The sequence below is a fragment of the Oceanospirillum sediminis genome (assembly GCF_014164585.1).
Taxonomy (GTDB): domain Bacteria; phylum Pseudomonadota; class Gammaproteobacteria; order Pseudomonadales; family Halomonadaceae; genus Oceanospirillum; species Oceanospirillum sediminis.
This window is the reverse complement of record NZ_JACJFM010000011.1, coordinates 57,672-115,342: the sequence shown is the minus strand read 5'-3', so window position 1 is coordinate 115,342 and position 57,671 is coordinate 57,672. Positions and strand designations below refer to the sequence as shown.

Genomic DNA, 57,671 nt, shown 5'->3' with positions numbered 1-57,671 from the left:
TCCGCTCAGAGCATGAAAAATGATCTGCAACAAGCATTTTGCATCACGTCATAATCACGTAACATGCATTGTAATAGGCTGATTATTAATGAATTACCCAAAATCGACTCATTCTGCATCTGACGGAATTCTTAACAGGAGAAAATTAATGAGCGTACTGATTAACAAAACATACGATGAGATTCAGGAAGGTGATAGCGCTACTCTGGAACGTACTCTGACAGAAAAAGAGCTGGTGCTGTTTGCTGCGGTATCCGGTGATGTTAATCCGGTTCACCTGGATGCGGACTTTGCTAAAACGACTATGTTCGGTGAGCAGATTGCTCATGGCATGTGGTCAGGTTCTCTGATCTCTGCCGCTCTGGCAACAGTACTGCCAGGGCCTGGCACCATTTATCTGGGACAGGAGCTGAGCTTCCGTCGTCCGGTAAAACTGGCCGACACCCTGACAGTAACTCTGACAGTAAAGGAGAAACTGAGCAAAAATCGCGTCGTTATTGATACCCTGGTCACTAACCAGAACGAAGAAAAGGTCGTTGTGGGTACGGCCACAGTCATGGCTCCAACAGAAAAAGCAGAGCTACAGGCACCAGAACTGCCTGAAATCACCATCGGCTGAAACGGATAAAAAACCATCGGACCTGCCCCAAAGCAGGCAGGCCCGATGTCTAAGATCCTGGTCTATTTCTTTGACAGCAAAGTAATAGCCTCGGTAATACCTGCAATAGTCAATGGGAACATACGATTCCCCACCAGCTGACGCGCCATATCAATAGACTGAGTATAATGCCAGTATTCCTCATTCACCGGATTCAGCCAGACAACATTGGACCAGGTATCCGTAATACGTTGCATCCATTGAGCGCCACTTTCTTCATTCCAGTGCTCAACACTGCCTCCGGGTAAGGCAATTTCATAAGGTGCCATCGAGGCATCACCAACAAAAATCACCTTATAATCTGATCCGTATTTATGCAGTACATCCAGGGTCGGAATCCTTTCGTTATAACGGCGCAGATTATCCTGCCACACAGACTCGTAGATAAAGTTGTGGAAGTAATAGTACTCCAGATGTTTAAACTCTGTCCGACAGGCTGAGAACAGCTCTTCGCATGTGCGGATATAACTATCCATCGATCCGCCAACATCTAAAAACAGCAATACCTTCACACTATTATGCCGCTCCGGCACCATCTTAATGTCCAGCATACCGCCATTATGCGCCGTTGAGCGGATAGTATCGTCCAGATCCAGTTCTGATGCCGCCCCGGTGCGTGCAAATTGCCTCAGACGCTTCAGAGCAACCTTAATATTGCGAGTCCCCAGTTCCACACTGTCATCCAGATTACGGAACTGACGCTTATCCCAGACTTTTACCGCCCGGTTATGCCGGTTGCCATCCTGACCAATCCGGATGCCCTCCGGGTTATAGCCATAAGCTCCGAATGGCGATGTCCCTCCCGTGCCTATCCATTTATTACCACCGGCATGACGTTTCTGCTGTTCTTCAAGACGCTCTTTAAACGTATCCAGCAGCTCTTTAAGGCTACCCAGGGATTTAATTTTTTCCCGTTCTTCCGGTGTCAGCAGTTTTTCGAATTCTTTGCGAATCCACTCCTCTGGTATCAGGCTATCCAGCAGATCATCCAGCCCTTCCAGGCCATGAAAGTAAGCGCCAAAAGCCTGATCAAAACGATCATAATATTTCTCGTCTTTAACCAGACAAGTGCGGGTTAACAGATAGAAATCATCAATACAGGCAAATACCAGCCCCTGTTCAAGGGCCGACAACAAATCCAGTAATTCCCGCAATGTTGTCGGAACACCGGCCTTGCGAATGTCATTAAAAAAATCGATCAGCATAGATCTGCTCCCTTTTTATCGGGACTGTCTGCGATGCATAAAGGCCAGTTTTTCCAGCAGGGAGACATCCTGTTCATTTTTCACCAGTGCACCATGCAATGGTGGAATTGCTTTCGAGGCATCACGATCCTGCAGCATCTCCAGGCTCATATCATCTGCCATTAACAGCTTCAGCCAGTCGATCAGCTCAGATGTCGATGGTTTCTTTTTCAGACCACGCACTTCACGCAGATCAAAGAAAAGCTCAAGGGCTTCAGAGACCAGTTTCTGCTGAATATCCGGATAATGCACATCCACAATCTGTTTCATGGTGTCTTTATCCGGGAAAGCGATATAGTGGAAGAAACAGCGGCGCAGGAAAGCATCCGGCAGCTCTTTTTCATTATTACTGGTAATAATAACGATAGGACGTTGCTTAGCCTTAATGGTTTCACCTGTTTCGTATACGTGAAACTCCATCTTATCCAGCTCAAGCAGCAGATCATTAGGGAACTCAATATCCGCTTTGTCCACTTCATCAATCAACAGAACCAGCTGTTCATCCGCCTCAAAAGCCTCCCACAGTTTCCCTTTATTGATATAGTTCTTAATATCATGAACTTTATCGTCACCCAGCTGAGAGTCCCTTAGGCGAGATACCGCATCGTATTCGTACAAGCCCTGATGCGCTTTAGTGGTTGATTTAATATGCCACTGAATCAGACGCACACCCAGCGCCTCTGCCAGCTCTTCTGCCAGCATGGTTTTACCTGTACCAGGCTCACCTTTAATCAGCAATGGACGCCCCAGAGTAATACAGGCGTTAACCGCCATCTGGAGCTCCGGTGTCGCAACATACTGATCTGTACCCTGAAATTTCATGCAGTTATCTCGTTATTTAATTCTGTGAAGAACATCAGTCGATTCAAACGATCGCCTGACAGAGTTAACTCTAGTGTATCGAATCCATCTGATAACAGAAATCAGAGTGTGACCCATCATTCACGACAAATGACAGATTCTGTCAGAAAAGAATATTAAATTTATTTCAACGGCCGCCGATAAGCTAAAACAGACTAGTGTTTTCAGCATATATAAAAAAGGAAAAAACTATGCTGTTTGTAAATACCAATGTAAGCGCCCTCAGGGGGATGGCGAACCTGAGCGATGTAACAGCCCGAATGAACAAGTCATTCGAACAGCTGTCATCAGGTTCCCGAATCAACTCAGCCCGTGACGATGCGGCAGGCCTGCAGGTTTCAGACAGACTGGAAACCCAGATTATAGGCACAAGGCAAGCCTCACGAAATATTCAGGATGGCATCTCTGCTGTACAAATTGCCGACGGTGCTATGTCTGAAATTACGGATATCGCCTTCAGAATGCGTCAACTGGCTGTTCAGATGTCCAGCAATACTTACACAAGGGCAGACCGAGAGGGTGCCCAGATGGAAGTAGATGAGCTTATCGCTTCCGTCACCAGTATAGCTGAAGCTGCAAACCTGGGTGGAGACACGCCACTACTCCAGGGCCCGGATGTTGACGAAGCCACACCTCCGGCTACAGACAGAGATATTCTGTTAAAACTATCCGGTGCTCTTGAACAATCAGAGGCTAACATTAAGGCCTATTTCGGTATTCAGGGTGATGGCACCGATGAGTTTAATATCGATATTGTTGCCGGCGGCGGTGGAGCTGTAGCCTCGGTGTGGGGTTCTGCTGGTGATGTTAACCGCATGGAAATTGGTCGGGCAGACTTTCTCGCAGGGGTGGGTTTAATTGGCGGCACTGCCGCCAATGACAGGGTCATTGCTCACGAAATGGTGCATGCGGTTATGTTCAACCAGTATAGCGCATCAGTTATTAGCAGAAACTGGTTTATGGAAGGTACTGCAGAGCTGATTCACGGCGCTGATGAACGCCTGCTGGCTGATGCAGGAGCCACCGCCACTAACTTTATGACCGGCTGGACCGGTGGCGCAGCAACCAGTGCTGACTATTCCCGTGGATATGTTGCTATGCGCATGCTGCATGACCGAATGAAAGAAGAAGGCTACTCAGACGGTATCCGCACCTTTACTGAATCACTGGCAGATGGCCAGACGACTCTGGATCAGTCGTTTCAGAGGTTCTTAGGTATTTCAGAAACAGACTTTACCGACTGGGTTACCAATACAGGCGATAGCTACATCAATACCAAGATGGATCTGACCAATGACGATGTCGGTGCAATCGGTGGTTTCGATGCCGATGGCATGGGCATTAGAAATCAGATTGACTCTGTTGGCGATTCAAACAGTTACTCGGAACAGCCACTGGAAGGTTTTAAAATTGCTAACTGGCACGGTGGGTTTGAACCTCCACATAAGAAAACTTTCCAGTTGCATACCGGTGCTCAGGCTGGTGAGCGGACTGAGTTTTCGATTCGTGGTGGTACTGCGGAACGTCTTGGTTTATCTGGAGTTAACGTAGATGCCAATGCCAGAGGCTCTATTGAAGTTATTGATAAAGCTATCAAGAACATCCATGAAATTCGCAAGGAGCTAGGCGCAACGCTGAACGGACTGGAATCTCATTTAAGAAATAACACCAATACCGTGGTTAATGTATCTGATTCGAAATCCCGTATTACTGATACTGACTTTGCTAAAGCGACAGCCACACTGACCCGAAACCAGATTATTCAACAAGCCTCTTCCTCTATCCTGGCTCAGGCAAACCAGAGACCTAATATTGCTCTGACATTACTGGGACGATAGACCAGAATATTTATGGCTGAGCCTCTGGCTCAGCCTTTATTTTCTCCCCTTCTTATTATCGTTTTCAAAGTTCTTAGCTTAAAACCTTATCGAATCAAGTTCTGATAGATTTTTGCCCGAACAATCCCTAATCTTAGTTTTAATCCGTAAATAAGACTGGTTCTTAACATGCGGAATAACAATCAGAAAAATCAGGGATTTTATAATGAGCAAGGTTTTTGAAGATAACTCACTAACGATTGGCAACACCCCTCTGGTCAAAATTAACCGCCTTAGCAAACATCCAAACCTTTATGCCAAACTGGAAAGTCGCAACCCGGCCTTTTCAGTGAAGTGCCGTATTGGTGCCAACATGATCTGGGATGCGGAAAAGCGCGGCGTGCTGAAGCCAGGCATGGAAATTGTGGAGCCAACCAGTGGTAACACCGGTATTGCTCTTTGCTTTGTTGCAGCCTCCCGTGGTTATAAAATCACACTGACGATGCCATCCAGCATGAGCCTTGAGCGTCGTAAAATGATGAAAGCACTGGGTGCTAATATTGAGCTGACAGAGCCTGCAAAAGGTATGAAAGGTGCTATCGCCAGGGCTGAAGAGCTGGTTGCCAGTAACCCTGAGCATTACTTTATGCCACAGCAATTTGAAAACCCGGCCAACCCTGAAATCCATGAAAAAACGACAGGTCCTGAAATCTGGATGGATACCGATGGTGAAGTGGACATTCTGGTGGCTGGCGTAGGTACCGGCGGCACTATCACAGGCATTTCCCGTTATATTAAGAATGTGCAGGGCAAAGCGATTCAGTCTGTCGCTGTGGAGCCTGTGGACTCTCCTGTCATCACCCAGACCATTAACGGCGACGAGGTTAAACCTGCGCCTCATAAGATTCAGGGTATTGGTGCGGGTTTTGTGCCTAAGAACCTGGATCTGGAACTGATTGACCAGGTAGAGCAGATAGGTAACGATGATGCCATCGCTATGGCCAGGGAGCTGATGATCCAGGAAGGCATTATTGTTGGTATTTCCTGTGGTGCCGCTATGGCTGCAGCACTGCGTCTGGCCGAACAGCCTGAAAACCAGGATAAGACCATTGTGGTTATCCTGCCAGATTCAGGTGAACGCTACTTATCTACAGCATTGTTTGAAGGTATGTTTACTGAAAACGAAATGGTTCAGTAACCGCTTTAATGGCAGAAAGCAGGAGAGGTAAATAAAGCCGTTACCAACCCTGCAACAGAATAAACCAAAAGGGGGTCAGCACTGATTCCCTTTTTTAATAACCGAAGGTTGCCCATCAAAGTAATCTATCCAGGCTGATCAGTTTTCGTCTGCTCCTGTTCCGACAGATGCCTGACAACTACTTCTCCATCTCTGAAAACAATAAGCTCACCAGCCTGCATAGTATGCCAGTCTTCATTATCTGTCAGAGGCTGAGTAGCAATCACAGTCACGACATCATCCGGTGTTGTCTCTTCCTTAAAATCAACCGTTACTTCCACATCAGACAGATGTGCTTTACCAAAAGGTGCCCGTCGGGTAATCCAGCTCAGTTTTGTTGAACAGTACACAAACAGGTAATCACCGTTAGAGAGCAACATGTTAAACACACCCTGCTCACGCAACTGCTCACACCAGCCATGCAATGCCTTACCCATAGGATCAATTGCGCACTGGTCTGTGAAATTCAGACGTAACTGAGCCAGTAACCAGCAAAATGCCTGCTCACTGTCAGTCGTGCCTACCGGCAGATAAAAGCTGGCAGGAAACCGCCTCTTCGCATCTTTCAGCTGGCCATTATGGGCATAACTCCAGTAACGTCCCCACATTTCACGACTGAAAGGGTGAGTATTTTCCAGGCAGATACCACCGACATTTGCCTGACGGATATGGCTGATTACAGCCTTACTCTTAATCGGATAGTTCTTAATCAGCCGGGCTATTTCTGAATCAATCGAAGGCTCAGGGTCCCGGAACTCCCGGTACCCTTTACCTTCATAGAATGAAATACCCCACCCATCTTTATGAGGCCCGGTTTCTCCGCCTCGCCTGATCAGTCCGGTAAAGCTGAAACATATATCAGTGGGTACATTGGCACTCATACCCAGAAGTTCACACATGATCAGCGTCCCGATTATATTTTAATGTCATCATCATCTGAGCTCTGCTCACCGCTGGCATCATCACGGTTATCTGCTCCAATCTGAATATCATCATCTCTTTCTGCAGATTCAGATTTCTTCTCTGAACGCTTCTGAATAAAGCGACGATATAACCAGAAAGCTCCGGCAAACAGCGCAATATTTACCAGACCAACACCAAGATAAATCCAGAGCAGGTTACTGCCACCAGGTCCCGGATCCAGAGGCTGATCATTCGGGTCCAGCAAATTCATGCGTTTTTTCGGTGTTTCATCATCCTGCGATGATGAAACACCTGCAGCGCTGCCACCCGAACCTGATGAAGATTCACCACTGGAGGATTCACTACCACCACTTCCACCGTCCTGAGGCAACTGTTCTGCATCAACAGATGTTTCCTGATCTATTGCCTGCACCTGAGGTTCTGGAGCCAGGGAAGGAATCACGATAGGTTCCAGCTCAACTTCAACAGGTTCTCCGGCAATAATCCCTTTAGCAAACAGACGTATCACATTTTTACGATTCCGATCCAGTTCAGGCAGATCCATTACCCAGTTTTCAGAGCTGGTCACCTTAGCATTCATCTCCATCCCCATCACGGTACCCTTGATCTGAATATCATTAGCTTTCAGTTCAGGCAGCACCCTGGTGAAGAAAATGCGCTTCGGATCACCCGCATCATCATTATCCAGACTTGAGCTGACAATATCCTGCACGAAAACAGGCTGAGAAATAGAACGCTGGAAAGTTTTACCATCCAGATTTACTTTAATCCGATAGTTCCCAGTCTTATTAAATGGCCCCAGATTGGTTTCAAAATAACCTTTTGCACTCGGCTTACGCGTCAGAATATCGGCTTGCAGGATTTTATCATTATCAGACAGCTGTTCAGCATTCAGAGACATCACCTTCAGGAATTCGTTTCGAGTGATCAGCTCACCCTCTTCGTATACTGAAGCCTCAATATCCAGACTCAGTCCTCGGTACAGCATAGCAGGAACATCACTAACCTTAAGACTCAGGTCCGATACGACGGTTACCCGACTATCCGGATGCATCTCTGTCTCGACCAGCCACTCGCCATCTTCCGGATCTTTCACCGTAATCAGATCATAGCGAGTTTCATAATGCCATTTGATCGTATCCGGGTGATCAAGAGAAGTATAACGTTTACCACTGGGTGAGATCAGGAACACACGCTGACTGTTTGGCTTGTGGAAAATCAGCGCAGTGAATTCATTAATACTGGAGTCAACCAGGAAGCGGTTATTTTCCAGGGGAACCTGCTCATTGGGTGCCGTTCGATCTAAAGCCTGAACAAACAGTTGCATCAGTTCTTCGGCATTATTGGCAACCGCAGCCAGACCACCTGTTCTCTGTGCCAGCTTCAGCATAAGGTCTTTATCAGCATTGTCTGACAGCGCGACAGTGTGAACGGTCACACCGGCTTTCTGTAATCTGGGCAACAGATCATACTGGATATCATCTCTGGACTGATTATTTTCAATCCGCTTCTGGCGTGACGATCCGGCCTCTGAAATATCAACCAGACCATCCGTCAACAGAATAACATGACGCTCATAGTCTGTCGGACGATTGATATCATATACCGAGCGTTCAATGGCATTCTCAATATCAGTAAACAACGCTGATGACGTGATCTGCCGGCTTCGACTACGGGCATCACTGCGCCAGTTATCATCCACAATCTCATGCGGGACCAGCTGGTTAACATAGGCTCCGAATGTCCAGACCCCTGCCCGGCTATCCTCTGGTAGCAGATCAACTAACAGGTTCAGCGCAGGTACCCTGAGGTTATTCGGGTCGTTCTCTTTCATACTGCCAGAGATATCAATCAGAACACGCACATCAGGCTTCTGGTTGGCAGCAAACGTACTACCTGTCCCAGCAACCATCAGGCCGATCATCATTGATACAATAAGCAGCGTTCGTCCTGAGAATAAAGCCAGTGAAGATGCCATTTAAAGATCCTTATCAGCTGAGAGACACCCTCCGAAGAGGTTAAATCATTTACAAAAGGCCAGAAACTTAAACGATGGACTCAGCCAGTTTCCGGCCTCTTTCCGTTACATACCAGCGCATTCCCCAGCCACTATTGACCTTACCAGCCAGCCCTTTACCAAGTAAAACCTGCAAACTTTTCTGCAGATCATTTTCATCCAGCTCGGTCTCTGTTCCCAGACCAGACAAAGCACGGTAAATATGACGGCCACTGGACAGACTTTTCAGTACAGCGGTTGAAGTCACATCCAGCGCATCCAGTTCAGTCTCAGATACAACGACAGCTTCTTGCTGTTCTGTTTCTGTTTCTAACAGAGGAGCCATAGCATCCTGAAGCTGATGAAGCTCGTTACGCAGCTCTTCTACAGCTGTTTTCGCCTGCTCAGAAGCAACCAGCGACCGATCCAGGGCGTTAGTCACCACAAGACGGGAAGCAATCGCTGAAATCAGACAGATACCAACATAAATCAGCATTTTAGATGAGTCTGACTGACTTTTAGAGACAATATCACTGCCAATAAGATCCAGTACGACAGGAACCAGAAAAGCTGCACCAACTCCCACAACCAGGCAGCGAGCCATTGCGACCATGTCTTTGTTGTTCTGATTCAACAGATAAAAATTAATCAGACCCCCAAACACTCCGGCCATCAGCATTACCAGAGTCAGAATAATAACATGTGAAATCATACTGTATTTATTCCTGAATATATCCGTGTATTACCCAATAAACAGGGTATGAAAGAGTTAAGATATTGTTATGCATTACGCTGGTACGCACAACGAAAATGCATGAAAAAACACACTTTTCTGCAAATGTATGGCTACAGACCTGGCTCCATGCGCTGTTTTTTTTCTGTTGCTGACTGAGGATTTACATTATCTTTATTTTCCTCATCAGATTCTGTGCTGCCCGTCTCTTTTTTCCTGCTGATCCAGAGTCCGACAACCAGTACAAAGTAACTGATAACTAAAACAGACAATAGAGGTAATCCAGCTCTCATCCATTGATTGCCGCCAGATGTCAGCCCTTCAAAAACGCTGATTGTGAAAGCAGGTGCCATAATCCCCTGAGTCCCATCGACATACCAGGGAACAGCCATAAGCACCAGAATAGTGACCCGTAAAAAAGCTTTAACACCTGTATTCCAGTTTCGGGTAATTCTGAACGTGACAAGCATAACCAGCAAAGCAGATAATGCATATATCGCCCAGCTCCAGGTCTGATAGTTTTCAAAAGCCATATTTCAGATTCCGTTGTAAGGCATTAACACCCTGATTTTTAAGCAGCCTATTATGTCTCAAGCCAATAAAAATAACGACCTTCCTGACTTTCTGAATACCGTATTACCGAAAGAAAATAACCTCTGGCTTGAAAAAAAGTCTGAAAAAACCCTGAACTATCTGAAACAGTGCAATCAGATTGCAGACCGATGGCTGGATAGCACATTAAAAGAGCAATTATTCCAGGAAATTCGAAAAAGAACACCATTGGACCATGAGAGTTATCCAACGGCACTGGAGAAATACTGTTATTTCGTAAAAACTCAGGAGGCTCTGAACTATCCTCAGCACTGGAGATACCCTGTTGACCAGCCTGAAGCAGCTCACTGTTACCTGGATGTTAACCCTGAAGCCTCTGAACTGGACTATTTTGATCTGGGCGACATGGCGATATCTCCTGATGAAAACCTCCTTGCAATTACAACAGATACCGAAGGTGACGAGCTGTATCAGCTTGAACTGATAGATCTGGAAACAGGTAAGCGCAAACAATTCAGTCAACTTCCGCCGCTGACATCAGATCTGCTCTGGACAGAAACACCTCATCAGCTGATCTGTTTTGCTCTGGATGATACCCAACGCCCCTGGCAGGTTCTTTTACTTGATATCAATACAGGGCAAACAAACGTTATTTTCGAGGAAGCCGATGCTCGCTTCTGGGTTGGCTGCAGTAAAAGCCGCGACAGGAAAAAACTGTTTATCGAGAGTCTGAGCAAACAAAGTTCTGAGTATTATATTCTACCGGCCCATCAGCCAGAGACAGAAATGCAGGTAGTGTGTCCTCGGGAAGAGGGACATGAATACCATGTCGATAGCCTGGGCGATACCCTGTATATCCGGAGTAACTGCCAGCATACCAGCTTCAGCCTGCTCAGCCTTTCTGAACACCAGTTGCCTCTGAGTCAGGCCCAGCTCAGGCTGGCCACTGTGATAGAAGAAGCTAGTGAAACAAAAACATTTGAAGGCTTTGACCTGTTTGATCAGTATTTGCTGACACTGAGCCGATGCCACCAATCCGGCCAGCAGATCATGGAAGTCAAAACACCTGCAGGTGAGTTCTTACATACTTTTAAACCACCTTACAAGCTGGCTTCTATCAACTTATCTGAAAACCCTTGCAGCCATAGTCATAACATCCGACTGGAACTGGAGTCCTTTAACCAGCCTCCTGCTCTGTATGAATACTCACTGGATACCCGGCAATTCCGATTGCTCAAGCAGATGCCACTGAATAATACAGATCTCAACCGGTTTGACTGCCGACAAATCCTGATCCCTGGTATTGACGGCACTTCAATTCCTGTCAGTCTGACCGGGAGAAAAGAACAATTAACCAGTCACCAGCCTGTCCCTGTGCTGCTGTACGTCTATGGGGCCTACGGTGATACTCTTGACCCCTGGTTTTCGGCCAGTCGCTTAAGCCTGATGGAAAGAGGGGTAGTATTTGCTACCGCACATATCAGAGGTGGTGGAGATTGTGGAGAGCACTGGTACCACAAAGGACGCCTGGGTTACAAAGAAAACAGTATTCGCGACCTGCAAAGCTGTGTAAATGCCTTAATCAACCAGGGAATTACCAGTAAAGAAAAACTGATATTACAAGGGGGCAGTGCCGCAGGCATTGTGTTGGGTGCTCTGTATAACAGACTGTCTGACAAAATAGGCGGTATGATTGCAGAAGTTCCATTTGTCGATGTCCTTCGCACCATGTCACGCCCGGAACTTCCTCTGACAATCACGGAGTATGAAGAATGGGGCAACCCGGAATGCACAGAGGACTTCTGGCGTATCAGGCACTACAGTCCTCTGGATAATTTGCCAACACCAGACAAGCCCTCATCAATGCCTCCACTATGGATTGAAGCAGGTCTTAATGACCCCAGAGTTCAGTACTGGGAACCGGCTAAATGGCATTATCAACAGATACAATCAGGCCATAAGCGCGCATGGCTGCGCACCAGAATGGATTCAGGACATGCCGGAGGCAGCGGACGCGATCAGAGTTATCAGGAGGCAGCAGAAGTTCAGTGCGTTATCCTGACAATGCTGGATCTTCATACCAATCAGGCAAGCACTGACAATTAGAATAAAAAAACCTCAGAATAGCGATACAAATCAAGCTGTTCTGAGGTTTTAAGGTATACAGCATAGTCTAAACACACTATAAGCCCAGGACTGCATCAATGTCCAGCCTGGCAGAAAGTGCAAGTGCCATCACCCGCTATTGGACCGTCCAGACAACGGATAAAACAGAGTGCTTGCTAATCAATCCAGCCGATAATATGCATTTCCATCTCATCAGGGTCAACCACTTGTTCACTGACCGACCGACGGCGAATACTACGGCGAGCCTTGTGAATGCTATCCGCTTTTCCGGACATCAGGTGATGCCAGGAAGGCAAGGGCTTTCCTTCACGAAGCAAACGGTAAGCACAGCTGGATGGCAACCACTCAAACACATCATCAGCATCAGGAGTCAGCTGAAGGCACCCTGGTACCTGTTGAAGACGATTCGGATAATCATTACACTGACACGTGGTAATATCCAGCAGTTTACAGGCGACATCAGTGTAATAAATCTCGCCGTCATCTTCATCTTCCAGTTTATGAAGACAACATTTTCCACAGCCATCGCACAGAGCTTCCCATTCCTGATCATTCATCTGTCTCAGAGACTTCTGTTCCCAGAATCGATCCTGAAGCATCATAATCAGTATTTGCCTTCCGTCGGAGTCTTATACAGATCCAGCATATATTCTTCCTTTGCCGGAGGCATTTGCAAATAAAAACCATTTTCCCTGATAGCTTTCATAATGTCTGCTGCATCAGCTCTGGCCAGCTTTTTTTCTTCAGTTACAACCATTGTCATAACAGCCTGAGGAGTACCAAATATCTCCTGTAACTGCTCTGGCACCCGCTTCAGGCCTTCCATCTTATCCACGTAAAGATACATTTCGTCCTTACGCGGGCTTTTAAAAACTTCACAAATCAGCTTCACAGTTTTTCCCCGGAGTTACCAGATTAACCGGTAATGTTATTGATGTATTCAATGACTCAGTCAAAAGCAATCAGTGGCTGGCCAGCTCAGTCAGCTTATCCATGACAGGCTGCCCGACCAGCTCTTCTCTCCAGCCTCGCCATTCCTCAGGCATAACACCCAGCTCACCACGCACGGCTCTGTTCAATACCTGCTCCAGCTGTCGTTTTCGAACCAGAAGTTCCGGCGGCAGACGATTACTTTCAGCAATACCACGCACCAGCTTTTTAAGACTCTTAGACCAGTCACGGTAAGGCTGACCAACAGGTGAAGGAATAGATACAGGCCATAATGCCTGAGAACGCTCCCGCCCGAGACGAATCAGCTCCAGAATCTGATCACCTTCTTTTTTGATGACGGCGGGCCTCAAACCTTCAATCCGGGATAACTCATAATGGCTGGAGGGTAGCTTAAAAGCCAATAGCCATAGCTGACCATCGTTCAGCAATCGGCCCCTTGGCAGATTTCGCTCCCTGACTTCTTTCTCTCGCCAGGCTGCCAGATTCTGTAATACGGCCAGTTTTTCCTGGGACAGTTTCCAGGCCTGTTTAATCCGAAGATAATAAAACTCATCTTCTACTGGCTGACTGGCCTGACGTGCAATCTGAATGCACTCTTCCCTGCACCAGATTTCTCTGTCCTGTTCTTGCAGCCGCTGCTGAATAAGCGGCCAGATCTGATACAGGTAATAAACGTCCGCAGCCGCATACTCACACTGAGCATCCGTTAAAGGCCGTTGCAGCCAGTCAGACCGGGTTTCTTCTTTAGGCAGGCTAATTTGCAACCAGGCCTCTGTCATCCTCTGGTAACCGGTAGACAGGGTCTCTCCCAGAAAAGCCAGAGCAACCTGAGTATCCATCAGAGGGTATGGAATCTCACCTGTCAGATTAAGGAATACATCCAGATCTTCTGAACAGGCATGCAATACCTTAAGTACCGACTCACAGCTCAGTACATTCGCAAAAGGCTGCCATTGCGAAATTCTGAGAGGATCGATCAGCCAGCAGTTATTTTCATCCTGCACCTGAATCAGGGCTGCTTTCGGATAAAAAGTATCCACGCGCATAAATTCAGTATCAAGCGCCAGATAAGGGCTCTTTAACCAATTCTGGCACTGCTCAGCCAGCTGCTCGTCAGAGCAGATAAACCGGTAAGAGATCATTTGTTCCATCATTATTCAGTCATTGGTAACCGTCCGGCTAACGCCCGGCTCAGAGTACCACCATCGATATATTCCAGCTCACCACCTACGGGTATACCATGCGCCAGCCGAGAGACAGACACAGGCAGATCACGAACCATTTCAGCAATGTAATGGGCCGTTGCTTCACCTTCCACTGTGGGGTTTGTGGCCAGGATCAGTTCTTTTATATCGCTGGATTCCAGTCGCTGACGCAACTGTTCCAGCCCCAGGGCCTCAGGGCCAATACCATCAATAGGAGAAAGATGTCCGGTCAGAATAAAATAGCGACCGTTAAAACCTCCGGCCTGTTCCATCGCAATCTGATCTGCCGGTGTTTCAACCACACACAGAGTTTCATCTGATCGACGCTCACTACGACATAAGGAACAGATATCTTCTTCTGTCAGAGTGCGGCACATCCGACACTGACCGACCTCATCCAGTGAACGCTCCAGCATCTGAGCCAGATATAAGCCACCATCCCGGTCACGCTCCAGAAGATGTAATGCCATACGCTGAGCCGATTTTGGCCCGACACCCGGCAAACATCTCAGAGCGGTTATCAATTGCTCAACGAGCGGGCTGAAAGCCATATCAACCTCATTAAAACCAAACGCCTTATCCTGTGAATCCGGGATAAAATTCCCCGGATTATACTGATGATCAGTTATTCAAATCAGAATGTATTGCTCTGAATCAGAATGGCATTTTAAATCCAGGAGGCATCTGCATACCGCCAGTCAATTCTGACATCTTAGATTGAGTGTTTTCTTCAACCCGACGGACAGCATCGTTAACGGCTGCAGCCAGCAGATCTTCCAGCATTTCTTTATCTTCAGTCATCAAAGACTCATCAATACTGACATTGCGAACATCATGGCGACCATTCATTGTTACTTTCACCATTCCGGCACCAGACTCACCTGTGACTTCCTGATTAGCTGCCTCTTCCTGCATCTGCTGCATTTTTTCCTGCATCTGCTGAGCCTGCTTCATCAGCTCGCCCATACCGCCTTTACCAAACATAGTGATACCTCAAAGTTTATAAACGCTATTTACTAAAATGTCAGATAACCGCGCATACCTTACACAGCTATTCATATAAATAAATTTACACACAATCTGGCAGGATATCCCGGAACAGATTCCAATTTTACACTTAAATCAGAGGCTCAATAGAATCAGCGTCTATTTCTGCTCCGAATTCAATAACCAGATCCTGGACATATTCATCCTGGACGAATACCTGCTGTGCCTCATGTTTTCTCAGAGCTTTCAGCTGTTCTTCTCTGGCAGCCGGAGTATCTATATGGGTCCTCGAAGAGGCAACTTCAATAGTAAAAGGCTGATCAAACAACCGCTGCAGTGCTGATTGCCACTGTGTAATGCGTTCAGCTGTTGCAAATTCAGGCCCAACCAGCTGAACCTCAAAATACAGATGGTTACCCTCTTTTTTCACTAATGCCGCATTTTGAGCCAGCGTTCTCTCTAACCCGGCAAGCTCCAGATGCGCAAAGGCTTTCAGCCAGTCCTTATTATCCTCTAGTTGTTGAGGGCAAGGACCCACTAAAGGTGTTATTGCAGACTGAATACTGGCGGAAGCTTGATCCTGGGGTGCAGGTGCAGGTGCAGGTGCAGGTGCAGGTGCAGGTGCAGGTGCAGGTGCAGGTGCAGGTGCAGGTGCAGGTGCAGGTGCAGGTGCAGGAATATTATCTTCAGCAACAAAGGGTTGCTGATCAGTATCAGGCATCATCTGTTGATATGGATCAGGGCTAACATCGCTCTGCACCACTACAGACTCGCCTGCAACAGCAACCGTCATATCAATATCAGCCACATCGGCTGTTACTGGTACAGAAGCCATCTCAGATTCATTATTTGCCTGACCAGACTCTGCCCCTGGAAGATCAACCCTCTCATTCATCTGCTGCTCTGGCTGCGTATGAGGCAGCTGCTCATCAGGAATAACGGGGAAATCCTCCCATGGAGGAACATCACTGACAGGCTGAGGCTGAGTAACAGCCTCCTCATTTCTGACAGGAGCTACATGTTCAGGTACAGATTCAGCATTTTGGTGTCCTTCTGACAAAACAGCAGAAATATTCTGGGAATCTTCTGTATTGAGAACAGAAGGCTCCGCCTCAGAATGAACAACTTCTTTTTTTGTTCCTGAATCCTGGCCAGGCATTCCTGGAAATTCAGGTAACCGAATACCTGATGGAGCAACTGTATTTTCCTGAGCTGCAGGCGTATTTTCAGGTGCCGGTATTACAGATTCAGCCGCTTTTTTTTTATCGCCTGAATCAAAAGAATGATCAGGCAAATTTTGCACTGAACTCACCGGCAAAACAGATTCATGCGGAGCTGGAGCTGGAGCTGGAGCTGGAGCTGGAGCTGGAGCCTGCAATACTGTTCTGTTACCTGTCAGATTGGCACTAATTGCTGAAGCAGGAGAAATATTCTGATTCTGGGCAGGCAAGCCAGACGAGGCTACAGGTACCCCCTGGGGTGCAAATGCTAGCATCCGAATCATAGCCATTTCAAATCCGGTGCGGCTATCAGGCGCCAGGGGAAGGTCCTCCTGACTCTTTATCGCAATCTGATAATAAAGCTGCAAATCTTCAGCCGTCATTCGGCTGGCATGATTCAGAACCTGCTCCCGGTCTCCCAGCGCATTATCCACAGCATCCGGCAATAACTGGCCAATAGCCATACGATGCAGATACATCGCAATATCAGAGAGAATCGTTTCAAAATCAGCAGCCTGCTCAGATAAACGCCCAACTTCAGACAAAACAGCCGCGGCATCTTTATTAATAAGATGCTCAATCAAACCAGAGATATGGCGATGATCAACCAGCCCCAGCATTTCACTGACCTGAGACGCATCAATACTTCCCTGACCATAAGCAATCGCCTGATCCGTCAGACTCAGAGCATCGCGCATACTGCCATCTGCTGCACGACCCAATTGCCACAACGCAGCATCTTCGTATGGGATCTGCTCTTGAGTAAGAACATTACTCAGATGCTCCACCACACGTTCCGGTGGCATATTTTTAAGGCTGAATTGAAGACAACGCGACAACACTGTCACAGGCAGTTTCTGCGGATCTGTCGTTGCCAACAGAAACTTCACATGAGGCGGTGGCTCTTCCAGGGTCTTCAGTAACGCATTAAAGCTGTGCGTAGACAGCATGTGTACCTCATCGATCAGGTACACCTTAAATCGACCACGGGAAGGCGCATACTGGACGTTATCCAGCAGCTCCCGCGTATCTTCAACCTTTGTCCTGGAAGCCGCATCCACTTCAATCAGATCGACAAAACGTCCCTCATCGATCTCGCGGCAACTCGTGCACTCTCCACAGGGTATTGATGTGATACCTGTCTCACAATTCAGGCACTTAGAAATAATACGTGCAATAGTCGTTTTCCCAACACCACGAGTTCCGGTAAACAGGTAAGCATGATGCAACCGGTTGTTATCCAGAGCACTGACCAGAGCTTTTCGAACATGATCCTGGCCAACCAGTTCATGAAAATTTTTCGGACGCCACTTGCGGGCAAGAACCTGATAACTCATAACAACCAATTAATCTGTTTGCGAAGAAACGCCCCTGACAACAAGATGACAGAGCGATGCAATGATAAAACGCGCTATTGTACAACAAAAGCCAACATTTATCAGATAGCCATAAACCCGGTTCCCCAATAATTTCTGATACAAACATTTCTACAGACTTTGCATCGATTTAATCGCCTTATCTGATCCTTTCCGTTTCTGTATGTGATATTAATACCCTATTTAAATGAAGATATAAGCGAAATTATGTTACTGGATATCAGAAATGCTGACGCCTGGGTAAACCAGAACAAAATATTCAATGGATTGAATCTGCAAATTGAACAAGGTGAAAAGATCGCTGTACTTGGCCCGAACGGAGCAGGCAAAAGTACTTTACTGAAGCTGATCACCCGGGAAATATATCCTGTTGTCAAAGAAAACAGCTACATACGCCTCTATGGCAGCGAAACTATCAATCTATGGGAGCTGAGAAAAAAGATTGGTTTACTTTCTCAGGATCTGCAAGCGGATTACACCCCTTATTGCACGGGTCTTGACGTTGTCTTATCCGGTTTTTTTGGTTCTGTTGGGCAGCATGGACACCTTCAGGCGACAGATGAACAACGCACTCAGGCCCTGCAAACCATGAAACAGCTGGGTATCATTCAGGCTGAAAGTATTATGTACCAGCGTTTATCTACAGGTCAGCAAAGACGACTTTTGCTGGCCAGAGCGCTGATTCATCAGCCTGAAGCTCTTATATTTGATGAGCCTTCCAGCGGTCTGGATCCTGGCGCAGCATTTGCTTTATTAAAACAGATGCGCAACTTTTGCCGCCCCGATCATTCTTTAATACTGGTGACCCATCATCTGGATGAGATTATTCCGGAAGTGCAACGAGTCGTGCTGATCAAACAAGGCAAAATAGTTGCTGACGGCGATAAAGCCCGAATACTGACCAGTACCAATATTAGCCTATTGTATGACATACCTGTCATTGTATCTGAACAAGACAACTGGTACAGAATAAGGCCAGCCTGATATTCATCCTGTTTATTCAGAGGATAACAGGCAAGAGCCCTGACTCGTCACAAGGATATTTATCACCATGACAGCTCTGATACCACACATGCTACTGGCCATACTCAGCGTTTTAATGCTGAGCAGCCGTGCTGTAGCGGGTAATACCAGCATGGAAGAGATTTTTGATAAACATCAGACTGTGATGCTGTTGATCAATCCCGGTTCAGGAAAAATTATTCGGGCTAATCCGGCTGCAACCCGGTTTTATGGTTATCCCCGGAAACAACTGGAGCAAATGAGTATCCAGCAAATAAATGCCCTGAGTCCTAAAGCCGTTGCAGAAGAAAGGGCTCTGGCCGCCAGGGAAAATCGCAATTACTTTATTTTCAGACATAAACTGGCATCGGGCAAGATCCATACTGTTGAAGTATCCTCTATTCCGGTTACCTATCAGGGAGAATCCCTGTTATTTTCTATTATCAGGGATATATCCAAATTCAGAAAAACAGAAGATACCTTGTGGCATTATCAGAATCGTCTGGAACAAATGGTTGAAGAACAGCTTTTTCAACTCAGAGAGAAGGATCAATCTCAACGCACTTTGCTTCTGCTGATCATTCTGCTTCTGGTATTAAGCTCAGCTGGCCTGATGGTTCTCTTGCAGCGAAGCCGCATTACCCGAAAGGCCCTATCGATTGAGAAAGAACGCCTCAACGAAGTTATCTGGAGTACTAACGCAGGCACATGGGAACAGGATATTCGCACAGGCGAGATAACTATCAATGAACGCTGGGCAGATATTATGGGTTATACCAGGGATGAGCTATCGCCATTAAATCATTCATGGCGTCAGAAAATGATCCATTCAGATGACCTCTCATCAGCGGATAAAAAATTGCGCCAGCACTTTGATGGTATTCTCGATGGCTATGAAGCAGAAATTCGCGTCCGACACAAAGAAGGACACTGGGTCTGGGTTATGGAAAAAGGTAAAGTTGTCGAGAGAGATCCTCGTGGTCATCCTTTACGTATTGCCGGTATTCATCAGGATATTACCCGACAGAGACAGGCCAGTTATCAGCTCGAACATCTCGCTAACCACGACACTCTGACCGATCTGCCAAACAGAAACCTGTTTTTTGATCGGCTGCAGCAGGCTATTCGTATTGCCAGACGCAATCAGGAACGCCTTTCCGTTCTGTTTATTGATCTGGATGGTTTCAAGACAATCAATGACAACTATGGCCATAAAGCCGGAGATTTACTGCTGAAAGAAATAGCAGACAGAATAAGGCAGCAGGTCAGGCAATCCGACACAGCAGGACGTCTTGGCGGGGATGAGTTTGCCGTTGTTCTTCATCAGATTGGCAAACCGGAAGATGCCTGCCGCACGTCTGAAAAACTGATACAAGAGATCAGTCGTCCGGTTTTGTTGCATGAAGGTGTATCAGTCTCTGTTTCCTGTAGCATAGGAATATCAATATACCCGGACCATCACGATAAAGCAGATAATCTGATACAAGCTGCTGATAGCGCCATGTATCTGGCCAAGAAAGCAGGGAAAGGTCGCTTTAGGATCGCCAATCCGACCAAAGGATATCAACAACACCAGAATACCTGACTCCCACGACACAGATCAAAGATTGGATTGTTCTGTTTTACGGAAAGTAAGGTTGATCCGACAGTCCCCTGTCCACGGGTTCCACTCGGGCAATACACGCCTGACACCATGAAAACGTAAGCGATCTTTTCCACCCCAGACAAGAACATCGCCATGATATAAGTGAATAGTGTGCCATGGCATGCTCCGCTCAGTTCCTCCCCACATAAACTCGGCTCCGGGCCCCAGCGAGAAAGAGACAACAGGGGCAGATAAATCTGCTTCATCTTTATCCTGGTGTAATCCCATTATACTGCCCGGTCGATAACAGTTGATCAGACAGCTGTCCGGTTTGAAATCATGATAACCGGCCTGACCAGCAAAATAGACAGCCAGCTGATAAAAAGTAACCGGCATATCAGGCCATGGCATCCCGGTCGCAGGACTTATGGATACATAACGATATCCTGCATGATCCGATGTCCAGCCCCATGCGCCGCAACTGCTCATGCTCACTGACATCAGGTTACCAGCGGGAGTCACAACCCGACGAAAAGGTTCTGAAAGCAAAAGGTTTTCCAGCTCAGAAATAATATCATCCATCCGGGAAAGTAAACCGCCCCTGAACAGACAGGTATATTCTGAAAAATACTCTGCACATCCTTCATTCTGAGTACTACTGAACAAATCTGCAGTCATAAAACCCAACCATACTTCAATAGTTCCTACGACATTATCAATCGTCATCAATATTTCTGGCAAGGATGAGGTGACGGCTCCCTGTCCCCATTAGCTGATGGGTTTACGCGTTTTTTTGCTAAAAGGTAATTGCACGGCAGCTCTGGTGGAGCAAGTTAAAACCTGGCTGGCTTCCATTAACAGCCAGATACAAAACAGCCTCTGCCTGATAAATCAGGACAGAGGCAGCTTAAAAGCCAATAGCTATATCGAATCAATCATTCGATACGGCGTTTTCTTCTACATGAATAGGCTCTTCCGGTTTTGCATTTTTATTAGCACGGTATTCAATCAGGAAGTACAGCACCAGCCCTGTACCCAGTCCCCAGGCTGCACCATGTACAGCAAGGACAACCCCCATCAGACCCGCAACGCCCATAGAAGTTGCGTTATCAATCTGTTCTACGGCTACTGCAATACACAGATACCCTGTAATCAACAGAGTGATCGACAGTGCAATCGGCAGCACTGGCTTGAACAGAGTAATCAGCGGTAGCACAAACAGTGCAATGAAACCCACGATCCAGAAGATACCAGCACCAGAATAGATCGTATCCATAGCACTGCGGCCATAACGATAACGTTCAGCAATGGTTGCCATCGCACCGGTAAACAGAGGCCCTGCAAGACCAGGATAAGGTGCCAGGAAAGAGTGCATCAGATTACGCAGACCTGTTACCAGATGTACACGATCCACATCTACTTCAATCTTTTCATCGGGACGCAGGTGATCAACACGGCTCAGCAGACTCTGGCCCACAATGATATCACCAAAGGCGATGATATAAGCAATAATTGCCGTTGGTATCGCTGCTATCATCAGATCCATACCAGGCATACCGATTGTGAATGGCAGGTAATCCCAGATGCCTGTAAAGTCAGGACTGGAGATACCAAACTCAACGTCTGGCAGCTTGTACTCACCGACACCCCAGCCAATCGCCATAGCAATCAGCATACCTGGTACCATACCATAACCTGCGATGGTCTTAGCCCAACGGTGAGTTTCTACCCAATCGCGGAAAGACAGGGAGAACAGAACAAAAGCGGTGATAAGCGCACCCAGTCCCAGAGAAATCGGTGTATTATAAGCTCGACCACCTTCACTGATTTCACCGGTGATAGCGGCAATACCTGCTCCCAACAGAATACCTGCTTTAATAGAATCCGGAATCGAATTAACCAGCTTAGAGCCTAATCGGGTTACCCCCATAAACAGGAAGATAACCGTCACCATCAGCTGAAGTGCCACCAGAGCTTTAATCGCATCCGGCCCTGGCTCAAAGCCACCAATAAATAGTAACACCACGGGAATTGCTGGTGTAATCCAGCCCGGCACAAAAGGCACACCTAACAGGTTAGGCAGCATAAAGCCAATTCCGCAAATCACGACATAGGCCAGAGCCACATCATAAGGCAGCCCCAGATATTTCTGTAGCAGAGGAATCATGGCCATACCGACCACAAACATCACCATCCCCTGAACGGTTTCTGCCACTTCCCAGCGATAATGAATGAATGGCAAGCGAATTTTAAATGGCCCTGCCGGCCAGTACGGATGCTCTTCTCCGTGGTTGCGTTTTAATAGCACAGTCACACCTGTTAATTTATTTCAGTTATTTTTTTTGCTGTTCACACAGACTGACTACCTGAAAAACAAGCTATCAGGCCAGTCTGTACTGGTTAAGTACTCTGAAATTTTATAATTATCTTTTTAAGCCAGAGCTTAACGCCGGAATGTTTTACTTTTTTTTCGCACACGCAACAAATTAGACCTTAGTCAGAAGAAAAAATGACCCAAAAGTCACAGCACAATCTTAAAAATCAATGACTTAAAAGTCATAGAGCAACCTACCAGCCGGAAGGCCAGATATCACAAGGCCCGAAGAAAAATTAAAACAAGTGTTCATAAGAAAAGACTCCTCAGTCACACAAAAAAGCCTGTTAGACTAATGAATTAAAGGTAATGACAGAATAAAGTCAGTAGCTCTGCCTTCTCCGGACCAGAAGTGACAGCAAAAAACCTCCTTTCCCTGAAATCAAATGTTATGCTTATGTCATAGGCTAGAATTAAAATCTTATGAAACAGCGAGTTATCAATGAACAGCTTTAACGCACGTGCAGAGCAACTTTCAGAAACACTGAAAAAAATGGAGCTGGAAGCTCCGACAGAACAGTTATTTGCACTGGGTTATATCATTCCACAACTTACCCTGGTGGCTGAGTACGACGAACAACAAGGCAACTTTGATCAGAGTTTCAGTCAATGGCTGCAACAGGTTTTTCAGGAAGATCAGCTATCAACAGAGGATCAACAAGAAATCCTGTCCATCTGGCAACAGGCCATCACACTGACTGATCAGACACATAACTAAAGAAGAACATCAGCTCAGGCAATCATCAGGATTACGAAGGAAGACGACATGAATACGATCAGTCATGGAATCAATACTCTGGTTTCTCCGGAAGGCAGCCTGGAAGTCCTCTCACAGAACGAAGTGAATCGACTGAAATCAACGTCAGAGAATGGACAGCATGGTCTGCTCAGGGGATGCGCTCTGGCCGTGCTGAATTGCGGTAATCATACAGACGACAGTAAGGCTATTCTGGAACAGAATAAAAACTTTGATATTGAAGTTATACAGCAGGACAGAGGAGTCAAACTGAAACTGACTCAGGCTCCGGCCAGCGCCTTCGTTGAAGGGGCAATGATCAGAGGAATAAGAGAGCATTTGTCTTCGGTATTAAGAGATATCGTTTACGTCAGCAATGAGATTGAGCATAACAACCGCTTTGATCTGAATGATCCTGATGGTATTACCGATGCTATTTTCCATATTCTGCGTAATGCCGGTGCCCTGAAAGCCAGCCAGAAACCCAATTTGGTCGTATGCTGGGGAGGGCACTCCATAAGCCGGGAGGAATATAACTATACCAAAGAAGTCGGCCATGAACTGGGACTTCGGGGTCTTAACATCTGCACAGGCTGCGGTCCGGGAGCGATGAAAGGACCGATGAAAGGAGCAAACCTGGCACATGCAAAACAAAGAATAAGAGATGGACGTTATCTCGGAATATCTGAACCGGGAATCATTGCAGCGGAATCGCCGAACCCAATTGTTAATGAATTGGTGATTATGCCCGATATAGAGAAGAGGCTGGAAGCATTTGTCCGTACCGCTCATGGTATTATTGTCTTTCCGGGCGGTGCTGGCACTGCAGAAGAGATTCTCTATCTGCTGGGGGTACTGTTGAACCCTGAGAATGATGAACTGCCCTACCCGGTTATTTTTACCGGCCCGGAAAATAGTCATCAGTACTGGCAACAGATCGATGAGTTTATTGCTCTTACTCTGGGACAAAAAGCCCGGCAAAGGTATAAAATAATTGTTAATGATCCGGAAAGTGTCGCGCGCGAGATGAACTCAGGAATTGATCAGGTTGAACAATTCAGGAGAAATAACAATGATGCTTTCTATTTCAACTGGCGACTGAAAATTTCACCAGAATTCCAGCAGCCATTTGAGCCGACCCATGAGAATATGTCGAATCTGGAAATACGCCCTGATCAGCCTCCCCACATTCTGGCAGCTAATCTGCGACGTGCTTTTTCCGGTATAGTTGCGGGTAATGTGAAAGCACAGGGAATTATTGCAATTGAGAAGCAAGGACCATTCCAGATCCGGGGTAATAAAGCCATCATGGCCCCCCTGGATGCTTTACTACAATCATTCGTGAGTCAACAACGAATGAAATTACCGGGATCTGACTATAATCCCTGTTATGAAATTGTGAAATAGTGCATGGAAGGTACTTCACATCTGAAATAAAGAAGGAACCCAGCAGAAATTAAACGGATGTTTTTCTGCTTCAGTCCGAGGTTATAAATGGCAGATATGAGTAAGCTGAAGGCTGATGCCCTTCGGCGAAAACAAGAAGCTGAAGACAAAAAGCGCTCCGCTGAATTTCGAAAACAGCGAGACAGGGCAAAACAAAGCACAGTCCGAAAGCAAAAACGACTCGAAGAAGAAGCAAAAAAACAACGTGCGAATCAACAGGGCCGGGGGAAGAAAAAAGCAAAAAAATCTCCCGCTCGCTGGGTGATAGATATCTTACTGATACTTGGCGCTCTTTTGCTGCTCATTGTTCTTTTTGTTCCATTCTGATGCTGTTTGTTCTGTTACTTCTGCAAAAATTTCCAATGAACTCTTTGCAGAAGTAGCTGACAGAAGTGACCACTGAATCATAAAACCTCTTCAGGGACTGGTGTTTTTTATTCTTCTTCGCTAATCTTCAAGTTTACATAAAGATACAATCAACTGATCTACGATACCCGTTTATCAGACGCTGTCATTAAAAAGGTTCACAGATAGTGCCTGCAGACATATTACTTTCGGCCCTGATCGCATTTTTTGCCGGAGGGCTCCTGACAATGCTCCTGCTGCCCAGGCAAGAACGTAACCGGAAGAAACATACCGCAGAACAATTAAACTATCTGCAAGCCATTCTTGATACGACCGTGGATGGCATTATCTGTATCAACCCCCAGGGCTTAATTATTCGCTTTAATCCCTCTGCCGAACACATTTTTGGTTATAGCGCAAAGGAGATTACAGGCCGGAATATTTCCGAACTGATGCCGGAACCCTACCGCAGCCAGCATAATAGTTTTCTGAAACACTATATGAAACGCAGAAGTACTACAGATCAGAGTAGTCGAGCGGTTGGTATTGGGCGTGAAGTAGTTGGCCTGACTAAAAGCGGGGAACAATTTCCTCTTTATCTTGCTGTCAGCGAAGTCATTACCAACGGTAATATCTTTTTTACCGGTATCGTTCGGGATTTAAGAGAACACAAACAGAACGAACAGGCACTCCAACAAGCCACAGATTATTTCAATGCTGTTATCAATAATGCCTCTGAACTGCTGGCAATTCTGGATACAAGCGGGAAAATTCTGGTTGTTAACCGTGCTGCATCCGAACTCGCCCAACAATCTGGTGAAATGCTGAAAGGACAATATTTCTGGCAAGGCAACTGGTGGAGACAATCGGAAGAGCAGCAACAAAAGATCCGCTCAGCTATCGATAGAGCTGCAAAAGGTATCGGAGCTCATTTTGAAGTAATTAGCTATGCACCTGATGGCCACCAGCTTAACATTGACTTTAAACTGACGCCTATTTTTGACGACAGCGGTAAAGTCATATTATTACTGCCTGAGGGCAGTGACATCACACAGCGAAAAATGGCGGAACAGACCCTGGCGAAAGCTAAAGAAGCCTCCGATACCGCCAATCAGATGAAAAGTAATTTTCTGGCTAATATGAGCCATGAAATCCGCACCCCAATGAATGCGATTATAGGTTTGAGCCAGCTGGCCTATGAAAATGCTCCTGATTCCCCTCAAGCCAGCTACCTGGATACCATTCATCAGTCTGCAACAGGCCTTCTGGGCATTATTAACGATATTCTGGATTTTTCTAAAATTGAAGCTGGCAAACTGGAAATTGAACACTCCCCGTTTGATCTGGATGATGTGATCGAAAATCTGGCCAGAATAGTCAGCCTGAAAGCTGAACAAAAAGGACTGGAGCTGCTATTTTCGTTCCCAACAGATATTCCCAGAGCACTGTATGGAGACTCATTGCGCCTGGGGCAAATCCTGATAAATTTATGTAGTAATGCTATTAAATTTACCGATTATGGTGAAGTACTGGTTTCAGCTACCCCTAAGCACCTGGGTGAAGATAAGGTAGAATTACACTTTGCTGTATCTGATACTGGCATAGGTATGTCAGAAGATGAGTCCAGTCATTTGTTCAGGCCATTCAGTCAGGCTGATGCCTCGACTACTCGTCGTTTTGGCGGTACCGGGCTGGGGCTGGCAATTTCTCAGTATCTGGTCAAACAGATGCATGGCAACATGACTGTAGAGAGTACACCTGGTCAGGGCAGCACCTTCAGGTTCAGCATTATCTGCCAGAAACAGGCTTATTCTGCACAGAAAAAAATGCAGTTACCCGACTTAACCGGGCATAAAATTCTGATTATTGATGATAACAGCAAGGCCAGAGGCATTATTGCTGAATTGCTACATCAATCTGGCTTTGAGACCGGGCAGGCTTCCTCTGCCACCTGTGCCACCAGAATGCTGAAACAGGGACACTATGATCTGATCCTGGTCGATTGGCAACTATCAGATTTACAAAGTTCAGATCTGGTAAACTACTCTTTACAAGCACCAGATACACGCATGATCGCCATGATTACTCATAGCCATCATGAGACCGAGCGGATCAGACAACATCCGGGAATTAGTCAGCTGCTGCGAAAGCCCGTCAATGCCTCAGCCCTGATGGACTGTATTGCGTCTGCCTATGGCACATCTCAGATCAGAAGGCAGGACAAGTTATTACCAGACGCCTCATTGAAGCAGGCTCTGAGCAAAATTCAGGGCGCACATATTTTGCTGGTTGAAGACAACCTGATTAACCAGCAAGTTGCCAGAGAGTTACTGGAAAAGCGAGGTATGCAGGTCACCATTGCAAATAACGGCTGGGAAGCCATCGAGTACCTGAAAGCAGAATCTTTTGCTCTGGTTCTCTGTGATATTCAGATGCCTGTTATGGATGGCTATGAAACTATCCGGCAGATCCGTCATACGCTAAAACAGGATAAACTCCCTGTTATTGCTATGACAGCAAATGCCATGCGAGGTGATAAAGAACGATGCCTCGCTGCCGGAATGAATGAGCACATCAGTAAACCTGTCGACCCGAATCTGCTCAGCAGAGTATTATTAAAATGGATTCCAGCTAACCTCAGCCCACCTCAGAAGCTCAGCTCTCCTGTTTTTGAGCCGATAGACACAGAACAGATAGCAGCAGAAAACACCCCGTCTCTGCCAGAGCAATGGCAGTGGATAGCCAGTATACCAGGCTGTGATAGCCATACAGCCCTGAGAAAGCTGGGGGATGACCCAGAGTTTATGGCTGAATTGCTGCAGGATTTTATGATGAACTATCACGATATCCTGCCTTCTCTACAGACTATGATTTCAGACGCGCCATATCAGGAGAATACCCTGCGCCTTGTACATACACTGAAAGGCCTGATGGGAACCTTTGCTTTCCTTGAGGCAGAGCAAGCAGCTATAGCTCTGGAAAAGTCGATGAAACAGAACGCAGAGAATGAAGTGATACAGGCATACCAGGTGCTTGAGAAAAACCTGCGGCCAGCTCAGGATTATTTGATGAAACACTTTGCGTCATAACGCCTTCTGTTTCAGCGTATTCTTTAATCGATGATGGCCTGAATTATCGCGGAGCAAACCAAACCGTAGCCACCCCTGTTCAGGGAATGCTCTCACGCGTATCCCTGACTGTGCCAACTGGTTCTGAATACCTGTAACATCCGAACTCTGGCATGTCAGAAATAGCGGAGTTTCACCTATGATACTGAAATAATGCTGAAGCAACGTTTTCTGCTTAGAAAAGCAATAATACAACTCTGTTTTAATATTTTCATGCCACCTCTTATCCTGCAGAAACTGTTGTGTCAGCCAGGCTGTCACAGCACTCATATGCCAGGGTCCGCACTGAAGACGAAACAATTGCAGATTATTGACTGAAGAGGCGACAAAGCCTGATCGAATCCCGGCTAAACCGGAATACTTACCCAGAGACCTGAGCACCCATAACCCATCAGAAGCGACCTCTGATATCAGAGCAGCATCCTTCTGTATCTGCACAGGCAAAATATCCATAAAGGCTTCATCTACGATCAGCCAGCCACCTTTTTCAGCCAGGTACTGATAACAGAGGCGCAAGCGCTCAGATGAAAACAACTGTCCTGTCGGATTATTCGGGTTGATAACAACCAGTACATCAATCTGACTCAACAGGTCATAAAAATTATCCCCAATCAGATCCTCAGCCTGATAACGAAAAACACTGTGCCCTTGCTTTTTCCAGCACCAGGCATGCTCCTGATAACCAGAATCAGGCACAGCGATCACGCTTTCGGACCTTAAACGGGGTAAAACCTCAATGGCCTGTTGAGAACCATTAACCGGCCAGAGATTATCCTGCTGATAAAATGAACAAGCAGATAACAACAGCTCATCATAACCATCCGGTAAGTGATGAAAGAGCTGCAGAGGTATACGGTCCGGCACAGCCCAGGGCAAAGGGTTTAATGCCGCAGACAGATCCAGTAAAGGCTCAGGAGCATCAGGATATTCCTGAAGAATACGCCGGACATCGCCACCATGAACGGGAGGCGAGGTAAGATCATCTGTATTCTGAAGCACAATACTCATTCAGGCTGTACCCATGACCAGAATTAACAGCAGGCTTGCAACAATCAGCCAATAGGCCAGAACCTTTTTCAACAGCACCATAGTGCGTAACAGATCTTCTTTTCCGGCATACTGACCTCCTTCTTCAGGAGTGAGGCCAAGCAGAGGTCGCTCTTTCCATACCCCATGATATGTGTCTCCGCCTCCCAGAGACAAACGTAAAGCCCCCGCGCCAGAGGCCATAACAGGTCCGGCATTAGGGCTTTCCCAGTGTTCAGCCTGTTGTCGCCAGCAGTGCCACGCAGAACGATAGTGACCACCCACTGCATACAGGACAGCGGTTATTCTGGCGGGGATATAGTTCAGTACATCATCTATTCTGGCACTGGCCCAGCCCAGATGAAGAAATCGAGAGGTTTTATAGCCCCACATCGCATCCATTGTATTTGCCAGTCGATACAGAAGTACGCCCGGAGCACCGGCAATAATAAACCAGAATAAAGGAGCATAAATAGCATCGCTGCCATTCTCCAGCCCAGACTCAATGCCCGCCCGGCACACTCGCATCTCATCCATATCACTGGTATCACGACTGACAATCCAGCCCACCTTACTACGCGCCTCATTCAGGTCATTACGCACCAAAGGTTCATAGATCCAGTTAAGATGCTGTATCAGACTGCGCCCACCCAGTGCAAACCACAGTACGACACTATTAATCAGCCACCAGGTCAACACTGATAATATATTATCCCCTTCAACGTTCAGTGATTCAGGTACGAACGAAGCAATAACAACCGGTAAAGGCAGTACCACAATAACCCAGGCCAGCAGACCTTTCAGTCGGAGTAAAATAGTGGATCTGGTGTTCATCATCAACTCATTCCGGGAAGGGTTAACTCTTCTTTCCAGAGCAGAGACCAGATAGCCAAACCCGGCCAGAGGATGAAAACGTTTCGGTTCACCAAAGCAAAGATCAAGAATGACCCCTGCCCATAATGCAAATAAGATCTGCTCAGCAGCAAAAAAAATCATGGTTTATAACCTGAAGTACCGCATAAAACCCGAATGAGAGAAAAAACCACCATCTCTTTCGGAGACAAAAGGCGCTATTATAGCCGCTTTACCCGACCACATAACAACCCGCTGTATCTACAGGATTTTTTATGACTGCTGCTACACTGATGATTCAGGGAACCACCTCCGATGCCGGAAAAAGCGCCGTTGTCACAGGCCTTTGCAGGCTATTGGTAAGAAAGGGGTTCAAAGTTGCCCCTTTTAAACCACAGAACATGGCTCTGAATAGTGCAGTAACGGTTGATGGTGGAGAGATTGGCCGGGCTCAGGCTGCCCAGGCTCAGGCCTGCTACCTGCAACCCCACACCGATATGAACCCTGTACTGCTGAAACCTAATTCAGATACCGGAGCCCAGGTTATCATCCACGGCCAGGCCGTCAACAATATGAATGCCAGGGCTTATCATGACTACAAAACGACAGCGATGACTGCGGTGCTGGAAAGCTTTCAGCGTCTGAAAGAAGCCTATGACATCGTATTAGTAGAAGGCGCAGGCAGCCCGGCAGAAATCAACCTCAGAGACAGAGATATTGCCAATATGGGCTTTGCTGAAGCAGCGGATTGCCCGGTAATCATCGTCGCAGATATCGATAAAGGCGGCGTATTTGCTCATTTAACCGGCACTCTGGAACTGTTATCTGCCAGTGAACAGAACCGGACTAAAGGCTTTATCATTAATCGCTTCAGAGGTGATATATCGTTATTACAGCCCGGAAATGACTGGCTTGAGCAAAGAACAGGGAAGCCGGTAACAGCAGTTTTACCCTATCTGCACGGCCTGTGCCTTGAAGCCGAAGACGGCGTCAACCCGGCTCCGGACAAAGCCAGAGAAAAAAGCCATCTGACGGTAGTTGTCCCCGTTCTGCCGAGAATCAGTAACCACACCGACTTCGATCCTCTGCGACAGCATCCGCAGGTTGATTTTCATTTTGTAGCCCCGGATCAGACACCACCTCCGGCCGATCTTGTCATCCTGCCTGGTAGCAAAAGTGTCCAGCATGATCTGAACTGGCTCAGAGAACAGGGCTGGGAGAACTATCTGCTCAGACATCTGAGATATGGCGGTAAACTACTGGGTATCTGTGGTGGCTGGCAGATGCTGGGACAATGGCTACACGACCCTGAAGGCATTGAAGGCCCTGCAGGTAAAATGCCTGGCCTGGGAATATTTGAAGCAGAAACAGTACTGGAAGCAGAAAAACAACTGATCAATACTTCCGGAACTATTTGCGCAAAACTAACATCGGATACCACAAATATTCCAGTAACAGGTTACGAGATTCATGCTGGCGTAACTCATGGAAAAGCTCTGTCCCGACCATTTCTGCAACTGCAAAACCGAACAGACGGTGCCATTTCAGAAGATGGCCAGATTGCAGGTTGTTACCTGCATGGCCTGTTTGATCATCCGGATGCCTGCCAGCACTTACTGCAATGGGCCGGACTACAGGATGCAGCCCCCTTTGACATTAAATCCCTGTATGATGAATCGATTAACCGCATCGCAGATACTATTGAACAACACATGGATCTGGAATTACTTGAGCAGTTACTCAAATTACCCAAAAATAGCCTCAGGTAATATTACTCTCAGGTTACTCACTATTTCGGTTCTGATGCTGTTACTATCAGGTAACAGCTTCTATCAACTCTTTATTAAAGCCGGACATCATCACTGACAATCACTCCCGGAGGAGGATAACGCCGATCATTCAGCATCCGGCTATAACTCACCACACAATTCCTGCCATCCATTTTTGCCCTGTTCAAAGCCAGCCCTGCTTCTTTGAATAAGCGCTCAGACACCGCTTCTTCACTAAGGCTGCAACTGATACCAAAACTTGCGGTCACATGAAAATTAACAGCCGAGTTTCCCAGCCCCGGCATAGTAATTACTTTCTGCTGGATACGGATTCGAAGCCACTCCGCTTCCTGCAAGGCTTCCTCTTCAGACATATTCAGAGCAAACAAAGCAAAAGACTCACTGTCTGATCGTGCCACACTGTAATTTTCGCCAACAGCCCACTGATCCAGCAAACCAGCAATATCTTTAACCGTCTGATCTGCTGCCAGATAGCCATACTGAGCACTGATCTGTTTATAACGATCAATATCCAGCACCAGCATGCTCACAACCTGTCCGGGAATAGCAGAAGATCTCAGTCGATACTCACAATCTTTAATGAAAACATTCTGCCGCAGCAAACCGGTAAGGTCGTCAAATTTCATCAGATACTGTAGCTCATCATTAATGGTTTCCAGCTCAGATACTTTATGCATCAGCGCTTTATTTCTGGTATCAACTCTCTTCTGGTGCATCGCCTTACTCAACTCCAGGTTGTAATTAAGACGACGAATCCGGGCATGCTTTCTGGCTCGGGTAACAGCCAGAATAAATATTTGCCCAATGATAAATACTGTAAACCCGATATGCAGCCAGTCATCACCACGTATCAGGTACAGGTAAACCAGACTGTCGTGCAGACCTGTCAGAATACAGATCATCACGGTCAACATCATGGCCAGAGCTTCTTTTGAACGGTACCAGGGGGATTGCAATACCCAGATAAATAACAGAACATTACTGATCATATTAAACAAAATCTGAACCGGCTCCAGAGCAGCCAGCCACACAACCGGAAACCAGATAAACGCCGGAATAACAACCAGCAGCTGACACCAGAGCATTTTAAGAAACCAGGCAGGAAAACTAATCCGGTAATAACCATGCAGCCATATTGCCAGGCAGGGAACAAAAAGGTTCAGTGCAATCAGTTTAATTCGTAAAGAAACAGGCCAGTGCAATTCTGGATCACTGATAAACCAGTTCAATACATTAAAACCTTCTGTGAAGGTATACATCATCACCGAGAAGCTGAACAGGCTCAGGCTCCACAGACACCTCTCATAACGATGACGGGTCAGATACTGAAGAAATAGCAAAATGCCAGCAATACCAGACAGAGCACCTGCCAGAGCCTGCACCAGCTCTCCACTGTTGTAAAAATTATGAATAGCCCCTGCATCCCCCAGTAACAGATCTCTCTCTGGTGCCGGAGAGACTCTTTGCAGGTTCGCAACCTGTAATATCAATACTCCTGAAGTATCTGTACCAGGAAGGTCAATACTGCGATGGCCACTGTATGTCTGGAATGCCTGAGGATTATCAGATACGACACCGCCAGCAGCCAGCTCTTTTTCATTCCAGAATAACCTGAACGCAGTGGCCATCTCAGGAATAAACAGAGCCAGAGGCTGCTCTGGTAATCCTCTTAGCTCAAGAACATAGGTCGCGACACAGGAACCCGGAATCTGAGTAGGCAAAAGACCATCAGATAAACTTTTACAATCCAGTAAACTCACCGGGAAACTAACCGGCTCCGGCAGACGTTCATTGCGCAGATCTCTTAGCTGGTATATCTTTCCCGGATAGAACAGCCACTCTCCTTTTAACGCAAAAATCCCGTCCGGACTCAGGTGCCAGTGTTTGAAATCAATCACCCCTTGCCTGGCCTGAATATCTGCCTGCAGATACTTCGCAGGTGTAAACATGACCAATAGCATAAGCAACCATTTTTTCATCAGACACTATCTCCTTTCTGATGAAATAAAGTAGTATTCAGATGATCAGATAAGCTTACTTCCTGCCCCATACCCGGATGTTTTTTTTTCTGGCTCTGCTTTCTTTGTTGGTGCACAGCATCAGACGCTCGTGCCAGTAGCTGATCCAGGTTCTGTCCCTGGGCATTGGTAGCAACTCCAGTTGATACTGTAAAACGAAAAGCGTCCTCTCCCCTGCCTGACACTGGCATCTTTAGCCTGGAAATATTAGTCTGAATTCGTCTCGCCACCTGAGCAGCCTGATCGGCATCAACACCACCCAGCCAGAAAATAAACTCATCACTACCATAACGCGCCGGAATCCAGTCAAAACGCCCTTCAGCTTCCTGAACGAGTTGCCGCGCCACTTTTTTCAGTACCAGATCAGCCAGATCTCTGCCATAGTGATCACAAATCTGTTTAAAACGGTCAACATCAATCATAACAATGGCATGGCTGACACGACGATTTCTCTCTATCCTCCGACCGATCTGTTCAAAAAAACAGTGGCGGTTCATTAAACCAGTAAGCTCATCTTCAGTAATAAGACGCTGGTACTCCTGCTTTTTTATTTCCAGTTCATGCATCTTATTTTCCAGCTCTGCTTTTCGGGTGTAAGCCAGTTTCTCCGTTTCCAGCACCCTGTTTTGCAAAGACCGGTTAAAATCGAGCATACGAATCTGTTCCTGAGTTCTGTAATAGGTGAGAAAGCCAATCTGAGAAACCAGAAAAATCAATATACCGACACCTAACAGATCATCTCCCTGCCACAACCCCAGGAAAACACTCAGATCATGAGAAATACCCGTCATCAGAGCAAATGCACCAAAAATCAGAATACGCACTCCGGCTCTGTTACGGATAAATAACATCGTCATCATCCAGACAGACGTTAACAGACAAAATGTCATAAACAGCAGCAACAGATGCAGTAACCCGGTAAACAGTTCACTGGGAGTAAGAAGGATAAATATCAGAAAAGAGGCGGCTGCCCAGTTCAGATATTTAACAATGCGGAACTTTATATCCTGTCGGTATAACGACTGGAGCCAGTTAGCAAACAGAGGAATCGCCGTCGCAAACCCGATATATTCCAGCCGGACCGCCAGGGGCCAGGGAAAATATCCAAACAGGGTACTGAAACTCCCCAATCCGGTAGTACCTGTGTAACCTGCAAGAACCAGAGCAAATAGCCCGATCCACAATAATTCCTTATGATCAGGTATCAGTAAAAACTCTGTCAGCAACAGAATTCCAGCCAGAATTGCCAGACATATCACGACACCTTCTATAAGAATATTCTTCTGATAGTAACTTTGCCATTCATCATCTGTTGCCAGAATAATAGGGCTGTGCACACCACCTCGGGCATGGCCATAATTACTGACCTGAAGGACCAGGCGTGTTTCTGGCGGTAGCTTCCCTAAAGAGACAATCCTGTCCCCTGAATATCCTCTGGCATGATCGACTGAAGCACTGGCATAACCACCGTTGAACACTTCCCGACCATTAACAAAGAGTCTGAAGCTATTCTTTATCTCCGGCACAAACAACGCCAGTTCAGTCTGCTGAGGAACCTTTTTCAGCAAAAGAGTATATGTCATCATGTGACGTCTTGGTCCGGGAGGCTGCCAGATATCAGGGAAAAGAACCGGCAAGGAATAATGCAGATTATCTTCAACTTCAGCAGGTGATAGCAACTGATCGGGAAACCCCATCCACTCTCCATCCAGAGGCAAAGGATCACTGCTATCGGGATACCAGAATGTCAACGTGGTTTCCCCCATCGCTGCAGGAAAAGCCAGTGGACGCCCGGACCCGGAACCAGCACTGACAATAACTGAAGCAAAAATAATCAACATCAGACTGACATAGCAAAAGCTGCTCAACAATCCGCGATCCATACGAAACTGAAGCATTACCCTCTCCGGGAGGTCTGGTGACTGAACAGGAACCAGTCAATGTAGCACATAAGTGTCGTGAGCCAAACAGACAGCATTTTACTACCCGGATATGTCCATTCAGTATATTATCCCGCCTGATCATATTTCTATACAATCAAATCAATGGCTCAATTCAGCTGACAAATAACGTTCCGAATAAAGAAATATCTATGCAAAGCCAAACACTCCGATCCGACATTATGCTACTCGTTACCGCAGCAATATGGGGCTTTGCCTTTGTTGCTCAGCGTGTAGGTATGGATTATGTCGGTCCCTTTACTTTTAATGCTGCCCGCTTTTTCCTGGGCGCTCTGTCCTTACTGCCACTGCTGTTATTACTTAAACCAGATCAACCGACAAAATCAGATAAAGGCCGGGGGCTTAGTTTATGGCAGGGGGGACTAGCGGCTGGCGCCCTGCTATTTATGGGATCAACATTTCAACAGGTAGGGCTGCAATATACTACTGCAGGTAATGCAGGCTTTATTACAGGTCTTTACATCATTCTGGTTCCTGTAATAGCCCTGGTCTGGGGGCAAAAAACCGGGCGCAATACCTGGTTGGGTGCTTTGCTGGCAGTCGCAGGTTTGTATCTTTTAAGCGTTACAGATGATTTTACACTGGCATATGGGGATCTGCTGCAACTGATTGGAGCACTTTTCTGGGCAGGGCATGTTCTGCTGATTGGCTGGCTATCACCTCAAATGGATGCTTTAAGGTTATCCGTTATACAGTTCTTTACCTGTGGTCTGATCAGCCTGCTGGCAGCCCTGTTCCTGGAGGAACCGACGCTGGGTAGTATAGGGGAAGCCTGGCAACCCATTGCCTACGCCGGGCTCTTGTCTGTTGGTGTAGCCTATACCCTCCAGGTCTTTGCTCAGAAAGAAGCCCCGGCTTCACATGCTGCCATTATTCTGAGCCTGGAGGCTGTATTTGCGGTTATCGGAGGCTATCTGTTCCTGAATGAAACCCTGGACCTTAAAGGCCTGGCAGGCTGTGCCCTTATGCTGGCAGGTATGCTGATCTCTCAACTGGCTCCACGCAATAAACATCAGACAGAGATGGCTCACTGAGAATAGCAGCTGTTTCTGGCCCCCATGATATCGAGAGTCAGAAACCAGACAATTAGCCCATGTTCAATAAAGGTCCTTTCAGTGTCTGTGGAATACCGGCAGTAACAAAAACAACCTGATCAGACACTTTAGCAATTCTTTGATGCAGGCGCCCGGCTTCGTCTACAAAACGCCGGGCTAAAGCATTATCCGGAATGATTCCTTGCCCGACTTCATTGCTGACCAGAATTAACTCACCGCGGAAATCATTCTGTAAGTATTCCACCAGTTGCTGCTGATGGGCTTGCAGTACGTCTTCATCATCTAACAGTAAAATATTGGTCAGCCATAATGTCAGGCAATCCAGCAAAAGGCATTCCCCTCGGACTTGCGCATATTTTTTAATGACAGGGATAATATCGATAGCTTCTTCCGTTACCTGCCAATGATTCGGACGGCTATTTTTGTGATGAGCCACCCGATCCTTCATCTCTTCGTCCCATATCTGTGCTGTTGCCAGATAATGCACCCTCTTACCTGAGCAGACCGCTAATTGTTCAGCCAGAGCACTTTTACCAGACCTGGCACCTCCCAGAATAAAGCGAACCACAGAAACTCCTTAAAATTCCGTTAAAAATGGAACCCGATGAATGAATCAGGCTCACAGATAGACATAAACACAATCAGATACCAGATGCACCTGAATAAAAGCATTTCGATATTTGCCTGCCATCAGCCGGGGAATATAGCAATCTCTTACAGAGAAATGTTTGTTCAACAGCTTAGCACCAGGGTATTTTATCATTGTCATATTGATGGATAGTTCTCTATGAATAATTACGCCTTACTTCCCCTCATATACAAAGCCTTTCTGACAATAATCTGTCTTTTTCTGAGCACGACTCTGAATGCAGAGACAAGGCCAGAACAACCTCATCTTCTGGTTAAAGCATCCAGCGAATTCAAATTCGCCCCTGACACTGCCATTCTTACTCTGACACTGGACAACACCAGCCCGCATCTGAAAAAAGCCAGAGACAATGTAGAAAAGCGTAGCCGAAAGCTGCTGAGATCCCTACTGCGTTTCAATCTGCCACAACAGGACATTGAAATGGGGCAGCTATATATACAGCCAATACAGATACAGGGCAGTCAGCGCTCTCAAACCAGGGTCAGCCAGACAATCACTCTCTATGTACGCAGTATTAATCGCTATCCGGATATACTGGACAGGATCAATTCCAGTCAGACCGTTTCAGACATCATTGTCAAATTTGAACATAGTAATGAAGAGGTTCTGAAAGAACAGGTGCTGGATGAGGCGATCAATAAAGCCAGAGAAAAAGCAGAGCGAATGGCCAGTCGACTGGGCCAGAAAACCGGCAGAGTATTCAGTATCGAAGAAAGTTCACAGCGTTATCCTGATCATGCTCGTTCAGAATTCAGAGTAACAGCACCGCGCAATAGCAGCCTGACCTCAACACCAGAACCGGATCAGATCAGACTGACAAGTGATGTCCGGGTAATTTTCTTCCTGGTACCCTGATACTGTTTTCAGCACCTTAAATCTGAAACGCCCGGATAATCCGGGCGTCTCTCTGATCAATAATTTTCTTCAGATCTTAGCCAGACCTCTGGCCAGATCAGCTTTCAGATCATCCAGAGTTTCCAGACCAACAGCAATCCGAAGCAGACCATCAGTGACACCTGCCGCATCCCGGTCATCCTGAGTAATACGTGCATGTGTCGTTGTTGCAGGATGAGTAATCGTCGTTTTGACATCCCCCAGATTGGCCGTGATAGACAACATCTGAGTATTATCAACAACAGTCCAGGCCCCCTCTTTACCACCGCGGACTTCAATCGATAGCACTGCCCCAAAGGCCTCTTGTTGCTGCTTTGCCAGTTCATGGTCGGGATGAGAAAGCAGACCAGAGTAGTTCACTTTTTCAACCTGAGGCTGTTGCTCCAGCCACTGCGCCAGAGCCAGAGCATTTTCACTCTGTGCTTTCATACGCAGGTTCAGAGTTTCCAGTCCTTTCAGAAATACCCAGGCATTAAATGGGCTCAGGCTCGGTCCGCAGGTACGAACAAAACCGAAGATCTGCTCCATGTCTTCATTATTACCAACAACGACGCCACCCACGCAACGCCCCTGACCATCCAGATATTTGGTTGCAGAGTGAATAACAATATCAGCGCCTAACTGCAATGGACGCTGCAGAGCAGGAGTGCAGAAGCAGTTATCGACAACCAGCTTTGCTCCCTTGCTATGCGCAATATCGGCAATCTTCGTAATATCACCTAATTCACACACCGGATTAGAAGGCGTCTCAAGAAAATACAGCTTTGTCTTTTCAGTCGCCGCCTCAGCCCAGCCATCCAGATCACCCAGATTGACATAGCTGATATTCAGACCAAATTTCTTCAGGTACTTCTCAAACAGGTTGGTCGTTGAACCAAAAATATTACGGGATGCCACAATATGGTCACCCGCCTCCAGCAAAGCCATACAGGTGCTCAGAATGGCTGCCATACCGGATGCGGTGCCTACAGCGCGTTCTCCGCCTTCCAGAGCCGCAATACGCTGCTCAAACATACGTACGGTTGGATTCGTAAAGCGGGAGTACACATTACCGGGTACTTCACCAGAAAAACGCGCTGCTGCTTCAGCTGCAGAGCCAAATACAAAACTGGAGGTCGGGAAAATCGCCTCGCTGTGCTCACCTTCCTGAGAACGGGTCTGTCCGGCACGAACACCCAGGGTTTCCAGTCCCCAGTCCTGAGCATCAATATCAAAATCAGGCATAATCAGACTCACTCCGTATCGTCGTTATGCATATCGATAACAGCATCAACCTTAGGCTTAGCGCCCTCTTTTGCACTGTCATTGCGCTCTGCATCAATAGCATCCAGATAGTTCTGATCAATGTCACCGGTAACGTATTCGGCGTTAAATACAGAACAGTCAAAACCTTCCAGTTCAGGGTTTCCTTCTTTACCACAAGCGATCAGATCTTCAAGATCCTGATAGATCATCCAATCTGCACTGATCTGTTCTGCGACTTCTTCATCTGTACGGCCATGAGCGATCAGCTCATCAGCGGATGGCATATCAATCCCGTATACATTAGGATAGCGAACCGCTGGTGCCGCAGAAGCAAAGTAAACATTCTTCGCACCGGCATCACGTGCCATCTGAATAATTTGCTTACTGGTAGTCCCCCTTACAACAGAGTCATCAACCAGTAATACATTTCGCCCTTCAAATTCCAGATCAATAGCGTTCAGCTTCTGACGTACAGACTTCTTACGCTCCTGCTGTCCCGGCATAATGAACGTACGACCGATATAACGGTTTTTGATAAAACCTTCACGGAAAGGCACATCCAGATGAAGAGCCAGCTCCAGAGCCGAGGTACGGCTGGTATCCGGAATTGGAATCACCACATCAATATCATGCTCCGGACGTTCACGTTTGATCTTTTCAGCCAGTTTCTGTCCCATGCGCATGCGGGATTTATGGATATGGATACCATCCATAATAGAATCAGGTCGAGCCAGATAAACATGCTCAAAGATGCAGGGACGAGGGTTTGGATTATCGGCACACTGCTGAGTAAAAATATTACCTTCCAGATCGATAAATACTGCTTCACCGGGAGCAATATCACGCTCCAGTTCAAAACCCAGAACATCCAGAGCTACACTCTCAGAAGCCACCATATACTCAATGCCAGCCTCTGTTTCACGCTTACCGAATACCGCAGGGCGGATACCATGAGGATCGCGGAATGCCACCAGTCCCATACCGCTGATCATCGAAATGGCAGCATAACCACCACGACAACGACGATGAACCCGACGAACAGCATCAAAAATATCTTCCGGGCGCAGTTGCAGTCCCTGCTTACCCAGTTCATGGGCAAAAATATTCAACAATACTTCAGAATCTGAAGTCGTATTGATATGACGCAGATCCGTGTTAAACACCTCTTCCGCCAGCTCTTTGGCATTGGTCAGGTTACCGTTATGAGCCAGAGCGATACCGTAAGGTGAGTTGACATAGAAAGGCTGAGACTCTGCCTCACTGGATGATCCAGCAGTAGGATAACGAACGTGTCCGATCCCCATATTACCGTGCAGGCGCTGCATGTGACGAGTACGGAAAACATCGCGCACTAAGCCGTTACTTTTACGCAGGAAAAAACGGCCATCCTGGCAGGTCATCATACCGGCAGCGTCCTGTCCACGATGCTGAAGGACAGTTAAGGCATCATAGATAGCCTGATTAACGCTGCTATTGGCAACAATGCCGACGATTCCGCACATTGAAAATCACCTCTTAGGGGTTATCACATCATCAAAAACAATAACAATCAGGCACGCTTCTCTAGCTGGTTTTCTACCAGTTGAGCAGCCTGATCTCGTAAATCTTCTAATACAGGAATAAACTCAGATCCGGCCCACCAGGGCTCCTGAGTTAAACTGGTCAGACTGGCAATCGCAATAACAATAACCAGGATAGCCACACCTCTCAGCGCACCAAAAATAAGACCAAGAAATCGATTGAACCCGCTGAGTCCCGTTGCAGAAACCACTTTATTCGCTATTTTAGAAATAACAGAACCCAGCATCATGATAAGTATGCCGATGCAGGCGAAGGCAATAAACAGGCGTACAGAGTCCTGCTCAATATAAGGTAAAAGAATCTCACTGACCTGAGGAGCCATAATACGTCCGAACAGTATAATAGCGACCCAGGTTGCCAGAGAAACCGCTTCTCTGACCACCCCTCTGATCAGACCAAAACCCGCTGAAATCAGAAAAACCACTATAATAGCCCAGTCAACCCAGATCATACTGTATCCTTATCTTTCTGCAGGTCAGTTTCTGACATCAGCCATAGGGTCATAGCGAACCATCAGAGCAGAAACAGAAAACTCTTTCTTAAGCCTGGCTTTCACTTCATTAGCGGCATCAGAATCAGCAAAAGGTCCTGCATATACCACAAAATAGTCCTTCCGCTGCCGGATATAACTGCGGATATCACTTTTTCGCAGCTTGTCTCTCATGCCTGCAGCATTATCTTCTGTTTTAAAGCTGGCAGCCTGCAACGTCCAGGCTGCCAGTTTTTTCTGATCCGTAAGACCTGACTGCCAATTCTCTCTTTCCGGTTCGCCCGTTTCAATACTGGGCGTCCGACCCGGATCAGCAGGCTGTTCGACCTTAATCTCGGCATCAGGAGGGGGAGCAGGAATAGGCGTGGTAGTCTGCACCAATTGAGGGCGCTGCCCACCATCTAACAGAACAGGCAAAAAAATCACCGCGACAGATATCAGAATAACTGCTCCGATAATGCGATGCTTTAATCCATATTTCACGGCAATAATCGCTCTTTTACTTCCAGCACACCAGCTACTGTCAGGAAAGAGCCGAAAACCAGTACCTGGTCATCAGCCCCTGTCTCAGCCAGCACAGCATCCAGTGCTTCCGCCACATGGGGGAAAACCCGACAATCCGTCTGCTGCTCATTGGCCAGATACTCTTGTATCCTCAGAGCCGGAGTCGCTCTCGGCCCTTCCAGCTGTGCAATATACCAGGAAGAGAAGACAGGAGCCATAATATTCAGCACCGATTCAACATCCTTATCATCCAGCATTCCTACCAGGGCTACTCTCCTGCCTTTTACGGGCATGCTCTGTAGCTTCTCTGCAATATAATGTGCAGCATGAGGATTATGTGCCACATCAAGTACAAACCGGCCTATACTCTGCATCCGACCTGTCAGGGAAGCAGATTGCAGGCCACGATATAAAGCCTCTGTACTGATATCAAACCCTGATCGGTTCAATGCCTGAATCACTGTAGCAGCGTTATCAGTCGGCAAACTGACAGCAGGTAATAACAAACATTCTTCAGAAATCTTGCCATCGTCATCCAGACTCTGCCAGCTCCAGGAGCCATCAGCCTCGGTAAACCAACGATACTCCTGCCCCAGCTGCGAGATATCGGAAGCACCAATCCTGAGTGCTTCTTCTCTGACCGAAGCGGGGATTTTTCCGGCTTCAGACCCAATAACGACCGGGATATCTTTTCGGAAAATACCCGCTTTTTCCCGGCCGATTTGCTCCAGGTCGGAACCAAGCCAGCTCTCATGATCAAGAGCCACAGTCGTCACGATAGCCAGGTCAGGATCAATCAGATTAGCCGCGTCCAGACGGCCTCCCAGACCGATTTCCAGAATAGATACATCTGGGGCCTCATCAGAAAAAATAAGAAAAGCCGCCAGAGTGCCAAACTCAAAATAAGTCAGACTAATATCCTGACGAGCGGCTTCAATGCGTAAAAACGCATCACATATCATCTGATCCGGAACAGGATGGCCATTAAGGCATATTCTTTCGTTGTAACGAAGAAAATGAGGCGAGGTGTAACACCCTGTTTTATAGCCTGCCTGACGCAATACTGAGTCCAGCATAGCAACCGTTGAACCCTTACCATTTGTTCCGGCAACAGTAATCACTTTACCAGGTAATGTTTCAACCCCGAGCCTGCCCGCCACTTTACGTAAACGCTCCAGCCCCAGATCAATTTCGGTCGGGTGCAGTGACTCAAGCCGGTTCAGCCATTCATCCAGGCCAGCCTGTTTCAGATCAGTATCAGATATCATCCTGAATCAACCCGCCGCTTTATCAGCTTCAGTTTTTTCAGAGGAATGATCACTGCTTTCTGCGGCTTCAGGTTCACCACTGTCTACAGTTTCAGATTCATCATCCGGGGTTTCTTCAGTAATCGGAGCAGCAGGCATTCCAGTCAGTTTCAGCAGGATAGCAGACACACGATCACGCATTTCGTGACGGTGCAGAATCATATCTACAGTGCCATGCTCCAGCAGGAATTCGCTGCGCTGGAAACCTTCCGGCAGTTTTTCGCGAACGGTTTGCTCAATAACACGAGGACCGGCAAAACCACACAGGGCAAAAGGTTCTGCAATGTTCAGATCACCCAGCATAGCCAGACTGGCAGAAACACCGCCATAAACAGGATCTGTCAGTACAGAAATATACGGCACGCCAGCCTGTTTAAGTTTCTCCAGTACAGCACTGGTACGTGCCATCTGCATCAGAGAGAACAACGCTTCCTGCATACGAGCGCCGCCACTGGCAGAGAAACAGATAAAAGGAACATTCTCTTCCAGCGCCAGCTCTGCAGCCTTAACAAAACGCTGCCCGACAACAGATCCCATGGAGCCACCCATGAAATTAAATTCGAAAGCACAGGCAATGACTTCAACATCATTCACTGTGCCCCGCATAACAATCAGAGCATCTTTTTCGTCTGTGCTTTTCTGAGCCGCTGACAAACGATCTTTATATTTCTTCGAATCTTTAAATTTCAGACGATCAACGGGTTCAATATCGGTAAACAGCTCAATGCGACCTGATTCATCCAGGAACGAGCCCAGACGCTTACGTGCGGTCAGACGCATATGGTGATCACACTTAGGACAAACGTTTACATTTTTTTCCAGCTCAGGGCGATACAGAACAGATTCACACTTAGGGCACTTACGCCATAGCCCCTCAGGGATATTAGTACGGCGATTGCGTTCAGAACGCACGATCGAAGGAACAATTTTTTCGAGCCAACTCATATTATTAACTACTTCGGTCAATTCATAAAAGCCAGGCCGCCCGAAGGCGGCCAGCATCTGATGTTTATTTTATCTGCACACTTTTACAGCATCAGCTGTTGAAGGCTCAGGCATCCATGGCAGTACGCATTTCATTCAGCGTTTCAGCCAGAGCTGCCGGGATCTGTTCAGGCGTTTGCGCCAGAGCAGCAATTTTATTGACCAGCACACTACCAACAATTGCGCCATCAGAAACCTGACTGATCGCAGCAGCAGATGCACCATCCCGGATACCAAAACCCACAGCTACTGGGACAGACGTTAACTGTCGGAGTTCAGCTGTTTTTTCAGCAACCGCCTGAGTATCAAGAGTCGCAGATCCGGTTACCCCTTTTATCGAAACATAATACAGATAACCGGAAGCATGGCTTGCTATTTTAGCTGCTCGGGCCGGGGTTGTGGTAGGGGCAATTAAGAAAATAGTGTCAATCCCGGCTTCCTTCAGCAGAGGAACAACGTCATCAGCTTCTTCTGGTGGCAAATCAACGGTCAGCAGGCCATCAACGCCAGCCGTTTTTGCTTTTTGCGCAAAGTTAGCATACCCCATATATTCAATGGGATTCAGGTATCCCATCAGAACAACCGGTGTATCCTGGTTTGTCTGGCGAAACTCGGCTACCATTTCCAGAATGCCTTCCAGTGTTGTGCCAGCAGCCAGAGAGCGTTCATGAGCCTTCTGAATGACCTCTCCATCCGCCATAGGATCAGAGAAAGGAATACCTAACTCAATCATATCTGCACCGGCTTCAACCAGTGCATGCATAAAGCCAACGGTATACCCAGGTTCAGGATCTCCACCCGTGATATAAGGAATCAGTGCCTTTTTGCCCTGCTCATTCAGCTGAGCAAACTTCTGTTCAATTCTGGACATCATCAACCTCACACCGTAATGCCATCAATACCAGCTACCGTGTGGATGTCTTTATCACCACGGCCAGACAGGTTAATAATGATCTGCTGATCAGGACTCATACTCTGAGCAAGTTTGCGGCCATAAGCCAGAGCATGGCTACTCTCCAGAGCAGGCATAATACCTTCAACCCGTGTCAGCTCACGGAAAGCACTCAGCACTTCTTCATCTTCTGCAGCCACATAATTCACACGTCCAGCATCTTTCAGATAAGCATGCTCTGGACCGACCCCCGGATAATCCAGGCCAGCTGATACCGAATGAGTCTCGATAATCTGACCGTCATGGTTCTGCATCAGATACGTTCGGTTGCCATGTAAAACCCCCGGAGAACCTTTACACAGAGGCGCTGCATGACGACCAGAATCCAGACCATCACCCGCAGCTTCTACACCGTACATGGCAACCGCTTCATCAGCCAGGAACGGATAAAACAGCCCCATTGCGTTAGAACCGCCACCCACACAAGCCACCAGAGCATCAGGCAATCGACCTGTCTGCGTCAGACTCTGTTCACGGGCTTCACGGCCAATCACAGAGTTAAAATCACGCACCAGCTGAGGATAAGGGTGAGGGCCAGCCACAGTGCCGATGATGTAAAATGTTGAATCGACATTGGTTACCCAATCACGCATCGCTTCGTTCATCGCATCTTTAAGCGTACGCGAACCGGACTCAACGGCATTAACTTTAGCCCCCAGCAGCTTCATACGATAGACATTTAACGCCTGACGCCGCACATCTTCAGCTCCCATATAGATCTCACATTCCAGACCTAAACGAGCGGCTACAGTGGCCGTTGCAACACCGTGCTGACCGGCTCCGGTTTCCGCAATCACACGGGGCTTACCCGTATATTTTGCCAGCAGAGCCTGACCGATGGTGTTATTCACCTTATGTGCACCAGTATGGTTAAGATCTTCACGCTTCAGATAAATCTGCGCACCACCCAGCATCCGTGACCATCGTTCTGCGTGGTAAAGCGGCGAAGGACGACCCACATAATGAGCCAGATCTTTATCAAACTCAGCCTGAAAATCAGGATCGGCCGACAGTTTTTTATAGGTAGCTTCTAATTCTTCTAACGCATAGCTCAGCGTTTCTGAAACAAAACGTCCGCCATAAGGACCAAAGTGTCCTCTATCATCTGGCAGTTGCATCAGTTCAGCGTAGGTGTTCGCCTTGGTCACGGATTTGCACCTCTAATAAATGCATGAATTTTAATGGGATCCTTGATCCCCTTACTGGCTTCAACGCCACCGGAAACATCAACTCCATAGGGTTGAAGCTGTCGTACGGCATCGCTGATATTGTCCGGAGTCAACCCTCCGGCAAGAATAATCGGGCGCGAATAATCAGAAGGTATCAGATCCCAGTTAAACGTCTCTCCAGTTCCACCAGGGACACCCGGTCGATAACTATCCAGCAGAACAGCTCTGGCTGATTCAAATTCAGCTAAAGATTGCTGCAGACTGCCTTGATCTCTGACTCTGAGGGCTTTAATCCAGGCCTGGTTAAACTGCTCACAGAACACTGACGTTTCATCGCCATGAAACTGTAGCAGGTCAATCTGAGTAAGCTTTCTTATCCGATCCACCTCTTCGGCCGCTTCATTCACAAACAGACCAACCGTTGAAATAAAAGGAGGCAATTGCTGAATAATTTCAGCTGCTCTCTCTGGTTTGATATATCTGGGGCTGGGAGAATAAAAAACAAACCCCAATGCATCTGCTCCTGCATCAATAGCACTCTGGGCATCTTCCAGGCGAGTTATACCACAAATTTTTACACGCGTTCGCTTCATAAATCGATTATGCCCCGGAAATATCTGGAGATATCAGGTTAAAGAGTTCAGGCATCCAGTGATGGCCTGTCATGGAATGAGAGGCAACATGCTCTGAGTAGAGCTGACGTTTCAGTTCCCCATCTTTCATGTCTGACACCAGGAGCATTACTCAAACATACTCAGAAAATGAGGCCCTAAGGGCTGGGCAGGTAAGCCAAAATGCTCAGGATAAACAGCTTCAACAAAATACAGGCCATCAGGCCGGGCTGTAACTCCCGCTTTAGTCCTGTCTCGCAGTGCTAATAATTCAGCAATCCATTCCACAGGTTTCTCCCCGGTACCGACTGGCAAAAGCGCTCCCACAATATTCCTGATCATATGGTGCAAAAAAGCATTCGCCCTTATTTCCAGAATAACCAGACAACCTCGTCGAATGACGCTGGCCTGCTGAATATTCCGCCATGGGGTATTTGACTGACATCCCGCTGCCCTGAAAGAGGAGAAGTCGTTCTCTCCTAATAATAACTGCACCGCGTTATCCATAAGGGCTTCATCAAGTGGCTGATCAAACCAGGTCATCTGACCATGCATCAGAGCAGGCCTGACACGGTTATTATAAATCACATAGCGGTATCGCCGGGCTTCTGCTGAATACCTGGCATGAAATTCATCCTTGACAGGAATAGCCCACCGGACGGCAATATCATCAGGCAAATTGGTATTACATCCATATACCCAGGCTTTACTGGATCGGGAAGCAGTGCTATCAAAATGCACAATCTGGCTTGACGCATGCACTCCGGAATCAGTTCGCCCGGAACAGAGTACAGTAACTGACTCGTTAGCTACTTTACTCAGCGCCTGTTCCAGAGTTTCCTGGACACTTTTAACGCCGGGTTGCTGAGTTTGCCAGCCATGATAGGCTGCGCCGTTATATTCAACACACATAGCATAACGGCCTGAACGGCCGTTATTATCAGAAAAAACAGGGAACTCACTCATATCAGCTTTGCAGCTTCTCCATCAATTGCTGAGCGTCGTCCTTCTGCTCATTACTACCATATTGCAAGACGTCCTGCAGCGCTTCCCGGGCAGAGGCTTCATTACCCATATCAATGTAAGCGCGCGCCAGATCCAGTTTAATCGCCGGATCTTCATGTTCATCGATAATACCATCAATATTAAGCACATCGTCATCGGTAAGAAGATCTTCTTCTGAAATAGTCAGATCTGCAAGATCACCTAAATCAGCCAGCTGCTCGGAACTCAACCCTCCGACGTCATCCAGGGATGGAGAAAGGTCATCAAGATCCTGCCCCATCAGGCTTTCCAAAGCATCATTACCTGACGGGACTTCAGTATCAGAAGAGCTCAGCCCTCCCAGAGATGATGCCTCGTCATGACCAGAACTCAGAACCTGCTGGTGTTCTGACAACGGATAGTCTGTCTCTTTTTCAGTCTGAGCAACACTGACCTGATCTGACCGGGTATTCCCTTCAGCTGAGGAATCATCACCAAAATCCAGTTCAGTTAATTCAATATCATCTTCAAGCAGAGACTGCTCAGCACTCTCTGCAGATAACCGGCCAAAATCCCTTTCCAGTGCATCCAGCTCTTTGCCAAGATCAATGATGTCATCTTCAGGGGATACAGCCTCTTCATCAAAACTGACATCATCGCCCAGTTCAACAAGATCCATAGGGTCAAAATCATCATTGTTTTCACCTACAGGTGTACTACCGGCGACATCAACAGCAGATCGACTGGCAGAATTCAGTTTTTCATTGATGTCGTGCTGTAACTCCAAAGCATGAGTCAGTGCGACAGCATCTCCGGATGCCTGTAGCAAACGCATTTCATGATCAAATGTTGGCTGATCTTCCAGCTCAACCATAACTTCCATCAACTTCAGTCGTAATGCATTGTTATCGCTATCTTCTGATAATGCTCTCTGCAATACTCCTGCTGCATGCTCATATTCCCCGGCAGCAATACTGGACTCAGCTTCAGACAGCGGATCAGTATCTGACTCAGTTTTCTCATTCGAGTCTGATGCAACAGCCGCAGCGACGGTTGCACCTGCAGCCGCTGATGCTGCCTCAGGAGCCAGATCAACCAGATCCTCAGGATTAAAAACATCAGACTCATCAGGCTGCTCCTCATTATCTGAAGGTTCAGAATGATTCAGGGCCTCGCCTGTAGAACTATCGCTATCAGATAAGTCTTCCAGCTCTGCCAGCAAATCTACCGGAAAATCATTTTCCGGTTCATTTTCTTCATTGGAATCTACAAGGATACTTTCATCCTCAGCAACAAAACCCGAGAGGTCAGCTGCATCTGATTCTGAAGTTAACTCACCAGATGTCCCATCTTCCGACAGATCATCCATTAACTCATCAAGATCCAGCAACCCTTCATCCGGATCTTCAACCTCATCTGCAACAACCTCATCATCTGGCAACAGATCATCCAACTGCAGTAAATCATCCAGTTCCTCATCAGAACCCGCATTATCCTGAGCCAACTCATCGTCATCAGCATCCTTTGCTGGCGCGATCGCCGCTGTCGACTCAGCTTGTACGAAAGGGTCGTCACCCTCATCGTCAGAATCACCAAAGTCCAGATCTCCATCCAGGTCCAGTTCACCCAGATCAAAATCATCGCCATCACTTTCAAGTTCACTGGCTGCTTCACCCCAGCCATCTGAATCCAGTTCATCCAGACTTCCGTCAAGGCCGTCATCAAGGCTGCCTAAGCTGTCATCAACGCCACCACCAAGATCAAGATCATCATCAAGACCGCCTAAGTCATCATCCAGACCGCCACTGAGATCATCATCAAAGCCGCCTAAGTCATCGTCCAGACCACCACCGAGGTCATCATCAAGGCCACCTAAGCTGTCATCCAGACCACCACCGAGGTCATCATCAAGGCCACCTAAGCTGTCATCCAGACCACCACCGAGATCATCATCAAGACCGCCTAAGTCATCATCCAGACCACCGCCGAGATCATCATCAAGGCCACCTAAGCTGTCATCCAGACCACCACCGAGATCATCATCAAGACCGCCTAAGTCATCATCCAGACCATCTGCCATTGCATCTGCAGCAACCACCCCTGCTGCACCTACAGCCGCAGCACCAGCCATCTCAGTTCCGGACAGACCATCTGAATCCTGTTTATCCTGTTTGGATTTGGAGCTATTCTTCCCTGCTCCAGCCTTCTTACGACGCAGCACCATGAAACCAACAATGGCCGCAAGAAGCGCAGCAATGCCGCCACCAATAGCCATCATATTATTTTGCAGAGTATCCATCAGAAAACCTGACGGTTCCAGCTCTTCAGTACCCTGTGCCTCATCTATCTTAAAAGGCTCAATTGGTTTCTTTTCTTCAGGTATTTCAGTGACTTCATCTGCTTTCTGTTTTTCAGCTTCTGCAGCCAGATCAATGCCTATCGCCCCAGCTGAAACAGCTCCGGTCGCAGCCATACCAGAAACAGTAGCCACGGGCGGCTGTATCTGAGAGGTCTCTTCAACCACTGCTTTTTCTGGCTCTGCCGGCTTTTCAACAGGCTGGCTATCTACAGCTTTACCCGCTATCAGCTGGTTCTGTTTAGCCAGCATTTTTTCCATTGCCGTCAGCTGTTCATCTTTCAATCGAACCAGCTTTCTCAAAGTGCCGACCTGCTTTTGCAGATCATTCAGGCGGCCCGAAAGCTCTGACTTCTCTCTTTCTGTTTTATCCAGGTTCTCTTCTGTAAGAGCCAGTTTCTCTTCAAGAGATTTTATTTTTTCAGACGTTTTATCACTGTTGGCCGGAGGGGTTTTCTCTGTTTTATCACTATCGCCAACCAGCTTCAGACCGCTTTCAGCTGCAGCTTTAGCTACCGGCTGAGCAGTACTATCTCCAGCCTGCCGTGCCAGTGCAGCCTTCAGGGACACCCATGCTTTGTTCTGACGCTCAACCTCTGCCGCAGCCTCAGCCAGACTACGTCGGGTCATAGCCTCCGCACTAGGAATCAGAACGGTACTGCCAGACTCCATATCATTGATATTGCCCGTCGGGAAGGCATCAGGGTTAGCTTCCTGAATAGCCAGCATAGCCTGCTTAATTGAAATACGATTATTCGGTCGATTTTCTCTGGCCAGGCTCCATAAAGTGCCAGATGGACCAACAACAACTCTACGTGCACCTTCTGATACCAGCTTTCCAGCTGCCGGAGCAGCCAGAGGTGCTTGTGCTTGTGCTTGTGCTTGTGCTTGTGCTTGTGCTTGTGCAGTATTCTGTCTGACAGATGGTGCCAGAGGAGCAGGTTGTCTGGGTGCGGCTTCAGCAACCTGCTGAGTATATTGTTCCGTGACAGCATTGGCATACTGCTGAGTCACAGCGCTATTGTATGAAGGAGGATCCAGCAGGAAAGTGTATTCACGCAACATTCGCCCCTGCGGAGATTCAACGGTAATCAACAGGTTCAGAAACGGCTCTCTGATAGCAGAAGCACTATTCAGATCAATATAAAGCCCTCGCGCATTTTCCTGTACGGAAAAGTTCAGCCCTTGTAAAAAATAAGGCCTTTCGAGTCCCGCTCTTGCAAAAGCCTGCTCATCAGCCAGTTGCACCCGAATATCGGAAGGAGATATTCCCTGAGTCTGAGACAACTGAATCCGGGCCTTTAACGGCTGATTCAGAGAAGATTGCAACTCGGCATTACCAAGTCCCAGCCCCAGCACTATCGGGCTGCTTAACAAACCCATTGTTGCCAGAGTACCCGCCAGCTTGCGCACCATAATCCTGATTCCTTAACACTTTGTACTGTCCTGAACAGCAGTACGGCATACTGACTCAGGATATCAGATTTTACCAGAGTCAGTTGATAGTTTTCTGACTGTAACTTTTATCAATATTTCAATGATTTGTACACATTAGTCAGAATATCTGCCCGTTTTTTTACCGATTCAGATTAACATTTTTATATTATTTTCATGTGAACTGTTCAATAGTTTAGCAAATAGCAGGCCAGCCTATTTTTTCTCTTTTTAAGAAAATAAAGGCTTAAAAATTAGCAGACAGTAAAATATTGCCGCAAAAACGGAAAAAGCCTGCCAAAGGCAGGCTTTTTCAATGTCACAGAAAATCAATGTGAAATTAATCTTCTAACAGAATGCGCAACATGCGACGCAGAGGTTCGGCAGCGCCCCACAGCAACTGATCACCAACGCTAAAAGCGTTCAGGTATTCATCACCCAGGTTCATCTTACGCAGACGACCCACAGGCACACTCAGAGTACCGGTGACTTTAACCGGGCTCAGCTCAGATGCAGTGATGTCACGCTCATTTGGAATCACTTTCACCCAGTCGTTTGCTTCAGCGATCATCGCCTCCACTTCATCCATCGGCACATTTTTCTTCAGCTTGATGGTAAACGCCTGGCTGTGGCAACGCATAGCGCCGATACGAACACAGGTGCCATCAATTGGAATCGGGCTATCGCCCAGACCCAGAATCTTGTTGGTTTCTGCAAAAGCTTTCCACTCTTCACGGCTCTGACCGTTATCGAGCCTGGTATCGATCCAAGGAATCAAAGAGCCCGCCAGAGGTACACCAAAGTTATCAACCGGCATCTGCTCACTGCGAATAGTCTCAGCAACAAGACGATCCACTTCCAAAATCGCAGAACCCGCATCCAGCTTATCCGCAACTGCTGAGTTGATAATCCCCATCTGAGCAATCAGCTCTTTCATATGACGGGCACCACCTCCAGAAGCTGCCTGGTAGGTCATGGACGTCATCCACTCTACCAGGTCATTCTGGAACAGACCACCCAGCCCCATCAGCATCAGAGATACGGTACAGTTACCACCCACATAGGTCTTTACACCCTTGGCCAGACCATCCTTAATCACATTCATGTTCACCGGATCCAGTACGATGATGGCATCATCATCCATACGTAGCGAAGACGCCGCATCAATCCAGTAACCGTTCCAACCGCTTTCACGCAGTTCAGGATAAACCGCCTTGGTGTAGTCGCCGCCCTGACAGGTGATGATAATATCCATCGCCTTCAGCTCGTCGATATCCGTTGCATCCTTCAGTGCAGGGGCTTCTTTACCAAAGTTTGGTGCCGCCTGACCTGCCTGAGAGGTTGTAAAAAAGATCGGTTCGATATGATTAAAATCACCTTCGTCCTGCATACGCTTCATCAATACGGAGCCTACCATGCCCCGCCAGCCAACAAGACCTACACGTTTTTGAGCCATCTTTTCACCTATATGGTCATTAAACATCACCCACCCCAAAGCTATACCAAATGCCGCCAGGGGTTAGGCTAAATCAAGAGGCCGCCCAGCAGCCTCTCAGAATTTTCTAACGTTATTTATCAGGAATCTGCAACGCTTTTCAAGCAAAAAACGCCTATCAGATATAAGTCCGGTAATGCTTGCACAAGCCAAATAGCTTACAGGGCTGCAACAACCGCATCACCCATCTCTTCAGTAGATACCAGAGTGCAACCTTCAGACATGATGTCACCTGTGCGCAGACCTTGATCCAGCACTTTCTGTACCGCAGCTTCGATACGATCCGCTGCCGCACTTTCATCCAGAGAGTAACGCAGCATCATAGCCACAGACAGGATAGTCGCCAGTGGGTTCGCTTTACCCTGACCTGCGATATCTGGTGCAGAACCGTGACATGGTTCGTACATACCCTTGCCATCTTTATCCAGAGAAGCAGAAGGCAGCATACCGATAGAACCGGTCAGCATCGCCGCAGCGTCAGACAGGATATCACCGAACATATTGCCGGTGACTACAACATCAAACTGCTTAGGCGCACGCACCAACTGCATCGCAGCGTTGTCGACCAGCATATGGCTCAGCTCAACATCAGGATATTCCTTCGCCAGCTCTTCCATCACTTCTTTCCACAGCACCGTTACTTCCAGTACGTTGGATTTATCAACGGAACACAGACGCTTGCCACGCTTTTGCGCGGCTTCAAACGCCTGACGACCGATACGACGAATTTCAGACTCGCTGTATACGTAAGTGTTGTAACCTTCACGCTCGCCATTTTCCAGCGTGCGGATACCACGTGGCTGACCGAAGTAGATACCACCGGTCAGTTCACGTACGATCAGGATATCCAGACCGGAAACCACTTCGGGCTTAAGGGTAGATGCTTCTGCCAGCTGAGGATACAGAATCGCTGGACGGAAGTTAGCAAACAGTTCCAGTTCAGAGCGCAGACCCAGCAGACCTTTCTCTGGGCGGCTTTCCATTGGGTTACCATCCCACTTAGGACCACCTACCGCACCCAGTAGGATTGCATCGGCAGAACGAGCCTTGTTCAGCGTTTCTTCCGGCAGCGGGTTACCCGTCGCATCTACCGCAGAACCACCTACCAGCGCGCTATCGATTTCGATATCCAGATTCAGAGTGCCTAAAACTTTTACTGCTTCAGTCACAATCTCAGGACCAATACCGTCACCCGGCAGTACCAATACATTCTTAGTCATTGCTTATATCCTTGTTTCTCGCAGCCGAGTTATGCCCGACTACGGCTTGTATTTTTAAATTGCTCAGTGCCTGAAATTCACAATCTCAGGCACTTTATAATCGTTATATTTGCGCAGTCGCTGTCGCTGTTGTTTAAACAACCAAATCAATTACAAACGACATATTCTTCAAACAAGAGCCTAACAACTAGCTCTTAACTAAACCGCTCTTAGTTAAACAGCCAAGGTGCTTGCTGCTTACGCTTCTCTTCGTAAGCACGGATCTGATCGGCATCTTCCAGAGTCAGACCGATATCATCCAGGCCATTTAACAGGCAGTGACGACGGAAATCATCCACATCAAACGCAATAGTTCGACCACCAGGAGTACGGATCTCTTTCGCTTCCAGATCCACTACCAGACGATAACCTTCTTCCGCTTCAACCTCTTTAAACAGGCTGTCTACAGTGTCTTCGTCCAGAATGATCGGCAGAATACCGTTCTTAAAACAGTTGTTATAGAAGATATCCGCAAAGCTTGGAGCGATCACGCAACGGAAGCCGTAATCCAGCAAGGCCCATGGCGCGTGCTCACGGGAAGAACCACAACCGAAGTTCTGACGTGCCAGCAGGACAGAAGCGCCCTGATAACGGGATTGGTTCAGTACAAACTCTTCATTCAGTGGACGACCACTGCAATCCTGATCCGGCTTACCTTCATCCAGGTAACGCAACTCATCAAACAGATTAGGACCAAAGCCTGAACGCTTAATGGATTTCAGGAACTGCTTTGGAATGATCATGTCGGTGTCGACATTGGCTCGATCCATAGGCGCAGTCAAGCCGTCTAATTGTGTAAACTTGTCCATTTTAACCTCCGGCTTCTTAGGCTGTTTCTACTTCACGTACGTCAACAAAATGACCTGCAACGGCGGCAGCGGCTGCCATACCCGGGCTGACCAGGTGTGTACGACCACCAAAGCCCTGACGGCCTTCAAAGTTACGGTTAGAGGTTGAAGCACAATGTTCACCGGCACCTAACTTATCCGCATTCATCGCCAGACACATGGAACAACCCGGCTCACGCCACTCAAAACCGGCTTCGGTAAAGATCTTATCCAGACCTTCTTCTTCTGCCTGCTGTTTAACCAGACCAGAACCCGGTACAACCAGCGCCTGAATCACGTTATCAGCAACCTTCTTGCCTTTTGCTACCGCAGCAGCTTCACGCAGATCTTCGATACGGGAGTTGGTGCAAGAACCGATAAACACACGATCCAGTTTAATATCAGTGATCGCCTGACCAGCCGTTAAGCCCATATACTCCAGAGCACGGGTGTAAGCCTTCTGCTGATTTTCATCAGACTGATCCGCAGGATTCGGGACTACTGCATTGACAGGCACTACCATCTCTGGCGAGTTACCCCAGGTCACCTGTGGCGCAATTTCGTTACCTTCCAGCTCAACCACGGTATCAAATACCGCGTCGGCATCAGAGTGCAGTTCGCTCCAGGCGGCTACCGCTTGCTCCCACTGATCTTCTGTCGGGGCAAATGGACGACCTTTTACGTAGTCGATAGTCGTTTGATCAACAGCCACCAGACCTACACGGGCACCCGCTTCAATCGCCATATTACAGATGGTCATACGACCTTCCATGGACAGGCTCTGAATCGCCTCACCACCAAACTCGATCGCATAACCTGTGCCGCCCGCAGTACCGATCTTGCCGATCACAGCCAGTACCACGTCTTTACCGGTCACACCGGCACCCAGCTGGCCATTCACCTTAACCAGCATGTTTTTCATCTTACGCTGGATCAGACACTGAGTGGCCATCACATGTTCCACTTCAGAAGTACCGATACCGTGAGCCAGAGCACCAAACGCACCGTGAGTAGCCGTGTGAGAGTCACCACATACCACAGTCATACCTGGCAGAGTCGCACCCTGCTCAGGGCCTACCACGTGCACAATACCCTGACGGATATCGTTAATCTTAAATTCGGTCACACCGAACTCATCACAGTTATCATCCAGCGTCACAACCTGAATCTTGGATACCGGATCTTCGATACCTTCGTTACCGGCTTTACGCTCTTCAACGGTCGTCGGTACGTTGTGATCAGGGGTCGCCAGGTTAGCGTTGACACGCCATAGGCCACGACCTGCCAGTTTCAGACCTTCAAACGCCTGAGGAGAAGTGACTTCATGTAATAACTGACGGTCAATGTAAATCAAAGATGTACCGTCATCACGCTCTTGTACCAGGTGGTCATCCCACAATTTGTCGTACAGGGTTTTGCCTGTCATGGTTAGCTCCTCATCATTTTTCTGATCGTCTCTATGGACGTTGAAAGCAGTTTATGGCTTCCTATACGATAAAACAAATTCATATTTTTTATGAATTAGATTCCATTGAGTTATAGCAAAATACTTGACAGATAAACGGGATTACAATGGACACGCAGGCATTACAGGCTTTTATTACTGTCGCAGAAACAGGCTCATTCTCCCGTGCAGCAGAAGCCTTGCATCTGACTCAGCCTGCGATATCCAAACGCATTGCCAACCTGGAGTCGCAGCTAAATTGTCGCCTGTTTGACCGAAT

General features: G+C 47.4%; 49 protein-coding genes (1 of these 49 only partly in view). 14 read left to right on the top strand and 35 right to left on the bottom strand.

The window, feature by feature from the left end; all coding sequences use genetic code 11:
* Positions 1-148: 148 nt before the first annotated feature.
* Complete coding sequence (locus H4O21_RS10670; protein WP_182808852.1) at positions 149-619, top strand: MaoC/PaaZ C-terminal domain-containing protein; 471 nt, start codon at positions 149-151, stop codon at positions 617-619.
* A gap of 62 nt (positions 620-681) precedes the next feature.
* Here the strand turns inward: H4O21_RS10670 and H4O21_RS10665 are convergent, their stop codons facing one another.
* Positions 682-1,863 (bottom strand): vWA domain-containing protein, encoded by a 1,182-nt coding sequence (locus H4O21_RS10665; RefSeq protein ID WP_182808851.1) that lies wholly within the window; start codon positions 1,861-1,863, stop codon positions 682-684.
* Between the two features lie 15 nt (positions 1,864-1,878).
* Positions 1,879-2,724, bottom strand: coding sequence for an AAA family ATPase (locus H4O21_RS10660; RefSeq protein ID WP_182808850.1), 846 nt, complete (start codon positions 2,722-2,724; stop codon positions 1,879-1,881).
* A gap of 230 nt (positions 2,725-2,954) precedes the next feature.
* On the opposite strand from H4O21_RS10660, the gene H4O21_RS10655 reads away from it, so the two are divergent.
* Together H4O21_RS10655 and cysK are read left to right on the top strand one after the other, a co-directional pair.
* Positions 2,955-4,601 (top strand): flagellinolysin, encoded by a 1,647-nt coding sequence (locus H4O21_RS10655; protein ID WP_182808849.1) that lies wholly within the window; start codon positions 2,955-2,957, stop codon positions 4,599-4,601.
* A gap of 205 nt (positions 4,602-4,806) precedes the next feature.
* On the top strand, positions 4,807-5,778 hold the full coding sequence (cysK, locus tag H4O21_RS10650; RefSeq protein ID WP_182808848.1) for a cysteine synthase A: 972 nt from the start codon (positions 4,807-4,809) through the stop codon (positions 5,776-5,778).
* A gap of 125 nt (positions 5,779-5,903) precedes the next feature.
* Here cysK and H4O21_RS10645 read toward each other — a convergent pair whose 3' ends face one another.
* From H4O21_RS10645 to H4O21_RS10630, 4 genes are all read right to left on the bottom strand, one after another.
* Positions 5,904-6,716, bottom strand: a complete 813-nt coding sequence (locus tag H4O21_RS10645; RefSeq protein WP_182808847.1) for a class II glutamine amidotransferase — start codon at positions 6,714-6,716, stop codon at positions 5,904-5,906.
* 14 nt (positions 6,717-6,730) lie between these two features.
* Complete coding sequence (locus tag H4O21_RS10640) at positions 6,731-8,719, bottom strand: VWA domain-containing protein (RefSeq protein ID WP_182808846.1); 1,989 nt, start codon at positions 8,717-8,719, stop codon at positions 6,731-6,733.
* Between the two features lie 67 nt (positions 8,720-8,786).
* Positions 8,787-9,449, bottom strand: coding sequence for a YEATS-associated helix-containing protein (locus H4O21_RS10635; RefSeq protein ID WP_182808845.1), 663 nt, complete (start codon positions 9,447-9,449; stop codon positions 8,787-8,789).
* 134 nt (positions 9,450-9,583) lie between these two features.
* Positions 9,584-10,003 carry a hypothetical protein gene (locus tag H4O21_RS10630; RefSeq protein ID WP_182808844.1) on the bottom strand — a complete coding sequence of 140 codons (420 nt, stop codon included), beginning with the start codon at positions 10,001-10,003 and terminating at the stop codon, positions 9,584-9,586.
* 52 nt (positions 10,004-10,055) lie between these two features.
* Here H4O21_RS10630 and H4O21_RS10625 point away from each other — a divergent pair, with 52 nt between their 5' ends.
* Positions 10,056-12,128: a prolyl oligopeptidase family serine peptidase gene (locus H4O21_RS10625; protein WP_182808843.1), complete on the top strand. Its 2,073-nt coding sequence runs from the start codon at positions 10,056-10,058 to the stop codon at positions 12,126-12,128.
* Between the two features lie 176 nt (positions 12,129-12,304).
* Here H4O21_RS10625 and H4O21_RS10620 read toward each other — a convergent pair whose 3' ends face one another.
* From H4O21_RS10620 to dnaX, 6 genes are all read right to left on the bottom strand, one after another.
* Positions 12,305-12,751 (bottom strand): YcgN family cysteine cluster protein, encoded by a 447-nt coding sequence (locus H4O21_RS10620; protein WP_182808842.1) that lies wholly within the window; start codon positions 12,749-12,751, stop codon positions 12,305-12,307.
* A gap of 2 nt (positions 12,752-12,753) precedes the next feature.
* Positions 12,754-13,041, bottom strand: coding sequence for a YcgL domain-containing protein (locus H4O21_RS10615; protein WP_368737542.1), 288 nt, complete (start codon positions 13,039-13,041; stop codon positions 12,754-12,756).
* A 70-nt stretch (positions 13,042-13,111) separates the two neighbouring features.
* Positions 13,112-14,254, bottom strand: coding sequence for a ribonuclease D (gene rnd / locus H4O21_RS10610; RefSeq protein ID WP_182808841.1), 1,143 nt, complete (start codon positions 14,252-14,254; stop codon positions 13,112-13,114).
* Complete coding sequence (gene recR, locus H4O21_RS10605; protein WP_182808840.1) at positions 14,254-14,856, bottom strand: recombination mediator RecR; 603 nt, start codon at positions 14,854-14,856, stop codon at positions 14,254-14,256. Before recR ends, rnd begins: the two co-directional genes overlap by 1 nt.
* 103 nt (positions 14,857-14,959) lie before the next feature.
* Positions 14,960-15,289: a YbaB/EbfC family nucleoid-associated protein gene (locus H4O21_RS10600; protein WP_182808839.1), complete on the bottom strand. Its 330-nt coding sequence runs from the start codon at positions 15,287-15,289 to the stop codon at positions 14,960-14,962.
* A 133-nt stretch (positions 15,290-15,422) separates the two neighbouring features.
* Positions 15,423-17,849 carry a DNA polymerase III subunit gamma/tau gene (dnaX, locus tag H4O21_RS10595; protein WP_182808838.1) on the bottom strand — a complete coding sequence of 809 codons (2,427 nt, stop codon included), beginning with the start codon at positions 17,847-17,849 and terminating at the stop codon, positions 15,423-15,425.
* Between the two features lie 246 nt (positions 17,850-18,095).
* Between dnaX and H4O21_RS10590 the strand changes: the two genes are divergently transcribed.
* Both H4O21_RS10590 and H4O21_RS10585 read left to right on the top strand, forming a co-directional pair.
* On the top strand, positions 18,096-18,872 hold the full coding sequence (locus H4O21_RS10590) for an ABC transporter ATP-binding protein (RefSeq protein WP_182808837.1): 777 nt from the start codon (positions 18,096-18,098) through the stop codon (positions 18,870-18,872).
* A gap of 67 nt (positions 18,873-18,939) precedes the next feature.
* Entirely contained in the window at positions 18,940-20,475 is a 1,536-nt protein-coding gene (locus H4O21_RS10585) for a diguanylate cyclase domain-containing protein (RefSeq protein WP_182808836.1), read from the top strand.
* Between the two features lie 15 nt (positions 20,476-20,490).
* On the opposite strand, the gene H4O21_RS10580 is transcribed toward H4O21_RS10585, so the two are convergent.
* Both H4O21_RS10580 and H4O21_RS10575 read right to left on the bottom strand, forming a co-directional pair.
* Positions 20,491-21,201, bottom strand: coding sequence for an alpha-ketoglutarate-dependent dioxygenase AlkB (locus tag H4O21_RS10580; RefSeq protein WP_182808835.1), 711 nt, complete (start codon positions 21,199-21,201; stop codon positions 20,491-20,493).
* Between the two features lie 205 nt (positions 21,202-21,406).
* Positions 21,407-22,783, bottom strand: a complete 1,377-nt coding sequence (locus H4O21_RS10575; RefSeq protein WP_182808834.1) for a solute carrier family 23 protein — start codon at positions 22,781-22,783, stop codon at positions 21,407-21,409.
* Positions 22,784-23,291: 508 nt separating this feature from the next.
* Between H4O21_RS10575 and H4O21_RS10570 the strand changes: the two genes are divergently transcribed.
* From H4O21_RS10570 to H4O21_RS10555, 4 genes are all read left to right on the top strand, one after another.
* Positions 23,292-23,567, top strand: a complete 276-nt coding sequence (locus H4O21_RS10570; RefSeq protein ID WP_182808833.1) for a YfcL family protein — start codon at positions 23,292-23,294, stop codon at positions 23,565-23,567.
* A 48-nt stretch (positions 23,568-23,615) separates the two neighbouring features.
* Complete coding sequence (gene ppnN / locus H4O21_RS10565) at positions 23,616-24,992, top strand: nucleotide 5'-monophosphate nucleosidase PpnN (RefSeq protein WP_220495609.1); 1,377 nt, start codon at positions 23,616-23,618, stop codon at positions 24,990-24,992.
* An 87-nt stretch (positions 24,993-25,079) separates the two neighbouring features.
* Positions 25,080-25,358: a hypothetical protein gene (locus H4O21_RS10560; protein ID WP_182808832.1), complete on the top strand. Its 279-nt coding sequence runs from the start codon at positions 25,080-25,082 to the stop codon at positions 25,356-25,358.
* Between the two features lie 266 nt (positions 25,359-25,624).
* On the top strand, positions 25,625-28,465 hold the full coding sequence (locus H4O21_RS10555) for a hybrid sensor histidine kinase/response regulator (RefSeq protein ID WP_182808831.1): 2,841 nt from the start codon (positions 25,625-25,627) through the stop codon (positions 28,463-28,465).
* Here the strand turns inward: H4O21_RS10555 and H4O21_RS10550 are convergent.
* Positions 28,460-29,512, bottom strand: coding sequence for an aminotransferase class I/II-fold pyridoxal phosphate-dependent enzyme (locus tag H4O21_RS10550; RefSeq protein WP_182808830.1), 1,053 nt, complete (start codon positions 29,510-29,512; stop codon positions 28,460-28,462). The two genes, H4O21_RS10555 and H4O21_RS10550, sit on opposite strands and share 6 nt — an antisense overlap.
* The gene (gene cbiB / locus H4O21_RS10545) at positions 29,513-30,526 is read right to left on the bottom strand and encodes an adenosylcobinamide-phosphate synthase CbiB (protein WP_182808829.1); all 1,014 of its coding nucleotides are present in this window, start codon (positions 30,524-30,526) and stop codon (positions 29,513-29,515) included. It lies immediately after the preceding gene.
* A gap of 131 nt (positions 30,527-30,657) precedes the next feature.
* Between cbiB and H4O21_RS10540 the strand changes: the two genes are divergently transcribed.
* A complete protein-coding gene (locus H4O21_RS10540; RefSeq protein WP_182808828.1) occupies positions 30,658-32,151 on the top strand; it encodes a cobyric acid synthase in 1,494 nt (497 codons plus the stop codon).
* A 74-nt stretch (positions 32,152-32,225) separates the two neighbouring features.
* Here H4O21_RS10540 and H4O21_RS10535 read toward each other — a convergent pair whose 3' ends face one another.
* Together H4O21_RS10535 and H4O21_RS10530 are read right to left on the bottom strand one after the other, a co-directional pair.
* Positions 32,226-34,151 (bottom strand): sensor domain-containing diguanylate cyclase, encoded by a 1,926-nt coding sequence (locus H4O21_RS10535; RefSeq protein WP_182808827.1) that lies wholly within the window; start codon positions 34,149-34,151, stop codon positions 32,226-32,228.
* The gene (locus H4O21_RS10530; RefSeq protein ID WP_182808826.1) at positions 34,151-36,088 is read right to left on the bottom strand and encodes a sensor domain-containing diguanylate cyclase; all 1,938 of its coding nucleotides are present in this window, start codon (positions 36,086-36,088) and stop codon (positions 34,151-34,153) included. Before H4O21_RS10530 ends, H4O21_RS10535 begins: the two co-directional genes overlap by 1 nt.
* A gap of 194 nt (positions 36,089-36,282) precedes the next feature.
* Here H4O21_RS10530 and H4O21_RS10525 point away from each other — a divergent pair, with 194 nt between their 5' ends.
* Positions 36,283-37,185, top strand: coding sequence for a DMT family transporter (locus tag H4O21_RS10525; RefSeq protein WP_182808825.1), 903 nt, complete (start codon positions 36,283-36,285; stop codon positions 37,183-37,185).
* A 52-nt stretch (positions 37,186-37,237) separates the two neighbouring features.
* Here the strand turns inward: H4O21_RS10525 and cobU are convergent, their stop codons facing one another.
* On the bottom strand, positions 37,238-37,774 hold the full coding sequence (gene cobU, locus H4O21_RS10520) for a bifunctional adenosylcobinamide kinase/adenosylcobinamide-phosphate guanylyltransferase (RefSeq protein ID WP_182808824.1): 537 nt from the start codon (positions 37,772-37,774) through the stop codon (positions 37,238-37,240).
* A 219-nt stretch (positions 37,775-37,993) separates the two neighbouring features.
* Between cobU and H4O21_RS10515 the strand changes: the two genes are divergently transcribed.
* Complete coding sequence (locus tag H4O21_RS10515) at positions 37,994-38,710, top strand: SIMPL domain-containing protein (RefSeq protein ID WP_182808823.1); 717 nt, start codon at positions 37,994-37,996, stop codon at positions 38,708-38,710.
* A 69-nt stretch (positions 38,711-38,779) separates the two neighbouring features.
* Here the strand turns inward: H4O21_RS10515 and H4O21_RS10510 are convergent, their stop codons facing one another.
* The 16 genes from H4O21_RS10510 to leuC all read right to left on the bottom strand — a co-directional run bounded on the left by H4O21_RS10510 (position 38,780) and on the right by leuC (position 57,373).
* Positions 38,780-39,973: an O-succinylhomoserine sulfhydrylase gene (locus tag H4O21_RS10510; protein WP_182808822.1), complete on the bottom strand. Its 1,194-nt coding sequence runs from the start codon at positions 39,971-39,973 to the stop codon at positions 38,780-38,782.
* An 8-nt stretch (positions 39,974-39,981) separates the two neighbouring features.
* Positions 39,982-41,496: an amidophosphoribosyltransferase gene (gene purF, locus H4O21_RS10505; RefSeq protein ID WP_182808821.1), complete on the bottom strand. Its 1,515-nt coding sequence runs from the start codon at positions 41,494-41,496 to the stop codon at positions 39,982-39,984.
* A gap of 47 nt (positions 41,497-41,543) precedes the next feature.
* Positions 41,544-42,026, bottom strand: coding sequence for a CvpA family protein (locus H4O21_RS10500; RefSeq protein ID WP_182808820.1), 483 nt, complete (start codon positions 42,024-42,026; stop codon positions 41,544-41,546).
* 24 nt (positions 42,027-42,050) lie between these two features.
* Positions 42,051-42,548 carry an SPOR domain-containing protein gene (locus H4O21_RS26290; protein ID WP_182808819.1) on the bottom strand — a complete coding sequence of 166 codons (498 nt, stop codon included), beginning with the start codon at positions 42,546-42,548 and terminating at the stop codon, positions 42,051-42,053.
* Positions 42,545-43,837: a bifunctional tetrahydrofolate synthase/dihydrofolate synthase gene (folC, locus tag H4O21_RS10490; protein WP_182808818.1), complete on the bottom strand. Its 1,293-nt coding sequence runs from the start codon at positions 43,835-43,837 to the stop codon at positions 42,545-42,547. The genes H4O21_RS26290 and folC overlap by 4 nt, the downstream gene beginning before the upstream one ends.
* A gap of 6 nt (positions 43,838-43,843) precedes the next feature.
* Complete coding sequence (gene accD / locus H4O21_RS10485; RefSeq protein ID WP_182808817.1) at positions 43,844-44,821, bottom strand: acetyl-CoA carboxylase, carboxyltransferase subunit beta; 978 nt, start codon at positions 44,819-44,821, stop codon at positions 43,844-43,846.
* 106 nt (positions 44,822-44,927) lie between these two features.
* Entirely contained in the window at positions 44,928-45,731 is an 804-nt protein-coding gene (gene trpA / locus H4O21_RS10480; RefSeq protein WP_182808881.1) for a tryptophan synthase subunit alpha, read from the bottom strand.
* A gap of 8 nt (positions 45,732-45,739) precedes the next feature.
* Positions 45,740-46,930, bottom strand: coding sequence for a tryptophan synthase subunit beta (gene trpB, locus H4O21_RS10475; protein WP_182808880.1), 1,191 nt, complete (start codon positions 46,928-46,930; stop codon positions 45,740-45,742).
* A 26-nt stretch (positions 46,931-46,956) separates the two neighbouring features.
* Entirely contained in the window at positions 46,957-47,574 is a 618-nt protein-coding gene (locus H4O21_RS10470; RefSeq protein WP_182808816.1) for a phosphoribosylanthranilate isomerase, read from the bottom strand.
* A 7-nt stretch (positions 47,575-47,581) separates the two neighbouring features.
* The gene (locus H4O21_RS25895) at positions 47,582-47,704 is read right to left on the bottom strand and encodes a hypothetical protein (protein WP_255487251.1); all 123 of its coding nucleotides are present in this window, start codon (positions 47,702-47,704) and stop codon (positions 47,582-47,584) included.
* 17 nt (positions 47,705-47,721) lie between these two features.
* A complete protein-coding gene (gene truA, locus H4O21_RS10465) occupies positions 47,722-48,558 on the bottom strand; it encodes a tRNA pseudouridine(38-40) synthase TruA (RefSeq protein ID WP_182808815.1) in 837 nt (278 codons plus the stop codon).
* Between the two features lies 1 nt (position 48,559).
* Positions 48,560-52,348 (bottom strand): FimV/HubP family polar landmark protein, encoded by a 3,789-nt coding sequence (locus H4O21_RS10460; RefSeq protein ID WP_182808814.1) that lies wholly within the window; start codon positions 52,346-52,348, stop codon positions 48,560-48,562.
* Positions 52,349-52,706: 358 nt separating this feature from the next.
* Positions 52,707-53,822, bottom strand: a complete 1,116-nt coding sequence (gene asd, locus H4O21_RS10455; protein ID WP_182808813.1) for an aspartate-semialdehyde dehydrogenase — start codon at positions 53,820-53,822, stop codon at positions 52,707-52,709.
* 197 nt (positions 53,823-54,019) lie between these two features.
* Entirely contained in the window at positions 54,020-55,081 is a 1,062-nt protein-coding gene (gene leuB, locus H4O21_RS10450) for a 3-isopropylmalate dehydrogenase (RefSeq protein WP_182808812.1), read from the bottom strand.
* A 209-nt stretch (positions 55,082-55,290) separates the two neighbouring features.
* A complete protein-coding gene (gene leuD, locus H4O21_RS10445; RefSeq protein ID WP_182808811.1) occupies positions 55,291-55,929 on the bottom strand; it encodes a 3-isopropylmalate dehydratase small subunit in 639 nt (212 codons plus the stop codon).
* A gap of 16 nt (positions 55,930-55,945) precedes the next feature.
* Positions 55,946-57,373, bottom strand: coding sequence for a 3-isopropylmalate dehydratase large subunit (gene leuC / locus H4O21_RS10440; RefSeq protein ID WP_182808810.1), 1,428 nt, complete (start codon positions 57,371-57,373; stop codon positions 55,946-55,948).
* A 146-nt stretch (positions 57,374-57,519) separates the two neighbouring features.
* Here leuC and H4O21_RS10435 point away from each other — a divergent pair, with 146 nt between their 5' ends.
* Positions 57,520-57,671 carry the 5' portion of a LysR family transcriptional regulator gene (locus H4O21_RS10435; protein ID WP_182808809.1) on the top strand. The gene runs 736 nt beyond the window's last position, so only the first 152 of its 888 coding nucleotides appear in the window; its start codon is at positions 57,520-57,522; the stop codon falls past the right edge of the window.

Coding starts and splice junctions, on each gene's coding strand:
- H4O21_RS10535 (WP_182808827.1), bottom strand. CDS start 34,151: ATGAAAAAATGGTTGCTTATGCTATTGGTCATGTTTACACCTGCGAAG.
- trpA (WP_182808881.1), bottom strand. CDS start 45,731: ATGTCCAGAATTGAACAGAAGTTTGCTCAGCTGAATGAGCAGGGCAAA.
- H4O21_RS10645 (WP_182808847.1), bottom strand. CDS start 6,716: ATGTGTGAACTTCTGGGTATGAGTGCCAATGTACCCACTGATATATGT.
- H4O21_RS10515 (WP_182808823.1), top strand. CDS start 37,994: ATGAATAATTACGCCTTACTTCCCCTCATATACAAAGCCTTTCTGACA.
- H4O21_RS10625 (WP_182808843.1), top strand. CDS start 10,056: ATGTCTCAAGCCAATAAAAATAACGACCTTCCTGACTTTCTGAATACC.
- H4O21_RS10510 (WP_182808822.1), bottom strand. CDS start 39,973: ATGCCTGATTTTGATATTGATGCTCAGGACTGGGGACTGGAAACCCTG.
- H4O21_RS10635 (WP_182808845.1), bottom strand. CDS start 9,449: ATGATTTCACATGTTATTATTCTGACTCTGGTAATGCTGATGGCCGGA.
- leuC (WP_182808810.1), bottom strand. CDS start 57,373: ATGACAGGCAAAACCCTGTACGACAAATTGTGGGATGACCACCTGGTA.
- asd (WP_182808813.1), bottom strand. CDS start 53,822: ATGGCTCAAAAACGTGTAGGTCTTGTTGGCTGGCGGGGCATGGTAGGC.
- H4O21_RS10560 (WP_182808832.1), top strand. CDS start 25,080: ATGGCAGATATGAGTAAGCTGAAGGCTGATGCCCTTCGGCGAAAACAA.
- H4O21_RS10670 (WP_182808852.1), top strand. CDS start 149: ATGAGCGTACTGATTAACAAAACATACGATGAGATTCAGGAAGGTGAT.
- folC (WP_182808818.1), bottom strand. CDS start 43,837: ATGATATCTGATACTGATCTGAAACAGGCTGGCCTGGATGAATGGCTG.
- H4O21_RS10470 (WP_182808816.1), bottom strand. CDS start 47,574: ATGAAGCGAACGCGTGTAAAAATTTGTGGTATAACTCGCCTGGAAGAT.
- truA (WP_182808815.1), bottom strand. CDS start 48,558: ATGAGTGAGTTCCCTGTTTTTTCTGATAATAACGGCCGTTCAGGCCGT.
- purF (WP_182808821.1), bottom strand. CDS start 41,496: ATGTGCGGAATCGTCGGCATTGTTGCCAATAGCAGCGTTAATCAGGCT.
- H4O21_RS10655 (WP_182808849.1), top strand. CDS start 2,955: ATGCTGTTTGTAAATACCAATGTAAGCGCCCTCAGGGGGATGGCGAAC.
- H4O21_RS10530 (WP_182808826.1), bottom strand. CDS start 36,088: ATGCTTCAGTTTCGTATGGATCGCGGATTGTTGAGCAGCTTTTGCTAT.
- H4O21_RS10590 (WP_182808837.1), top strand. CDS start 18,096: ATGTTACTGGATATCAGAAATGCTGACGCCTGGGTAAACCAGAACAAA.
- H4O21_RS10500 (WP_182808820.1), bottom strand. CDS start 42,026: ATGATCTGGGTTGACTGGGCTATTATAGTGGTTTTTCTGATTTCAGCG.
- H4O21_RS10585 (WP_182808836.1), top strand. CDS start 18,940: ATGACAGCTCTGATACCACACATGCTACTGGCCATACTCAGCGTTTTA.
- H4O21_RS10640 (WP_182808846.1), bottom strand. CDS start 8,719: ATGGCATCTTCACTGGCTTTATTCTCAGGACGAACGCTGCTTATTGTA.
- H4O21_RS10660 (WP_182808850.1), bottom strand. CDS start 2,724: ATGAAATTTCAGGGTACAGATCAGTATGTTGCGACACCGGAGCTCCAG.
- cbiB (WP_182808829.1), bottom strand. CDS start 30,526: ATGATTTTTTTTGCTGCTGAGCAGATCTTATTTGCATTATGGGCAGGG.
- rnd (WP_182808841.1), bottom strand. CDS start 14,254: ATGATGGAACAAATGATCTCTTACCGGTTTATCTGCTCTGACGAGCAG.
- H4O21_RS10555 (WP_182808831.1), top strand. CDS start 25,625: ATGCTCCTGCTGCCCAGGCAAGAACGTAACCGGAAGAAACATACCGCA.
- H4O21_RS10600 (WP_182808839.1), bottom strand. CDS start 15,289: ATGTTTGGTAAAGGCGGTATGGGCGAGCTGATGAAGCAGGCTCAGCAG.
- H4O21_RS10630 (WP_182808844.1), bottom strand. CDS start 10,003: ATGGCTTTTGAAAACTATCAGACCTGGAGCTGGGCGATATATGCATTA.
- H4O21_RS10580 (WP_182808835.1), bottom strand. CDS start 21,201: ATGACGATTGATAATGTCGTAGGAACTATTGAAGTATGGTTGGGTTTT.
- trpB (WP_182808880.1), bottom strand. CDS start 46,930: ATGCAACTGCCAGATGATAGAGGACACTTTGGTCCTTATGGCGGACGT.
- cysK (WP_182808848.1), top strand. CDS start 4,807: ATGAGCAAGGTTTTTGAAGATAACTCACTAACGATTGGCAACACCCCT.
- H4O21_RS10570 (WP_182808833.1), top strand. CDS start 23,292: ATGAACAGCTTTAACGCACGTGCAGAGCAACTTTCAGAAACACTGAAA.
- H4O21_RS10665 (WP_182808851.1), bottom strand. CDS start 1,863: ATGCTGATCGATTTTTTTAATGACATTCGCAAGGCCGGTGTTCCGACA.
- ppnN (WP_220495609.1), top strand. CDS start 23,616: ATGAATACGATCAGTCATGGAATCAATACTCTGGTTTCTCCGGAAGGC.
- H4O21_RS10525 (WP_182808825.1), top strand. CDS start 36,283: ATGCAAAGCCAAACACTCCGATCCGACATTATGCTACTCGTTACCGCA.
- H4O21_RS10550 (WP_182808830.1), bottom strand. CDS start 29,512: ATGAGTATTGTGCTTCAGAATACAGATGATCTTACCTCGCCTCCCGTT.
- accD (WP_182808817.1), bottom strand. CDS start 44,821: ATGAGTTGGCTCGAAAAAATTGTTCCTTCGATCGTGCGTTCTGAACGC.
- H4O21_RS25895 (WP_255487251.1), bottom strand. CDS start 47,704: ATGAAAGATGGGGAACTGAAACGTCAGCTCTACTCAGAGCATGTTGCC.
- leuB (WP_182808812.1), bottom strand. CDS start 55,081: ATGACTAAGAATGTATTGGTACTGCCGGGTGACGGTATTGGTCCTGAG.
- H4O21_RS10540 (WP_182808828.1), top strand. CDS start 30,658: ATGACTGCTGCTACACTGATGATTCAGGGAACCACCTCCGATGCCGGA.
- recR (WP_182808840.1), bottom strand. CDS start 14,856: ATGGCTTTCAGCCCGCTCGTTGAGCAATTGATAACCGCTCTGAGATGT.
- dnaX (WP_182808838.1), bottom strand. CDS start 17,849: ATGAGTTATCAGGTTCTTGCCCGCAAGTGGCGTCCGAAAAATTTTCAT.
- H4O21_RS10460 (WP_182808814.1), bottom strand. CDS start 52,348: ATGGTGCGCAAGCTGGCGGGTACTCTGGCAACAATGGGTTTGTTAAGC.
- H4O21_RS10620 (WP_182808842.1), bottom strand. CDS start 12,751: ATGATGCTTCAGGATCGATTCTGGGAACAGAAGTCTCTGAGACAGATG.
- leuD (WP_182808811.1), bottom strand. CDS start 55,929: ATGGACAAGTTTACACAATTAGACGGCTTGACTGCGCCTATGGATCGA.